This is a genomic window from Paenibacillus sp. SER-28 (assembly GCF_052906305.1).
This window is the reverse complement of sequence record NZ_JBRECM010000002.1, coordinates 690634-748304: the sequence shown is the minus strand read 5'-3', so window position 1 is coordinate 748304 and position 57671 is coordinate 690634. Positions and strand designations below refer to the sequence as shown.

The 57671-nt window shown below is 44.9% G+C and carries 56 protein-coding genes and 2 riboswitches (2 of these 58 only partly in view); of the genes, 10 read left to right on the top strand and 46 right to left on the bottom strand.

What is annotated here, in order from left to right:
- On the top strand, window positions 1–177 hold the end of the coding sequence (gene xerS, locus ACUYLD_RS09015; RefSeq protein WP_446674832.1) for a tyrosine recombinase XerS. The gene continues 924 nt to the left of window position 1, outside the view; 177 of the gene's 1101 nt are visible here — the last part of the coding sequence; its start codon lies off the left edge, out of view; its stop codon occupies window positions 175–177.
- A 4-nt stretch (window positions 178–181) separates the two neighbouring features.
- Here the strand turns inward: xerS and mobB are convergent, their stop codons facing one another.
- From mobB to ACUYLD_RS08960, 11 genes are all read right to left on the bottom strand, one after another.
- Window positions 182–730 (bottom strand): molybdopterin-guanine dinucleotide biosynthesis protein B, encoded by a 549-nt coding sequence (gene mobB, locus ACUYLD_RS09010; RefSeq protein ID WP_254328514.1) that lies wholly within the window; start codon window positions 728–730, stop codon window positions 182–184.
- A complete protein-coding gene (locus tag ACUYLD_RS09005; protein ID WP_446674831.1) occupies window positions 727–2004 on the bottom strand; it encodes a molybdopterin molybdotransferase MoeA in 1278 nt (425 codons plus the stop codon). Before ACUYLD_RS09005 ends, mobB begins: the two co-directional genes overlap by 4 nt.
- A 323-nt stretch (window positions 2005–2327) precedes the next feature.
- Window positions 2328–2459 carry a hypothetical protein gene (locus tag ACUYLD_RS09000; protein ID WP_322160877.1) on the bottom strand — a complete coding sequence of 44 codons (132 nt, stop codon included), beginning with the start codon at window positions 2457–2459 and terminating at the stop codon, window positions 2328–2330.
- The gene (locus ACUYLD_RS08995) at window positions 2432–2980 is read right to left on the bottom strand and encodes an accessory gene regulator ArgB-like protein (RefSeq protein WP_446674830.1); all 549 of its coding nucleotides are present in this window, start codon (window positions 2978–2980) and stop codon (window positions 2432–2434) included. Before ACUYLD_RS08995 ends, ACUYLD_RS09000 begins: the two co-directional genes overlap by 28 nt.
- Entirely contained in the window at window positions 2931–3644 is a 714-nt protein-coding gene (locus ACUYLD_RS08990; protein ID WP_250261223.1) for a hypothetical protein, read from the bottom strand. Before ACUYLD_RS08990 ends, ACUYLD_RS08995 begins: the two co-directional genes overlap by 50 nt.
- A gap of 192 nt (window positions 3645–3836) precedes the next feature.
- Window positions 3837–3989 (bottom strand): SRPBCC domain-containing protein, encoded by a 153-nt coding sequence (locus ACUYLD_RS08985; RefSeq protein ID WP_446674829.1) that lies wholly within the window; start codon window positions 3987–3989, stop codon window positions 3837–3839.
- Between the two features lie 292 nt (window positions 3990–4281).
- Complete coding sequence (locus tag ACUYLD_RS08980; RefSeq protein ID WP_250261221.1) at window positions 4282–5037, bottom strand: DUF4247 domain-containing protein; 756 nt, start codon at window positions 5035–5037, stop codon at window positions 4282–4284.
- A gap of 13 nt (window positions 5038–5050) precedes the next feature.
- The gene (locus ACUYLD_RS08975) at window positions 5051–5557 is read right to left on the bottom strand and encodes a DUF4178 domain-containing protein (RefSeq protein WP_007432513.1); all 507 of its coding nucleotides are present in this window, start codon (window positions 5555–5557) and stop codon (window positions 5051–5053) included.
- 24 nt (window positions 5558–5581) lie between these two features.
- A complete protein-coding gene (locus ACUYLD_RS08970) occupies window positions 5582–5989 on the bottom strand; it encodes a DUF350 domain-containing protein (RefSeq protein ID WP_446674828.1) in 408 nt (135 codons plus the stop codon).
- A gap of 129 nt (window positions 5990–6118) precedes the next feature.
- Window positions 6119–6787: a PspA/IM30 family protein gene (locus tag ACUYLD_RS08965; RefSeq protein WP_013310486.1), complete on the bottom strand. Its 669-nt coding sequence runs from the start codon at window positions 6785–6787 to the stop codon at window positions 6119–6121.
- 87 nt (window positions 6788–6874) lie between these two features.
- A complete protein-coding gene (locus tag ACUYLD_RS08960) occupies window positions 6875–7897 on the bottom strand; it encodes an NADH:flavin oxidoreductase/NADH oxidase (protein ID WP_081330763.1) in 1023 nt (340 codons plus the stop codon).
- A 306-nt stretch (window positions 7898–8203) separates the two neighbouring features.
- On the opposite strand from ACUYLD_RS08960, the gene ACUYLD_RS08955 reads away from it, so the two are divergent.
- Window positions 8204–9010, top strand: coding sequence for a polysaccharide deacetylase family protein (locus tag ACUYLD_RS08955; RefSeq protein ID WP_069289669.1), 807 nt, complete (start codon window positions 8204–8206; stop codon window positions 9008–9010).
- 198 nt (window positions 9011–9208) lie between these two features.
- Here the strand turns inward: ACUYLD_RS08955 and ACUYLD_RS08950 are convergent, their stop codons facing one another.
- The 3 genes from ACUYLD_RS08950 to ACUYLD_RS08940 form a co-directional block, all read right to left on the bottom strand.
- Window positions 9209–9877, bottom strand: coding sequence for a 3D domain-containing protein (locus ACUYLD_RS08950; RefSeq protein ID WP_250261219.1), 669 nt, complete (start codon window positions 9875–9877; stop codon window positions 9209–9211).
- Between the two features lie 6 nt (window positions 9878–9883).
- A riboswitch (cyclic di-AMP (ydaO/yuaA leader) is annotated at window positions 9884–10053 on the bottom strand.
- Between the two features lie 234 nt (window positions 10054–10287).
- Window positions 10288–11010, bottom strand: coding sequence for an amino acid ABC transporter ATP-binding protein (locus ACUYLD_RS08945; RefSeq protein WP_061828246.1), 723 nt, complete (start codon window positions 11008–11010; stop codon window positions 10288–10290).
- Window positions 10997–12460, bottom strand: a complete 1464-nt coding sequence (locus ACUYLD_RS08940; RefSeq protein ID WP_250261218.1) for an ABC transporter substrate-binding protein/permease — start codon at window positions 12458–12460, stop codon at window positions 10997–10999. The genes ACUYLD_RS08945 and ACUYLD_RS08940 overlap by 14 nt, the downstream gene beginning before the upstream one ends.
- Window positions 12461–12608: 148 nt before the next feature.
- On the opposite strand from ACUYLD_RS08940, the gene ACUYLD_RS08935 reads away from it, so the two are divergent.
- Together ACUYLD_RS08935 and ACUYLD_RS08930 are read left to right on the top strand one after the other, a co-directional pair.
- On the top strand, window positions 12609–13787 hold the full coding sequence (locus tag ACUYLD_RS08935) for a M20 family metallopeptidase (protein WP_061828244.1): 1179 nt from the start codon (window positions 12609–12611) through the stop codon (window positions 13785–13787).
- A gap of 42 nt (window positions 13788–13829) precedes the next feature.
- Window positions 13830–14900, top strand: a complete 1071-nt coding sequence (locus ACUYLD_RS08930) for a hypothetical protein (RefSeq protein WP_446674827.1) — start codon at window positions 13830–13832, stop codon at window positions 14898–14900.
- 86 nt (window positions 14901–14986) lie between these two features.
- On the opposite strand, the gene glgA is transcribed toward ACUYLD_RS08930, so the two are convergent.
- Together glgA and glgB are read right to left on the bottom strand one after the other, a co-directional pair.
- On the bottom strand, window positions 14987–16429 hold the full coding sequence (gene glgA, locus ACUYLD_RS08925) for a glycogen synthase GlgA (protein ID WP_446674826.1): 1443 nt from the start codon (window positions 16427–16429) through the stop codon (window positions 14987–14989).
- A 21-nt stretch (window positions 16430–16450) separates the two neighbouring features.
- On the bottom strand, window positions 16451–18373 hold the full coding sequence (glgB, locus tag ACUYLD_RS08920; RefSeq protein WP_446674825.1) for a 1,4-alpha-glucan branching protein GlgB: 1923 nt from the start codon (window positions 18371–18373) through the stop codon (window positions 16451–16453).
- Between the two features lie 236 nt (window positions 18374–18609).
- Between glgB and ACUYLD_RS08915 the strand changes: the two genes are divergently transcribed.
- Window positions 18610–19836, top strand: coding sequence for a glucose-1-phosphate adenylyltransferase (locus tag ACUYLD_RS08915; RefSeq protein WP_446674824.1), 1227 nt, complete (start codon window positions 18610–18612; stop codon window positions 19834–19836).
- 88 nt (window positions 19837–19924) lie between these two features.
- On the opposite strand, the gene ACUYLD_RS08910 is transcribed toward ACUYLD_RS08915, so the two are convergent.
- The 5 genes from ACUYLD_RS08910 to ACUYLD_RS08890 form a co-directional block, all read right to left on the bottom strand.
- Window positions 19925–21349, bottom strand: a complete 1425-nt coding sequence (locus ACUYLD_RS08910; protein WP_446674927.1) for a sensor histidine kinase — start codon at window positions 21347–21349, stop codon at window positions 19925–19927.
- Window positions 21346–22044 carry a response regulator transcription factor gene (locus tag ACUYLD_RS08905; protein ID WP_023988960.1) on the bottom strand — a complete coding sequence of 233 codons (699 nt, stop codon included), beginning with the start codon at window positions 22042–22044 and terminating at the stop codon, window positions 21346–21348. The genes ACUYLD_RS08910 and ACUYLD_RS08905 overlap by 4 nt, the downstream gene beginning before the upstream one ends.
- A 1-nt stretch (window position 22045) precedes the next feature.
- A complete protein-coding gene (locus tag ACUYLD_RS08900; protein WP_446674823.1) occupies window positions 22046–23380 on the bottom strand; it encodes a hypothetical protein in 1335 nt (444 codons plus the stop codon).
- On the bottom strand, window positions 23377–24102 hold the full coding sequence (locus tag ACUYLD_RS08895; protein WP_029517452.1) for a phosphonate ABC transporter ATP-binding protein: 726 nt from the start codon (window positions 24100–24102) through the stop codon (window positions 23377–23379). The genes ACUYLD_RS08900 and ACUYLD_RS08895 overlap by 4 nt, the downstream gene beginning before the upstream one ends.
- An 82-nt stretch (window positions 24103–24184) precedes the next feature.
- Window positions 24185–25342: an MFS transporter gene (locus ACUYLD_RS08890; protein WP_446674822.1), complete on the bottom strand. Its 1158-nt coding sequence runs from the start codon at window positions 25340–25342 to the stop codon at window positions 24185–24187.
- A 439-nt stretch (window positions 25343–25781) separates the two neighbouring features.
- On the opposite strand from ACUYLD_RS08890, the gene ACUYLD_RS08885 reads away from it, so the two are divergent.
- Complete coding sequence (locus tag ACUYLD_RS08885; protein ID WP_061828235.1) at window positions 25782–26699, top strand: hypothetical protein; 918 nt, start codon at window positions 25782–25784, stop codon at window positions 26697–26699.
- A gap of 66 nt (window positions 26700–26765) precedes the next feature.
- Window positions 26766–27530 (top strand): HAD family hydrolase, encoded by a 765-nt coding sequence (locus tag ACUYLD_RS08880; protein ID WP_029517450.1) that lies wholly within the window; start codon window positions 26766–26768, stop codon window positions 27528–27530.
- A gap of 69 nt (window positions 27531–27599) precedes the next feature.
- On the opposite strand, the gene ACUYLD_RS08875 is transcribed toward ACUYLD_RS08880, so the two are convergent.
- From ACUYLD_RS08875 to pdhA, 8 genes are all read right to left on the bottom strand, one after another.
- Window positions 27600–29957: a DNA topoisomerase 3 gene (locus tag ACUYLD_RS08875; protein ID WP_446674821.1), complete on the bottom strand. Its 2358-nt coding sequence runs from the start codon at window positions 29955–29957 to the stop codon at window positions 27600–27602.
- A gap of 528 nt (window positions 29958–30485) precedes the next feature.
- Window positions 30486–31973, bottom strand: a complete 1488-nt coding sequence (locus ACUYLD_RS08870; RefSeq protein WP_061831490.1) for a glutamate synthase subunit beta — start codon at window positions 31971–31973, stop codon at window positions 30486–30488.
- Between the two features lie 237 nt (window positions 31974–32210).
- On the bottom strand, window positions 32211–32699 hold the full coding sequence (locus ACUYLD_RS08865) for a dihydrofolate reductase (protein WP_446674820.1): 489 nt from the start codon (window positions 32697–32699) through the stop codon (window positions 32211–32213).
- Window positions 32700–32716: 17 nt separating this feature from the next.
- Complete coding sequence (gene thyA / locus ACUYLD_RS08860) at window positions 32717–33511, bottom strand: thymidylate synthase (protein WP_013310507.1); 795 nt, start codon at window positions 33509–33511, stop codon at window positions 32717–32719.
- Window positions 33512–33765: 254 nt separating this feature from the next.
- The gene (lpdA, locus tag ACUYLD_RS08855) at window positions 33766–35187 is read right to left on the bottom strand and encodes a dihydrolipoyl dehydrogenase (RefSeq protein WP_061831492.1); all 1422 of its coding nucleotides are present in this window, start codon (window positions 35185–35187) and stop codon (window positions 33766–33768) included.
- Between the two features lie 3 nt (window positions 35188–35190).
- Window positions 35191–36477 carry a dihydrolipoamide acetyltransferase family protein gene (locus ACUYLD_RS08850; RefSeq protein ID WP_446674819.1) on the bottom strand — a complete coding sequence of 429 codons (1287 nt, stop codon included), beginning with the start codon at window positions 36475–36477 and terminating at the stop codon, window positions 35191–35193.
- A gap of 34 nt (window positions 36478–36511) precedes the next feature.
- Window positions 36512–37492, bottom strand: coding sequence for an alpha-ketoacid dehydrogenase subunit beta (locus ACUYLD_RS08845; protein ID WP_039271308.1), 981 nt, complete (start codon window positions 37490–37492; stop codon window positions 36512–36514).
- Window positions 37493–37592: 100 nt separating this feature from the next.
- Window positions 37593–38660 carry a pyruvate dehydrogenase (acetyl-transferring) E1 component subunit alpha gene (pdhA, locus tag ACUYLD_RS08840; RefSeq protein WP_013310511.1) on the bottom strand — a complete coding sequence of 356 codons (1068 nt, stop codon included), beginning with the start codon at window positions 38658–38660 and terminating at the stop codon, window positions 37593–37595.
- Window positions 38661–38915: 255 nt separating this feature from the next.
- Here pdhA and ACUYLD_RS08835 point away from each other — a divergent pair, with 255 nt between their 5' ends.
- Window positions 38916–39650, top strand: a complete 735-nt coding sequence (locus ACUYLD_RS08835; RefSeq protein ID WP_254328496.1) for an alpha/beta hydrolase — start codon at window positions 38916–38918, stop codon at window positions 39648–39650.
- A gap of 139 nt (window positions 39651–39789) precedes the next feature.
- On the opposite strand, the gene ACUYLD_RS08830 is transcribed toward ACUYLD_RS08835, so the two are convergent.
- Complete coding sequence (locus ACUYLD_RS08830) at window positions 39790–40254, bottom strand: low molecular weight protein-tyrosine-phosphatase (RefSeq protein WP_029517442.1); 465 nt, start codon at window positions 40252–40254, stop codon at window positions 39790–39792.
- A 148-nt stretch (window positions 40255–40402) separates the two neighbouring features.
- On the opposite strand from ACUYLD_RS08830, the gene ACUYLD_RS08825 reads away from it, so the two are divergent.
- Both ACUYLD_RS08825 and ACUYLD_RS08820 read left to right on the top strand, forming a co-directional pair.
- Window positions 40403–41044 carry a thiamine diphosphokinase gene (locus ACUYLD_RS08825; protein ID WP_446674818.1) on the top strand — a complete coding sequence of 214 codons (642 nt, stop codon included), beginning with the start codon at window positions 40403–40405 and terminating at the stop codon, window positions 41042–41044.
- A gap of 280 nt (window positions 41045–41324) precedes the next feature.
- Window positions 41325–41822 carry a C40 family peptidase gene (locus tag ACUYLD_RS08820; RefSeq protein WP_025724146.1) on the top strand — a complete coding sequence of 166 codons (498 nt, stop codon included), beginning with the start codon at window positions 41325–41327 and terminating at the stop codon, window positions 41820–41822.
- A gap of 64 nt (window positions 41823–41886) precedes the next feature.
- Here ACUYLD_RS08820 and ACUYLD_RS08815 read toward each other — a convergent pair whose 3' ends face one another.
- The 16 genes from ACUYLD_RS08815 to ACUYLD_RS08740 all read right to left on the bottom strand — a co-directional run.
- Window positions 41887–42579: a response regulator transcription factor gene (locus ACUYLD_RS08815; RefSeq protein ID WP_446674817.1), complete on the bottom strand. Its 693-nt coding sequence runs from the start codon at window positions 42577–42579 to the stop codon at window positions 41887–41889.
- A 140-nt stretch (window positions 42580–42719) separates the two neighbouring features.
- Window positions 42720–43781, bottom strand: coding sequence for a ThiF family adenylyltransferase (locus tag ACUYLD_RS08810; RefSeq protein ID WP_446674816.1), 1062 nt, complete (start codon window positions 43779–43781; stop codon window positions 42720–42722).
- Entirely contained in the window at window positions 43778–44545 is a 768-nt protein-coding gene (locus ACUYLD_RS08805) for a thiazole synthase (RefSeq protein ID WP_254349647.1), read from the bottom strand. Before ACUYLD_RS08805 ends, ACUYLD_RS08810 begins: the two co-directional genes overlap by 4 nt.
- A gap of 2 nt (window positions 44546–44547) precedes the next feature.
- Window positions 44548–44751, bottom strand: coding sequence for a sulfur carrier protein ThiS (gene thiS / locus ACUYLD_RS08800; protein ID WP_322175622.1), 204 nt, complete (start codon window positions 44749–44751; stop codon window positions 44548–44550).
- Window positions 44748–45896: a glycine oxidase ThiO gene (gene thiO / locus ACUYLD_RS08795; RefSeq protein ID WP_446674815.1), complete on the bottom strand. Its 1149-nt coding sequence runs from the start codon at window positions 45894–45896 to the stop codon at window positions 44748–44750. The genes thiS and thiO overlap by 4 nt, the downstream gene beginning before the upstream one ends.
- A 64-nt stretch (window positions 45897–45960) precedes the next feature.
- Window positions 45961–46554: a thiamine phosphate synthase gene (locus ACUYLD_RS08790; protein ID WP_446674814.1), complete on the bottom strand. Its 594-nt coding sequence runs from the start codon at window positions 46552–46554 to the stop codon at window positions 45961–45963.
- A 264-nt stretch (window positions 46555–46818) separates the two neighbouring features.
- A riboswitch (TPP riboswitch) is annotated at window positions 46819–46927 on the bottom strand.
- A gap of 93 nt (window positions 46928–47020) precedes the next feature.
- The gene (locus ACUYLD_RS08785; RefSeq protein WP_023988981.1) at window positions 47021–48574 is read right to left on the bottom strand and encodes an ABC-F family ATP-binding cassette domain-containing protein; all 1554 of its coding nucleotides are present in this window, start codon (window positions 48572–48574) and stop codon (window positions 47021–47023) included.
- Between the two features lie 184 nt (window positions 48575–48758).
- Window positions 48759–49748 carry a hypothetical protein gene (locus tag ACUYLD_RS08780; protein WP_446674813.1) on the bottom strand — a complete coding sequence of 330 codons (990 nt, stop codon included), beginning with the start codon at window positions 49746–49748 and terminating at the stop codon, window positions 48759–48761.
- Window positions 49735–50289 (bottom strand): hypothetical protein, encoded by a 555-nt coding sequence (locus ACUYLD_RS08775; protein WP_322160835.1) that lies wholly within the window; start codon window positions 50287–50289, stop codon window positions 49735–49737. The genes ACUYLD_RS08780 and ACUYLD_RS08775 overlap by 14 nt, the downstream gene beginning before the upstream one ends.
- Before the next feature lies 1 nt (window position 50290).
- Window positions 50291–50686: a hypothetical protein gene (locus tag ACUYLD_RS08770; protein ID WP_446674812.1), complete on the bottom strand. Its 396-nt coding sequence runs from the start codon at window positions 50684–50686 to the stop codon at window positions 50291–50293.
- A 40-nt stretch (window positions 50687–50726) separates the two neighbouring features.
- The gene (locus ACUYLD_RS08765) at window positions 50727–51206 is read right to left on the bottom strand and encodes a hypothetical protein (protein ID WP_023988985.1); all 480 of its coding nucleotides are present in this window, start codon (window positions 51204–51206) and stop codon (window positions 50727–50729) included.
- Between the two features lie 51 nt (window positions 51207–51257).
- Window positions 51258–53342 (bottom strand): hypothetical protein, encoded by a 2085-nt coding sequence (locus ACUYLD_RS08760; protein WP_446674811.1) that lies wholly within the window; start codon window positions 53340–53342, stop codon window positions 51258–51260.
- The gene (locus ACUYLD_RS08755; protein WP_446674810.1) at window positions 53332–55167 is read right to left on the bottom strand and encodes a pilus assembly protein CpaF; all 1836 of its coding nucleotides are present in this window, start codon (window positions 55165–55167) and stop codon (window positions 53332–53334) included. Before ACUYLD_RS08755 ends, ACUYLD_RS08760 begins: the two co-directional genes overlap by 11 nt.
- Window positions 55168–56025 (bottom strand): hypothetical protein, encoded by an 858-nt coding sequence (locus ACUYLD_RS08750; RefSeq protein ID WP_250261197.1) that lies wholly within the window; start codon window positions 56023–56025, stop codon window positions 55168–55170.
- A complete protein-coding gene (locus ACUYLD_RS08745; protein ID WP_061831508.1) occupies window positions 56022–56735 on the bottom strand; it encodes a hypothetical protein in 714 nt (237 codons plus the stop codon). The genes ACUYLD_RS08750 and ACUYLD_RS08745 overlap by 4 nt, the downstream gene beginning before the upstream one ends.
- Before the next feature lie 22 nt (window positions 56736–56757).
- Window positions 56758–57671, bottom strand: partial view of an SAF domain-containing protein gene (locus ACUYLD_RS08740; protein WP_250261196.1) — the 3' portion only. It continues 73 nt past the right edge of the window; only the last 914 of its 987 coding nucleotides appear in the window; the start codon falls outside the window, past its right edge; the stop codon is at window positions 56758–56760.

The following is a 57671-nucleotide window of genomic DNA, read 5'->3' as shown; positions in this document are numbered from 1 at the left end:
AAGCTTCGTCATTCCTTTGCTACTGATTATTATTTACAAAATGATATTTACAAAACAAAGGAACAACTGGGGCACGCTTCGACAGAAACAACAGAAGTGTATGCCCACCTGACTGACAAAACCATGTCCCAGGCGATCGAACGGCGGGTAGAGACTCTAACCGACTCAGCCGATTGATGTCTCACCCCTGCTTATTCCTCATTCCTTCTATCTGCTTTTGAATCTGTTCGAGTAGCCAGCGGCCTGCGGGTCCGTTGGCCTCGGCAGGAAATATCTGTATCATTTCATCTGAGTAGTGACCTTGAGCCCAATCCATTTGATGCTCCCAAACCGCTATCCCCTGCACATTTGTCAGCTTATCGGTAAGCTGAGCATCCGATTGTTCCCGCACCATGACCAGCTTTGGATAATCCTCCTGCTTGAAGCCTTCCAGCAACACACAATCATAGGCCTGAAAATGCCGGATCAGACTGGTGACAGGCTGACTATGCTCCTCTAAAATGGCTGTTCTTCCAGCCGAAACAATAGCTACGCCTTCAGCACCCGCCTGTCGGTGCTTGTACGTATCTGTACCCTCATGATCCATTTCAAATTCATGTCCATCATGCTTGATCACTGCGACGCGGAGACCTGACTTCTGCACATAACGAATCAACCCTCCGAGAAAGGTCGTTTTCCCCGTATTTTTGAATCCGACGATTTGACATACAAATGGATGTTTCGTATTCACGTTACCTGTCCACCTTGTAATACCAGTACTCGCACCTCTTCACCTTCGCGTAATCCTTCTGTTGTAGGAGGAATTACGATCAGACAGTCGCTGTCCTTAATGGTCACCATGACACTGGATTCATCTACTCGCGCAGGAATCGCGTATACTTGCCCACCACGTATCTCCAGAGAGCTGCGTACAAAGCGTGTATAGTTGTTTACCTTCGTATAATCTGCGCCTAACTTCGCCGTCCAGGTTTGTAAATATGGATGTGCCGAAGATAACATCATTTGGATCGTCGGCCGTACAAACAGCTCACAGCCTACAAAGCACGCACCGGGGTTGCCTGAAAGCGCAAATAACAGCTTGCCGTCAATCACTGCGGCTGTGGTCACACTTCCTGGACGCATCGTAACCTTGTTGAACAGCATATTCACATCTTCCTGTCGTACCAGGTCACCCATAATATCAAAATCCCCCACCGATACTCCTCCACTCGTGACCACGATATCATAGGCAGCTATGGCTTCACGTACAGAGGTACGGGCAAGGCTCAAATCATCATGAATGGCTTGTAAAATGAACGGCTCGCCTCCTGCCTCTCTAATTTGAGAAGCCAGCATATATGTATTACTGTTTCGAATTTTCCCTGGTTGTAACGGCTCATCCACTGCAAGTAATTCCGATCCTGTAGAAAAAACGGCCACCCTTGGCTTCCTGTAAACAGGTACCTGATGTACTCCAAACGTAGCCAGTACCGAGATGTGCCCTGCTCCCAGGCAGGTTCCCTTACTAAGCAAAAGCTGACCTTCCTGAATCTCATGACCAATCTGTGTCACATTTTTGCCAATCTCCATACGCTTCTTTAAGCCGACATATGTCTCTCCATTTTCCTCACGCAGCTGTGTTGCTTCCAGCATGACAACCGTGTCCGCTCCATCAGGTAATTGCGCTCCTGTCATGATGCGGGCAGCCATTCCAGTCTCCACCCGCTTGTCCGATACGGTGCCACATGGAATTTCATCAATCACATGTAACCAGATTTCCTGACCGGACGAGCACACTTCAGTGTCCGATCCAAGGATCGCATAACCGTCCATACCTGAGCGACGAAAACGGGGATACGGGTGTGGTGCGGTCAAATCCACCGCCAAATAGCGTCCATGCGCCTGCTCCAGCTCTACGTCTTCCCTTTCACCCTGTTTAACATGGCTAGCTATCCTGCTTTGCGCCTCTTCCACCTGAACTGCTTTACGCTGGAATTTTTCTGCGTTTAATGATATATGATTCATAATCTCACTCCGTTCTTCTACAATGCCCTCTTTCTGTTATAACGCTAAAACCGTTATCTGGCAAATCGGGGGGGTGTCTAAGTATGTATGGCAATAAAAATAACCCGTGAATTCTACGGGTCATTTCTATAACTTTTTAAGTGCTTTAAGCTTATTATGAGACATAGAGCAAGTGAAGTCAGATTCTTCGAATCGTACCTCCAAATGCGTTAGACTCGATCTCACAAAACCAAGTCGTGATAGCTGAAAAGCTGCCTTGCAAGTCTGTGCGGTTAGCCCGATCGTATAAAAGCAATGCCCCAAATTGAAAACGCGGTACTTCATCAGTTCTTTTCTTTTTTCTTAAGCTCAGCTGGTATCGGTTTAGCACCAAATACTGTTTTTTCATTTTTGGTAGATTCATTAGCGTATTTTCCCAGTCTTATATTTAAAGCTCTCGCCAATTTCTTATCCATTTTCGTTCACCTCCTTTCCATAAAGGAAGAATGCTGAATGCTTGAATAGCTAAAGCTAAACATATTATGTGGGACTGTATAAAAAAATTCACTGCGCATACCAAAACACATACCGTTTTATAATATTTGTGGTTATTGGTCTTATGAATATAAATAAAATGATTGGGTGCATAAACTAAAAACACTAATATTGAACAAGCATTAATAATCAAAATTGTTGATAAATTTAAAGAGACGAAGGGTATAGTTACACATATTGCCGTTGTAAAACAGACACAAAATGTAAGATTACTGAAGTGTGCCCCTCCTGAAAATCTTCTTACAAACATGATAGTAACCAGAGCGAATAACGATCCCAAAAAATGCCCGGTCATCCAAGCGATAACCGCAACCATTAGTATCGACGACACTTCGGTAATTTTTATACCAAGCGCATACTCCATCACTTCTACACTTGTTGGGCCATCAGGATCAGCTTTTTTTATTTCCGTTGCGATGTACCTTGATAGCGCTTCTAGCACCCTCGTAATCTCCTCTCTCTGAAAAGAAATACGACAAACCGAAAGTAAGCAATGAAATGGATAGTAATCCTATGGTATTTGAGCTATAGAGCATATACAAAGTAATAAAAATGGTGGCAGCTGATATTAGAGCACCTAGAATCAACAGCTTATTTAGAGACGATAAGTAATTTTCAGCTCTTAAAAAATCATGTGGAGGCTGAATTATAAACGAGAATCCAAAGTTATATTTTCCCATCACAAAAGAAATAAAGTACGCAATAATAATAGAAGATAACTGAATAACGTAAATAGAAGAGCCAGAAGTATCATTAATAACACCTGGTTCTGCTACTCCGAAAAAATTTGCAAACAGAAATACAAAAAGTTGTAGGTTAATGTAGGCTGTTAGACCAGAACCAGCAGAAAAAGCTGCTAGATGGGTTTTGACCCCTAAACCGAATCTAAAAAAGATAACCATTAACAAATACTGAAGCGGCAAATCTAATTTAGGCAAGCCTATAACTTCCCTCATTAGAAAGGAAAACAAAGCTATGCCCATTGCATAGAATAATATTTTTGTGCGATATTCCCTCACGGGAAGCATATAAAGCTTTAAGACCAAAATAACAGCGGCCAAAGCATCGAATACACCAAGTAATATATATAAAAAAGCAGATAACACAGATACACCATCCTCTTATTTCGCCTGTTGTAATTGTATATTTTACTAATAGATGTGGCAATGAAATAATCTAGTAAACTGGTAATATTTGTTTTTATGTAAGGTAAATATTTATTTTTGTCGTCAAAAAATATGAAAAGAACGATTTTAAAATCGCCCTCTTGTTGCAATTTTAGCCTGTAACCTTCTGAATTATCTATCTGGCATCATCCTTTCGTCGAGCAGCTCAATTACAAGCGGCCAAGCCTGCTCATGTTGGTTCCTTGATTTCTCATCTGGAAAACCTGCATGCGTTAAGTAAAGATGCGTGCCATTACCGCGAGGTTTAAGCTCAACGGAGAACACTCCATTTTTCGTTCCACCATTAGATTAAATGGTCTTTGTGAAAGATCTGGCCAAGAAATAGATAGTACCATTTAATTTTCAATCCCTTCAATCAAACAGAGTTTTGATTATCTCTACATTATTATATCCATAAAGATGTAGGTTGCGGCTGCTTTCCCTTATCTGTCCACTTCTACTTGATGGCTGTGCCGCTAGATGATCACCAGCGTCATCTCTAAAAATAAAAAAGGAACTGTGCATCAGTACCACAGTTCCGCGAATCTTTTGTTTTAAAATAAATTGACGATACCCGTCATCGTCGACTTCGTCGGCTGATTTTACCTGAACCGCTACGTGTTTTGGGCTTACTATAAGATCTACGCGGCGAATCAAATATGCTGGAACCGCCGCTGTCGCTACGGTCACGTGAAATCGAGCCTCTGCTCGGTGAACTGTTGGACCCTCTGTCGAACAGACTTCCGCTTGATCCAACACTGGAATCCGAGTTCTTTCCTCTACGGGTAACCGAACCTTTCCGCTCCACCGTAATCGGCGGAATCGCCTTTTTCTCCTGCACCGTAGGGGCACGATATTGGCCCTGAGAAGGTCGGTATACATCCCTGCTGGAGTAGCCCCGATAGGAGCCTGAACCACGCAACGAATCAAACAGAGCATCCAGCACAGTTGCGGTTAAGTATCCTTTTAGAAAGCTTGAACTGTAATTTTGTTCGACATACTTTTTACTGTCAATCTCAATGAGTGTATCTTCCTTCTTAGCTGGATCTTGCTGCAAATGGTACCACTCATCGCTATATACCAGAAACATCCGCTCATTGCTCTGCGGTGACATTTGTTCCGGTGTACGCTGTTCTTTCAATTCCTCCGCTACTTCCGGGACTGTCTTGCTAGCTGCCCGGTATACATACGAGGTCGAGTTTCCGCTGCCACTAACCGATTCCAGCGGATACGTATCTTTTACACTTGGCGCGCCGCAGCCGCTTAACACGGATACGAACAAGCTCAGCGCCACCATGATCTTTAATGCATACTGCCAGGTGCGTTTGCTCATGTGTAACCCTCTCCTAGCTTGCCCGAATAACCTTGACGTCTCCGGTAATCACTTCTTCTCCTTCATAAAGCATAAAGCGACCGTCCTGCCACTCTACCCGCAACAGATGGTAATCATCAGACTGGTACTGCCAAACATGCTGCTCTCCACCCTGTCGGAAAGGAGCACGGCCCATGACGGTAACATGCCCAGAATACTGCTCCTCCAAATGATACGTTGTATCATCCAGCTCTAAAATGGTCGGCACTTCCTCAGGGTTGTCAAGTCTGCCGTCGATGGCCTGATATAGTCCGAATTGCAGTGTTTCCCGTTCCTCAATATGAAGATAACTGACTTGATTACCATCCTGAAGCGTCAAAACAACGGCATTCCGGGCACGATTATGTACACGACCTACCACTTCATAGGTAACAAGCGACACTTCACAGATATCACCTGGATTTAAGTGAAGCATGCTTTTCTCTGCTTTTGGCGGCTCCGGCTTAGCAAATAGATTTGAAATTCGTTTCCACACACCCATGGTTATATTCCTGCCTTTCTTAGCCTAGAAGCATGCTGTAATGATCAAGGCGCCAACCAGATGCAGCGCTCCTGAAAACAGACCAAAACCAATTTTACCTTCCTGTGTACCTTTATCCAGATCAAACTGAGCCCAGTACCGCAACAGCAGACGTACAATAATTTCCAAAACAAGCAGGATGACAAAGGCGATCACAGAATACACAAGCGCTTCGAGCAAATTATTAGCTGTAGCGATAGAGCCCGACAAAATATAGCCTTGTGCAACCAGCTTCATAATCATTCGTACCGTTACGGCCATATTTCCAGCTTTCACTTCGGCAAAATCCTTATACTTCGTAAATAAAGAGTCGATATACATTAATGCGAAAATCAAAATAGCCCCCGCACCAGTCCATACAAGCATTGCTTTCATCGTTTCTAAAAAATGCATTTCATACCATCCTCCACATCTTCTTGACCTTCATATAATGTTTTGCGCCTCCAGGCAGGGAAAAGCGAAGGAGAAACGTTTCTCCTTCGCTTCCTGAGCAATCACACTTGGTGGCATTGCTAAATGTTCTTATTTATTTTCGTATTGCTTTAACAAAGCGGCAAGCTCATCGTCCACGGCGCTTTTCTTATCCAGCTCTTTGAACTCCTCATCCAACGATTTTTCCTTAGAGGACATTTCGTTGCTCGCTTCGGCACGTGCTTCTGCTTGCAGCATTTTTTCTTCCATACGCTTCAATCCGGCAGTTGCCGTATCAGAGCTAAAACCGTTCATAGCTTTGTTAATTTCGGTTTGCGCTTTAGCTGCATTATAACGGGCAACCAGTGTTTCGCGCTTGTTTTTCATTTCTGTCAGCTGTCTGCGCATTTCATCCAGCTTGCCACGTAGATTATCGGCTGCAGCTTTGTTCTGTTCGTAACCAGCTTTGAACTCGTTCATTTTTTGTTCAGCAGATTTCTTTTCTTCCAGCGCACGACGGGCCAGATCTACATTTTGTGCTTTTGCAGCGGTATGTGCCTGTTCTTCACGTTTCTTTACCAAAGCAGCCTGTTCTTCGTATTGCTGTTTGAACCTCTTTTCAATAGCAATTTGAGCGGCTACCGCTTTCTCTGCATCTTCCAGGTCCTCTTGCATATCACGAATGTATTGATCCGTCATTTTAATTGGATCTTCTGCCTTGTCGATAATGGCGTTAATGTTGGACATCGTAAGATCTCTTAATCGTTTGAAAATAGACATGTGAAGTTCCTCCTAGAGTTGAATGCTTAAATTTTAAGCTCTGTACACATGTTTACGCAAGCTTTGCAAAGAGGGTTTCAAAAATATCTAAAAACCGCGCAAGTAAGGCTCTGGGATGTCGGCCTGTACTTTTAGCTCCCGCGATGCATGCAGCGCCCAATAGGGATCACGCAGCATGGCACGCCCTATTGCTACCAGATCAGCTTCTTTCTGCTGAACAACCCGGCGGGCGTCCTCATAATCATCCAGTAAGCCAACAGCAATCACAGGTACATTCAGCTTTTCACGGATGGTATGAGCCAAATCCACCTGATAGCCGGCACGCGCAGACGGGCCTCCGCCAGAACCAATCGGACCCTCACCACCAGAAGATATATGGAAAATATCCACACCTGCATCACGATATCGTTCCCCTACGCCTGTTATGTATTCCACATTATATCCATCCTCGACGTATTCTTTGGCAGATATCCGCATAAGCACAGGCATATCAGCAGGAAGAACCTCTTTAACAGCATGTATGACCTCAACACCGAACAGTGACAAATCCTGCCCATATTCATCTTCTCTGGTATTTGTTAAAGGCGAATGAAATTGATGGATCAGATAGCCGTGAGCGCCATGTATCTCAACCGTATCAAAACCGGCTTCCACCGCGCGGCGCGCGCCTTCTTTGTATGCCTGGACCAATTCCCTGACTTCAGCTGTCTTTAAGGCGTGCGGCTTTTTAAAGCGTTCGCTAAAAGGAATCGTGGACGGACCTACAGGTTGCTCAGCATCTTCAGCCTTGCGTCCAGCGTGGCCTAGTTGAATACCAATCTTGGCACCATACTTGTGGACTTCCTCTACAATCTTACGATATGCAGGAATATGTTCGTCACTCCAAATACCCAAATCACGATCCGTAATACGTCCATCTGGATGGACCGCTGTCATTTCCACAATAATAAGTCCAGTGCCTCCTACTGCCCGGCTCACATAATGGACATGATGCCAATCCGTTGGATTTCCGTCCTTGGCCTCCACGCTGTATTGGCACATCGGGGGCATGACAATCCGATTTTTTAAAGAAAGCCCCTTTAATTGATAAGGAGTAAACAAGTCGGTCACTTTTATCCATCCTTCCTTCAATTCCATGTCTGTATAATTATGAATTGCATCCCCATTATACACCAGCTGTCACAGTATACCGAATTCGTTGTAAGGCTAAAACTTGCGAAAATGCTCCTGTTTTCGGTCATGTTTAAGAGAATATGTACGTTTAGCTCCATCATCTTCATTGATAATCGTTTCATCGTGGGCTTCTTTCCAGTCGTTTATGAGCCGAACTTGGTTACCAGCATATTTTTAATAAGACAGGTACATAATAGTCGAGAGCACCACTAGGTACCACTGCACGGAAAGGGGGGGATACATATGCCGTACAGGGGAGTGTTGCCATGCTTGGCACTGTTACTAGCATTCTCAAGTTTACCCGTTCACGCGGATGCGCCTCCCAACACCGGAACGCCCCATCCCAAGGAAGCAGCTGTTGCTTCTTCTGTACATCAGAGCACAGATCGAGCAACTCCTACATTAGCAATGCTGCGTAAAAAACATGCGGACATTTTTAAAATGTGCGGCCCACACACCCGCCAAATTGCCCTAACCTTTGATGATGTGCCCGATTCTAGGTATACGCCGCAGGTTTTGGACGTATTACACGCTAATGGCATCAAAGCCACCTTTTTCATCGTCGGTCACCGTGCGGAAAAGCATCCGGGGATCATACGCCGTATTATCCGTGAAGGCCATGCTATAGGAAACCATTCCTATACTCATCCGGATTTTAGGAAGGCCACACCAGAACGCTTTCGCAACCAGATTACAAAAACAGAACGTATTTTACAAGCCAGCGCAGGTTTTCGCCCCAAGTTGATTCGTCCACCCTACGGTGAAATCACGGAGCCTCAAATCCAATGGGCACGTCGTCATGGCTATATGATTGTCAATTGGAATGTAGACTCTCTCGATTGGAAGGGATTAAGTAAAACACAAATTCAACGCAATGTGATCCCAGCTACCGGGCCTGGCTCTATTATTTTAATGCACGCAGGTGGAGGTCAAAGTTCCAACTTGCAAGGCACTGTCCAAGCTCTGCCGGGTCTAATTCACTCTCTAAAAGCTAAGGGCTACAAATTTGTGACAGTCCCCCGGCTACTCCACACATCGGAACGGAAATAACCATATGTTTATGATTGAGCTGCAAGCTAAAGCAACGTAAAAAGGCTGTCTTACCAGCAGAAGTTTTCTGCTCGTCAAGACAGCCTTTTTTATGGATAAGACCTGATAAGAGTCCGACCTAGTTATATGCGGTAGGATACAGGCATTAAGTTTACATAATATATATTATGTTTAATTAAACCGTATATACGTACAATGCTATTTATCAATAACGTACAGCTTCACATTTTGAAATCCAAAGTCGTTCACAAATGATTTGTTGCCAGGAATAAAGATATCAATCCGCTTTCCTGTAATGGCGCTACCCTGATCGCGAGCGACAGCTACAAAAGAATGATCCGGCAAACCTGGGTGGGAATAGCCTGTAACCAGCACTTTCGTGCCCATCGGAATGACGTTCGGGTCTACCGCAATTGTACCTAGTTTAAGCGGATTGCCGTAGTAGTCCACTGCTCCCCATTTACCATTCTCGTCGGCTGCGGCAGAATACGCTGAAGCCTTAACGTCAACTATTTTGCTATAGTTGAATGTTTTGCCCCACGCTTCAATCGTTGGCCCCTCATTCGCTGGTGCTTTCTCCGTAAGAAGCTGCGGCTTCGAATCCGAAGCTGCCTTCACTCTTTTTTCGCCAGGCACCTTAATTTGCAGACCTGCATATATATTGTTGGAAGCAATGTTTGGGTTCGCCTTCGTTAGCTCGTCTACCGATACTCCATAACGTTGAGCAAGCAAAAAGAAGGTATCGCCCTCTTTGGCAGTGTGAAGCGAAGCAGCATCCGCTACTCCAGCTGTCTGTGCCAACCCTGCAATAGCTGCGGCAAGCACCGCAAATTTCATCGTTTTACCAATATGTTTTAGATGTTTCAAAGATATGTACCTCCTCTGTTATGCCTGCGAAGTTAGCTGTCGGATTCGGACTCAGGAGAAGCCCTATGCTTGTGCAATTCACCCCTAGGCATATTCCACATCGTCTTTATGACGTATCGGAATGACTGCCGTTGTTACGTCCCCCGCACTTCCCATAGTTTGGGCCCAGCTTAAGCGGTTGTCATAACCACATGCTGTCCCGGTAAGTTTTGGCTTACTGCATATTATCACAATTTTGTAACCTTATCCGCATGAAAATGTTGGGAACCTTGAACATCATACTACACTTGTTACAATTTTGTCATCAACAAATCGATATTTGTTACGAAAGTATAGGGAAATGGTGACAAAAAGAAAAAAAGCCCTCTGTCAAACGGAGGACTTTTTTTATAGATTATATCAGCACTTCCTTACAATACTTTGGCAAGAAAATCACGGGTGCGATCATGGCTTGGAGTGCCAAATACCTGCTCTGGTGTACCTTGCTCCACAATTTGACCGTTATCCATAAAGATAATTCGATCGCCTACCTCGCGGGCAAAGCCCATTTCATGCGTCACGATTACCATTGTCATGCCGCCTTCGGCGAGCTTCTTCATTACATCCAGAACCTCTCCAACCATTTCAGGGTCCAATGCAGAAGTCGGCTCATCGAACAGCATTACATGCGGCTGCATGGCCAAAGCACGCGCAATCGCAATACGTTGCTTCTGTCCTCCGGATAGCTGGTTCGGATAGGTATTCTTCTTATCCTCAAGCCCTACGGTACGCAAGAGTTCTAGCGAAATTTTTTCCGCTTCCTTCCCTGACTGTCTTCTAACCTGTGTTGGGGCAAGTGTCAGGTTCTGCAACACTGTTTTATGCGGGAACAGATTAAAATGCTGGAACACCATCCCCATCTTCTCCCGGGTTACATTAATATTATGGCCACGAGCTGTAATCGGCTCGCCCTCAAATAAAATCTCCCCGTCTGTAGGCTGTTCCAACAGATTCATACAACGCAAAAACGTACTCTTCCCCGAACCACTGGGGCCGATGATGACGACGACTTCACCTTTGGCGATATCTATATCAATGCCTTTTAAAATCTCATTCTTACCGAACGATTTACGCAGTTGTTTAACGGTGATCACTGGCTCTCAACTTCCTTTCCCATAAACCCAGCAGCTTAGACAAGCTGAATGTCATTACAAAATAAATAGCGGCTGCGATTACGAACGGACTTAATCCTTCGTAGGTGATGTTCTTAATGACCTGGGCCTGATACATAATATCCACCATCCCAATGGTCGAAATAATGGAGGATTCTTTAATGATCGTAATAAACTCATTACCGATAGCAGGCAAAATAGATTTAAACGCTTGCGGCAAAATGACATGACGCATAGCTTTACCGCGTCCCATACCCAACGAACGAGCAGCCTCCATCTGTCCACGGTCTACTGCCTGGATACCTGCCCGGAAAATTTCAGCCAGATATGCTGAACTATTCAGAGACAATGTGATTATACCAGACTGGAGTGGGGTAAAATTGACACCCAGCGTCAAAGCAACCCCGTAGTGAATGATCATGAGTTGTACCAGCATAGGTGTGCCACGCAGGATCTCCACATAAGTGGTACCTAACCACTCAATGATGCGTATACCGCTCATCCGCAGCAAGGATACGATCAGACCAATGATAAATCCAAACAGGACTCCGAGTGCAGACAGCAACAGAGTGTAGCCGATACCCGTAGCGTAAAAACTGCGGTATTTCCAAAAAATATCTACGATGTTATTAGAAGAAACCTGTCGATCTGCAGAGAGCGCGCTCGCTTCTGTGGAAAACTTCTCAATCGACCCGTCCGCTTTCAGGCGAGCCAACGTTTTATTTACAGAGGCAAGCAATTCTGCGTTCCCCTTGCGTATACCTACTGCTGTTTCTGCTCCGGCATCCTCAGGCACCGCCTTGGCAAGTGTTACGGTACCATCTAACGTGTATCCTTTAGCAACCGTATCTTCGATCACAACAGCGTTGATACGCTGGGTCCGCAGCTGGAGTACCAGATCGGATATTTTGTCCAGTGAGGTTACAGTGGCATTGGGTACTTTTTGAGCAATTTCTTCCTGAATACTCCCTTTTTGTGCGCCAATCTTCTCGCCTTTCAAAGCATCCATCGTAGGATATTTGTCTTTATCCTCTGGGCGTACCATAATGACTTGCTTGGAGCGATAATATACATCTGAAAAATCAATGCTCTTTCTCCGCTCATCCGTCGGTGTCATACCGGACAGTACCAAGTCTACACGACCACTTTGCAAAGCAGGCAGCAAAGAGTCAAAACTCATGTCCTCAGGGACCATCTCCGCATCCAAATCTTTGGCGATTTCCTTGGCGATATCCACATCGAACCCAACAATGGTATCCTTACCGTTAATGACTTTATGAAACTCATACGGCGGAAAGTCGGCACTCATGCCCACTACAAGTTTTTTCTGTGGCTTTGCTTCCGTTCCGTATGCAGTGAGCATGGGAAGACCAGTCAACAGCAAGATGACCGCCGACAAAACCAGGGCGGTAAAACGATATGCCTTTTTCAATCTTTTTTTCTCTCCTTAAATTCTTTATAATAAATAAGATTGTGTCATTATAAATGAATATGCATGATTATGCAATGAATGTTATAGTACAATTTCAGCATACCTAACGCAGTACCTACATTACAGTTTATATAAAGGAGTTTTCAGCATGGATTTTAAGCAGACCATTCAAAAGACAATTGAGCAGCATGCCCCACGGTTTAAGGACATTTCGTTATATATTGGCGCAAATCCTGAACTTGGAAACGAGGAATTTCTGGCCGCTGCCCGTTTAAAAGAAGAACTGGTTTTTCACGGTTTTGAGGTCCAGGCACCCGTATTGGGCATAGAAACCGCCTTTATTGCAACTTACAAATCTGCAAAACCCGGACCGGTTGTCGCTTTTCTGGCAGAATATGACGCTCTGAAAGGTCTAGGACACGCCTGTGGGCACCATTTGATATGTATGATGAGTACAGGTGCTGCCGTCGGCCTCAAGTCGATCATCGACGAAACCGGTGGAGAAGTACGGGTATATGGCACACCTGCCGAAGAAACACGCGGTGCAAAGGTCCCGATGGCCGCTGCCGGGTTGTTTGATGATTGCGACATAGCACTTATGACGCATCCTTATGACCGTTACGAAAAATCAGGCAAATCACTGGCGATTGATGCTGTACAATTCGAATTTTTTGGTCAATCCGCCCACGCGGCTGCCAGTCCGCACGAGGGCATTAACGCGCTGGACGCTGTGATTCAAACGTTCAATGGCATCAATGCGTTCCGTCAACAAGTAAAAAGTACAGTGCGTATCCATGGGATCATTAATCAGGGTGGGCAAGCAGCCAATATTATTCCTGATTACGCCTCAGCCCAATTTTATGTGAGGGCCGCTACACGTCAAGAACTGAACCCGCTGACTCGCCGTGTTATTCAAATTGCTGAAGGAGCTGCTTTACAGGCCGGGTGTCGTTTAGAGACCTCCAATTATGAGACATCTTATGATGAAATGGTCACAAACCGCGTACTTTCCGATGCCTTTACCGCAAATTTGGTGCAGGCTGGCATTTCGCAAGAAGATATAACGGAAGGTGAAGATCACGGCTCCATGGATATCGGAAATGTATCGCTTCATTGCCCTGCTATCCATCCGTACATTCAAGTTATTGACGAGAAGCATGCCTTGCATACACCAGAATTCCGCGATTTGGCGATGCAGGACCGGGCCATGGAAGGAATGCTGCTGGCTGCGAGAACCTTGGCATGGACTGCTTGCGATGTAATCACGAATCCTGAACTGCTAGCCCAAATAAAAAAAGAATTCTCTCTGCTGAATAACGAAAGCTAAATCTTAATTCCGTGTTCTTTCAGAAAGGAGCAGCCAGCCATCATGGATAGTATGAGCAGCTTTTGGACGTTGTTTATTGTGGTGGACCTCATCATTTTTTGGTTTATATTCCGTGCAATACGCAGGAACCGGGGAAACAGAAAAACACGGCGCCGGAATGCTTTTTTCCTCAGTTCCCCTTCTCCTTCGTCCCTTACACAGGAGCGTCATCCAGAGATTACAGAGCTGATGCAGCTACTGGAGCAATCCATTCCCGCCTCCTATGCTCATTGCGTAAGGAGTCGTGTAATGGAAGCCCACCCAGAGCTGACGGACCAAGAATATGATTGGCGCTGGCATGAGCTAAAACGATATTTTATGCTATGCGCGATTATGAATAGAGTGCCTATGTTCAGTAGTGATGTGGATGAATTATGGCACGAAATGTTGATGTTTACCCGCGAATATCAGCAATTCTCGGAAGCTTTTTTTGGTCGTATGCTTCACCATGCGCCCCATTCCGGCGGCTCTAAGCCGATGCCTGAGGAGCGGGCGTGGTTTGACTGGTTGTATGTGGAATGCTTTGGCTGGAACCGCTATAGCGCTAGTTTGTGGGGTACTTTTTTTAATCATCCATTACCGAACGACGAGCTTTCGCGCTATTATAAACTCGCAACTTCGGCGCAGCCAGCAGGTGACCGCTGGAATACGCAGGAGAATACAGCCATTTCACAGCAGGCCCAACAAGCGGTTCATAAGATTGTACAAAATCTGCGCGAGCGGGTGAATAAAGCGGTGGATGATCCTGAGGGTACGCAATTGCCTAAGGTCAACTATTTACAGGTCGACTATTTATTATTAGCTGTTGTGTGGTATTCATGGTATCAACCTGAACAATTTGCCGTACACATGCACCCGGATGCTACAGGTAATGCCGTATTAGCTAGCTCATCCGGCTGTAGCTCGGCAAGCGGTTGCTCGAACTGGGATACACATCACTCGCACCATCATTCCTCCCATGACAGTTCTCATCATGGAGGCTCTTCTCACCATGATTCAGGCGATTCTGGTAGTCATTCTTCGTGTAGCAGCGGCTCTTCATGTGGAAGCAGCTGTGGTGGCGGGGGCGACTGATCATAGCAAAAAGGGAATTCCTCAGCCAAACACTGGCTAAAGGGATTCCCTTTTTCATTAACATGACTATGGTGTTCCTACTCTGTTCAGTCCGTCTTTGTTAGCAAATGGTAAATATCCATATATGCTTTAGCTGAAATATCCCAACTATATTCTCCTGCAAAAGCCGTCTGTGTAAGTTTCGACCAATGCTCAGATTGGCGATAAAAATGAACAGCACGACGAATAGTGTTCAGCATATCATGTGCATTGTAGTTCGTGAAACTAAATCCGTTTCCTTCCCCTGTGGACTCATTGTAAGCCTGCACAGTATCGTTAAGACCCCCTGTTTCTCGCACAATAGGGATACTTCCATAACGAAGCGCCAGCAGTTGGCTGATCCCGCAAGGCTCAAACCTTGATGGCATAAGATACATATCACTTGCCGCATATATTTTTCGTGACAGAGGTTCGCTAAAAGCGAGCTGCGCCGACATTTTCAGTGGATAGCGTCCCGCTGCCTCACGAAACCAATGCTCAAAAGCCGGATCCCCTGTTCCCAGCACGACAAACTGGATATCATCATAATACAGGATTTCGTCAAGCACTCTCGTTACCAGATCTAGCCCCTTCATATCTACAAGCCGGGTTACCATGGCAATCATAGGTATGTCTGGCCGCACCGGCAGACCCAACTCTTTTTGCAGGCCAATTTTGTTTTCCTTTTTCTTTGTCAGACTCGTGCGGTACTTCGTATAAATACGATTGTCCGTGGCAGGATTGTAGCTTTTGGTGTCAATTCCGTTCACAATCCCTGTTAAGCGACCCTGATCTCCCAATTTACGAAGCAGACCCTCCAGCCCGTATCCGTAAAATTCGGTTTGAATCTCCTCTGCATAGGTTGGACTCACGGTCGTGACATGATCCGAGTACGTAAGCCCACCTTTCATAAAATTCAGTCTGCCATGATACTCCACACCCTCGGGGGTGAAATAGCTTCCATCCAGGTTGAGCAGCTCAGTTAAGACCTCATACGGAAAATCCCCTTGATACAGCAGATTATGTATCGTAAACACCGTGCGAATATCGCTGTAGAAGGGCAAATGTCGATAATCGGCATTCAGAAGCAGCGGAACCATTGCCGTATGCCAATCATGACAATGCAAAATATCCGGCCGAAAGTTCAGTTCAGGCAGCATTTCTAAAATCGCCCGGTTAAAAAAGGAAAAACGTTCGCCATCATCCATATAACCGTAAATACCGTCACGACCGAAGTAATACTCATTGTCAATAAAATAAAACTTGATTCCGTCTAATGTCAGTTCCTCTATTCCACAATATTGATTACGCCAGCCTACGGCTACTTGCTTCACCGCTACCGGACGCAGAGACTTTTTATAAGTATCGGGAATCCCCGCATATTTAGGTAAAATGATTCGGACGTCGCACCCCGCCTGACGAAGTGCCTTCGGCAGTGCGCCAATGACATCAGCCAACCCGCCTGTTTTAATAAATGGATGTGCTTCTGCTGCCGCAAACAAAATGTTCATATGTGCTTCCTCCTTATGTGTTTAATCTGCTTTTTTAGGCCTCCGAGGCGCTTTCTTGAGTACAACGATGCTTAAGGGTGGTATGGTCACCTCCAAGCTGTGAAGCTGTCCGTGGCAAGGAATGGAGGCGGTCCGTATCACTCCGGTATTTAGCTGGCCATTTCCCCCAAAGTCCTTATGATCACTGTTCAGCAGTTCGATATAACTCCCGGCCTTTTCCAGCCCAATTCGATAGTTCTCTCTGGGCACGGGCTGAAAGTTAATTAGCACGACCAGTGTATCTCCCGGCTTTTTACCTTTACGTAAATACGTAATTACGCTCTGCCCACGGTCCTCCGCTTCAATCCACTGATATCCATCCCACGAATGATCCAGTTCCCATAACGCCTTTTCCTGAATATACAAATGATTCAGCGCTTTCGTATAAGCGTGCAGCGAACGGTGACTGTCATAATCCAACAGAAACCAGTCAAGCTGCTCTTCATCCTTCCATTCGATGAATTGGCCGAATTCCCCTCCCATAAATAAGAGCTTTTTGCCCGGTGAGGTGATTTGGTAACCGAGAAGCGCTCGAAGCCCGGCAAATTTTTGCTCATAGCTACCTGGCATTTTATCAAGCAGCGACTTCTTACCATGAACAACCTCATCGTGCGACAACGGCAGTGTAAAATTCTCGCTGTACGCATAAGCTATGGGGAATGTCAGCAAATTATGGCGCTCTGGCCTTTGATCGAAATCCGTTTCGATATAATCAAGCGTATCGTTCATCCAGCCCATATTCCACTTGTAATTAAAACCGAGTCCTCCATCGCTTACCGGGGAAGTCACCATCGGCCAGGCACTGGACTCCTCTGCCATCATCAGAGCATACGGATAATAGCGGAATACTGTTTCATTCAGTTGTTGAAGGAAGGCAATAGCCTCCTCATTTTCAATACCTCCTTTAGAGTTAAAACGATATTGACCGTCCTGCTTTTCAAAATCCAGCCGTAGCATACTTGTCACAGCATCTACGCGCAGGCCGTCAATATGGTACACATCCATCCAAAATAGCGCATTAGATATCAGGAAAGAACGCACCTCCGGCTTGCTGTAATCAAACGTCAGCGTTCCCCAGCCGGGCTTTTCCGCAATCAGCGGATCCGCGTATTCGAACAGGGGCGATCCGTCAAACAGCCTTAATCCATGAGCATCTTTTGCAAAATGGGCTGGCACCCAATCCATCAGCACTCCGATTCCCGCCTGATGGCAACGATCCACCAAATACATAAAATCATGCGGTTCTCCATAACGGCTTGTGAGTGCAAAATATCCGGTAAGCTGGTAGCCCCAGGAAAGATCATACGGATGCTCACTCAGCGGCATCAGCTCAATATGTGTATACCCCATATCGGTCACATAAGGCACAAGAAGCTCAGCTATTTCCCTGTATGTATAAAACGTACCATCTTCTTTTTGCTTCCAAGTGCCCAGATGAAGCTCGTATATGTGCAGAGGCTTTCCATAAGGTGCTCTACGTTTTCGGCGCCAAATCGCATCGTTCCAAGCATAACCATCTATAGAAGCTACCACAGAAGCCGTTGCTGGTCTCACTTCAGCACGTACCGCGTAAGGGTCTGCTTTCAGAAATCGTTCACCATTTGCACCCGTAATGTCGTATTTGTAAAAAATTCCTTGGGATATCCCCGGAAAAAAACGACTCCAAAAACCGGATTTGGGAACCCTATATAAGGAATCCTGTTCCCCATTCCAGTTGTTGCGATCTGTAGCAAGCCCGACATGGAGAGCATGAGGAGCCCAGACCGTAAAGCGGACGCCCTGTTCTCCGTTCTCCACAGTAAGGTGGGAACCCAAAGATCGGTAGCTATGATAAAGCGTTCCTTCATGAAACAAATAAATATCTTCCGATGAAATAGCCTGTTGCGGAAGAGTTTGGTCTGTCATCACGTCACCACCCTTATATGTTTTGTAAGTAAAAATGTATGAATCGGTAATGCATTCGCTTTTGGGTCAAAGCTGACTTGAGTTATTACCCCATTCTAGCCACATTGAACAGAAAAATGACTAGGAAAAAAATAAACCTTAGTTTTGGGGGAATCTTATATACCTTATGGTTTCAAGAGTACCCCATACCGTTTATGTATGTACTACACTGACAACTAAACCGGGAGGGAAACGAAATGTTTAATAAAGAATGCATTGCCATGCTGCTGGCAGGCGGAGAGGGACGCCGTCTTGCTCCCCTTACTTCAACGATTGCAAAACCCGCCGTACCTTTTGGCGGTCATTACCGGATCATCGATTTTCCTCTCAGTAACTGCGTAAATTCAGACATTGATACTGTAGGTGTCTTGACGCAATATGAGGCAGAATCCTTGCACGAACATATCGGAGATGGAACACCCTGGGGTCTTACAAAAACAGATGATAAAGGAATTACCCTGCTTCCATCTTATAACACAGGTAACGCTGAATACTTAGGAACGGCAGATGCTATTCATAAGAATATCGAATATATTGACAGCCAAAATCCGGAGCATGTGCTTATTTTATCCGGTGATCATATTTACTATATGAATTATCGTGAAATGCTGAACCACCATAAGGAAAAAGGAGCTGCGGCTACCATTTCTGTCATGGAGGTACCTTGGGATGAAGCACACCGTTTTGGTGTTATGAGTGCCGATGAAGATCTGCGTGTCACAGAATTTGCAGAGAAACCGGAGAAACCGGAAAGTAATTTGGCCTCTATGGGGATTTACCTTTTCAAATGGGATTACTTGAGAAATTACTTGTTAGAAGACGCACAGGATGCTCAATCCAGTCATGATTTTGGTAAAGATATCATCCCTAAAATGTTAGCGGACCAAGAATCCTTGTACGTTTATGAATTCCAGGGCTATTGGAAGGACGTAGGTACCGTTAAAAGCCTATGGGATTCACACATGGATTTGTTAGAGGATGATTGTGCTATCGACCTTCAACGCAAGGACTGGCCGATGTATACACGTGAACGCCGCACAAGGTTGAGCGCACAAAAGGTACCTAACCGTCAAACACAACCATTGGGCAGCTTGTTGCATGATTCCTGCCAAGTAGAGGGCCGAATAGAACGCTCCGTTGTATTTAGTGGTGTCGAGATAGGTAAAGGTTCAGCCATCAAAGAAAGTATCGTTATGCCTGACACACGCATTGGACGTAACGTCCATATTGAACATGCGATTATCGGTGAAGGTGCTGTGATTCGCGATGGTGCTGTCATTAAAGGTAATCCGGGCGAAATTATGGTCATCGGACCCAATGAAACGGTATTTGGTAAAACGGCAGTACGACCGCAAACTACACGTATGCTGAAAGAAGCTTACGAGCGCAATACACGCTTGCGTGCCGAAGGTTTTACCTCATAACGTTACCCCAAATTAAAAACAGCCAGCCCTCCCGATTTGAGAGGACTGGCTGTTTTTCTAATTAAATCTATACAATGGGTCTTTTAAATCAGTCCTCAGTAAGTTGTGATGGTTCCACGGATTGCTCTGCTTGCAGAGCAGGTAATGAAACCGTAATGGTAGTTCCAGCCCCCAGTTCACTTCTGATGAGCATCTGACCATGATGGCGCTCGATAAACTGTTGCGAGATTGCCAATCCCAGTCCAGTACCACCGTTTTGGTGGTCTACCTGGAAAAAGCGGTCTCTGACTCTGGCAAGGTTTTCAGCACTAATCCCAATCCCTGTATCTTGTACGGATATCTCGATATTGCCATCAATCCGTTGTAGAGACAGAAAAATAATCGAGCTTTCATGCGAAAACTTGATAGCATTATCCACAATGTTCAAAAACACCTGTTTTAGACGGTTACCGTCTCCATGGACGAGATATGCCGTTTCCTCCGAATCCAGCTGAAGTTTTATCTGCTTCATTTCTGCCTTGGCCCATACGTTCAGCATAATTTCCTGTAAAAGCTCCCGTAGATCCACCGTTCCCATCACAAGCTTCATGGCATTTTGCTCCAACTTGGAAAAATCGAGAATTTCCTCCACCAAGCCAATCAGCCGATCGGTCTCCTTAGAAATAATCTTCATCCCGATTTTCGTCTCTTCCGGGTCATATCCGCCAGAATTTAACGTTTCACTCCAACCCTTAATAGATGTAAGTGGAGTACGCAATTCATGAGATATGGATGAAATAAAATCATCCTTGATTTGATTTGTTCTGACAATTTCCTGTGCCATATAGTTCAGAGTCGAAGCCAGTTCACCCAACTCATAACGATAATCGCCTTCAATGCGTGCATCAAACCTCCCCTGAGCCATCTGAGCAGATACATCACGGATATTATTAATCGGTCTAACAATGGAATTCGCGAGCCCTGTGCTGACTACAAATACAATAACCAGTACAGCTGCCATGATGCCAAGAGAAAACAGCGTAATCGTAAACAGCTTATCATTTACCAATTCCAGCGAAGTCGTATACCGAATAACATACACCTGGTCTCCGACGATATTGTCCAGTTTTTGAGATACCGCCATCACCTGCTGCCCCGTACTCGGTTGCTTTCCGATCCATTTGCCTGTATCTCCAGCTAATGCTTGTGTGACATCACTTGTTTGCACACTTAGATCTGCTGCAAAATTCGTCGAGTTATCAATTACATTTCCCTGTTCATCGAGCAATTGCAGTTCAGTGAAGGGCAGAGAAAATGTATTTAACAAATACGATTGCAAAGACTGTTCCGGCTCTTTGAATTTGGGTGCAAATTCACTTACCGATTCGATACGGCTTTCGATATGTTTGTAAATGGAGTCGTAATAGTACGACCGGAGTGCAAACATAAAAATGACTTCTACTAACAGAAGCGCCAAGAACACTACGAAAAAATAGTGAAGCACAATCTGTCGGCGAATCCCCTTTTTGATCATTGAGACTGACCTTTCCATTTATATCCATGTCCCCAGACTGTTTGTAAAAAAGCTGGCTCGGAAGGATTGTTTTCAATTTTCTGCCGCAGACGTCGGATGTTCACATCCACAATTTTCGGATCGCCCATATATTCCTTGCCCCATACGTGGTCAAGTAGAACATCTCGGCTGAGTGGCGTGTTTTCTTTTTCGAGAAAAAATTGAATCAAGGAAAACTCAGTCGGTGTCAGCTCGATCAGCTGCCCGCTCTTCTTAAATTGCTTAGCAATCAAATCTAGCGTGAACGGCCCGGATTGGAAGGATACTTTGGCTGCTGTTTCACGATGTACATTCACCCGACGCAATAACGATTGAATACGTGCAATCAGCTCCGTCGGGCTAAAAGGCTTGCTCACATGATCATCGGCCCCTACAGACAAGGCATACACCTTATCCTGCTCCTGTACCTTCGCTGTGAGAAAAATAATGCCGATGCGCTCATTCGTTTCCCGGATTCTCCGACAGACCTCAAAACCATCCATACCAGGTACCATTACGTCGAGCAGTGCAATATCAATATCCCGCACCGTGTTCAAAATATTCAGAGCCTCATGCCCTTCCGACGCCTCCAACACCTCAAAACCGTTACGCTTCAAGTTAATGACGATAAAGCTGCGAATGGATTCCTCATCTTCCATGATTAAAACTTTACTCACTCTACTCTACCTGCCTTTCCCCCATCTTGTTTTTAATGGTTTTACGCGGTTCCAGCTCACTGGATCGCTTAATGCCAATGACCTGCGCATTCGTTCTCCACAGTTGGCTATAACCTTCGTTGTTTCGTTCCCATTGTGACAACGAGAAAAATTTAATTTCCGCTATCGTTTTGTCTGTATCATCCAAAATGAAGCGCAAATAGCTGTCCTTCTTCGAAACTTTCGGATCAATAGTCACCTTGCCATGCAGCTCTTTCGGTAATCTGAAGTAGACCTGTTCATTAGAATCACGATACTGCTGCTGCTTAAAAATCGTCCCTTTCGCCCCGTCCCACTGATAGAACGACACAAAATATGGAACCTCATCCAGCGGCTTGTTACTCCAACCTTTAGGCTTCTCCAAATTACCAAATTCCAGAATGCCGTCACCATCCACATCACCACTGGCGATGGTCGCATCCTTGAAGGTGACATCCATAAGATTAAGCTTCCTGAGCTTGCCGTGATCCATCACAATAACATTGGAAACGGTAGTGGTCTGGGCAATTTTGGTGTCTATAATAATCCCCTGCCTACCCTCGGCTACCTTGCCAGCAACGACATTATAGACACTTAAGACCTGACTGTCCAAATCCAACGATCCGATTTCCTTAAAGGTTCCCCCACTGAATTGAAACGTTTTAACAGTAAAGAATTCATTACGTCGCAGCGTGATAATCGTCAAATCATTCAAATTATCCCCGTTCAAGTCCATCTTGTTATGGTTAAAATCATCTACGACGAAGTCCGTATAACCTGTAGCATATATTTTCTCCAGAGTTCCTCCGGTATAGGAATACACGATGAGTCCCTTCTGATCCCCGCCATCTCCACTATCTCCGCTGGAAAAACCCGCTACAATATCGAGTGTTCCATCATTCGTTAAATCCACGAGCTTAAATGACTCCAGCACAGTGCCTTCCCCATCAAACGTCAGCTTCTTTACCCACGTTCCGCCCTGATCTTCAAACAAGGCACCATGTATTTTTACGCTCTCATCTGGTGTTTCATAAAAGAGCACTGCTTCGTCTGTGCCATCATTGTTCAGATCACCCGTCCGAATTGGCGTCGGGTCATCTGGGTCATTCGGCCTTAAAGGCTGTACCGCCCCTAGCTGCGTATTCACTGCACCATTCAACTGCTGTTTCTCGTCAGACATCGTCGGTGTCTCCATCAGCGAAATGGGATCGCTAATAACATTACAGCCGCTTAAAAATCCAGCAAGGAGCAGCAAGGAACAGCAGCCAGCCACCATTCTTAACAGCATTATATTCACTTCTCTTGCCGTCCCCTTCACAATTTGTTCTTTTCTGCTTGTGTCAATCGTCTTCCCTGAATATCAAACACCAACTCACCATCATTCAACCCCCATATACGGGAAGCAAAGCGTTCAGCCATTTCCAGCGGCAATACAGTCATGATCGTCACCCGCTCGTCAGAACACAGCTTGCGAAAGGTCTCCAGTACATGCGCTGCCGAAGCTGGATCAAGTCCATTTACAGGCTCATCAGCTAAAATAACTTTAGCTCCGTGCACGAGAGCACGCGCAGTCGCTACCCGCTGCCGCTCGCCACCGCTGAGCTTGTCACATTTATCATGCGCCTTATCCAGCAGACCCAGATCCTCCAGTACGTCCATCGCTCCCATATAATCGTCGGAACGCACCATCCCCGTCACCATTCTCCACATTGGAGTTTGACCGGATCTGCCAATGAGCACATTTTTAAGAGCGGTTCGATTCATATTTAGATGCGGGTTTTGCTCCAGGTATGCCCATTCCCGCTTTATTTTCATCTTGCCCGTCCACCCGGATTTCAGCACATCATTGCCACCTACAATTAAACTGCCTTCATCCCATGGCTCTTGTAAAGCAAGACAGCGAAGCAGCGTTGTTTTGCCGCTTCCACTTGGCCCCACTATGGCAATGAATTCGCCCTGATGAATTTCAGCATCAATTCCTCGAAGTAGCTGGGTCCGTTCAGGCCCCACTTGCTTGGTCAGCTTCCGAATTTTAATCATCTAAGTGATTCCCCTTTGCGCGCCATCAATACTGTTTATATTTTATAGTAAATGTGAAACAAATACCATGCAAACCGCAGTTTTAAACCGCCGTTACTCTTTTTCTGGAAAACAAACCTAACAATCCGAAAACAACGTAACTACCTCCAAGGACAAGAAACATGCTGCCTTGAGTTCCAAAGTCCAGCAACCCTCCGCTAATATTAGGTCCGATCACACTTCCCAGATTAAAATGAAAGGATGCCAGTACATTCGCGGCTGCTAAAAATGATTTGGGCAACAGATCAGCGGCGTAGGCCAAACCGAGGGAGAAAAAGGAGCCTACTAAACCACCTGCTAGAGTCAGCAATATCAAAGTGAACATAAAATGATTGCCGCTCCAAGGTAGCAACATAAAGGTCATTCCCCCTGCTATACCTACGCTCATTAGCACCTTTTTACGTCCCCAACGGTCACTCAATATCCCTAGCGGTAGCTGCAGCACTAACCCTCCCAAACTGACGAACGGCAGCAAGGCGGCGATTTCATCGGTATGAAAGCCAATACGCAGGCCATAGACTGGAAAGTTACTGTTCAGGCTCGCTTCCATATAGCCGTATAGAAATGCAGGCAAAAGTGCATACCATGCCCAGCTGTAGCTGCGACGAAATCTTTGAGTGGGACGCGCCTCGGACTCCAGCCTCTCCGGTCTGGAGTCCGGCAGCTTAATTAACACCAACAGCAAAACAAGCAAGCATAATAAGGCCAACGCAGCGAATGGAACCAGCATTCCATAATCGAGTAGCCATAATCCCAATGGTCCTAATGCAAAACCCAGACCGTATGACATACCATAAAAGGAAATGTTGCGGCCTCGCTTCTCTGCTGGAGTCACCAGCAATATCCATAGCTGCGCAGAGTAGTGCAATGCACTGTCACCAATACCTACTAGCAGACGCAGTATGAACCATACCCGAATATCAGGGATTAGCGGGAATAGCAGCAGCGTAACGAGCACTAGCACAAGCCCTCCGGCCATCAGCTTTTTGAACCCTAACCACCCCAATGTCTGTTCTGCCACCAACGTCATTGCGAATGAACCAATATACAGGGCAGCCGCATTCATTCCGTTTAGTGAAGATGAAACTCCCATTTGTTCCAACGAGATAGACAGAATAGGTAATAATAAACCTTGGCATAATCCGGCAACAATAATAACAGCAATTAAAATAAAATAATGAACCCGTAACGACGACGACATCCTAGCTCCTCCTGATCGAACAAATAAAATAATTAAAATCAATGTTAAGAAATGATTTGCATTTGATTCCATAATCAATAATAATTCTTATCACTATGTATTCCATGCCGTCCTGCAAAACCGGCAAATCACATATACAAATTCAGGTGTAATTAGTGTATTAAAGAATAGAAGAAAAAAATCGCCATCTGAGATGACGATTTTACGGAAAGAGCTTGTCTGGTATGTATCCGACTCCTTCGGTTAAGGAGCCTCGTATGTTCAATCCGAACCCATTCACGTCACAACGCACTATTTCATATTATAGTGGACAATCCCTGGCAGAACAAGCCATAATAAATAAGTGAGCAATTATTAAAATGCTCATGTTTTGCTTATGGACGGGCTTAATTACGTTCACCGCTCTGGGCTAGAAGACAGAATAGGAGGCATTGGTTCCATGAGTTATCAAATTAAAATAGACACTTCTCCAATTTATGAATTGCTCGGCAGCTTCATGGCCTATGTGACTAAAAAGTGGGTCCAAGATATGGACTTGGGCCATGAATGGATCGACAAGGTAGATGCACGACTACAACATGAAGTTCGTACTGAGCTTGCTACAGCTCAGGATTGCCCTTTTAGCGATTATGACGCACTCTATGCCTGGGCGTTACTTCGACCGGAATCGGATGAAATATCTGATTATATCTCTTATTTGGACCACGGTCCGGATAAAGATATGTTTGAGCTGCTCGTTCCGCATATCCCTTTTTTAACTTTTGAAGAATCTTTACGCATTCGTAAGGTATACGCACCACTCCTCAGATTGTGGGATCGTGATTATTTTCGGGCCTTGGAAGGCGAACTACGTGTGTTGGCAGAAGAAGACGCTGCGGAAAAGCGCATGCTGCTGAGTAAGATGGAACCGGAAGCACTGGTTGAATATGCGACAGCTGGACTAGTCGTGCCACACGTGGAAGACCTGGATACAGTAGTCCTATTTCCGGTTGTCCATAATCGCCCGATTAATTCATACTGTTTTTATACCCGCACACTTCTGATCCAGTATCCGGTAGATATCCCCGAGGAGAGCGAGGAAGAACCGCCTACGCTTCTGCTACGGCTTACTCGTGCGGTCAATGATCCGCAGCGGCTGCGAATTCTACGTTATGTAGCTCAAGGTCCTAAGTCTCTCGAAGACATGCGCCACGATTTGAGCCGTTTGGAAGATACACTCATGTCTGATATGATGATTTTACGAGTGGCTGGTCTGCTCCGTATTCACATCGGACGTTATCATAAGGAAAAATTCAGCATCCGTCCCGATGGCGCGGCTGATTTACAGGTATTTTTGGAATCCTATATTGGATTGTAATTTGAATTGTACTTTTAGTTATAACCGAAGCAGCGTTAAAGCTTTGGCTTGGAAGGAGTATGCATCATGTCGTATCCGAAGCAGCACATTTTATTTGATCTTGATGACACCTTAGTCCACTGCAACAAGTATTTTGACCTTATCCTCAACCACTTTTTCGATTTGCTTCAGGAATGGTTTGCAACTCATAACCTAACGAAAAATACGATTCGTGAAAAACAAATCGAAATTGATGTGGCTGGAGTTCATCAGGTGGGCTTTGCCAGCGAGCATTTCCCACAATCTCTGATAGATACGTACCAATTTTTCTCGGAACAATTCGGACGCCGTCTCGATTCACGGGAAGAGCAGGAGCTTCGCTCTCTTGGCCGAAGTGTATACGAACAGGAAATCGAACCGTATCCAGGCATGGTCGAAACGCTGAACTCCCTCCAAAAAGCAGGGCATTCCCTTCATCTTTATACAGGCGGTGAGCAGATCATTCAAGAAAGAAAGATTGAACAAATGAAACTGGCTACCTACTTTGATGACCGCATCTACATTCGTCAGCATAAAAATGTTGAAGCACTAGAAGAAATCATCCAGATGAATCGCTTGGACCGAAGCATCACCTGGATGATCGGGAATTCTCTGCGCACTGATGTATCTCCAGCCCTTGCTGCAGGTATTCATGCTGTCTATCTCAAGCAGCCTAAGGAATGGATTTACAATATGGTTGAATTGCAAAAAAACGTAAATTCCGTGATGTATACGATACAGAAGCTGACGGAAGTACCACGGGTTATCCACGAAAGCATACAATTACATCAACAAAAAAGGACCCTCGGATAGGGTCCCTTTTTTGTATTTAAATTGTTATTTAACCTTTGATTCAGCCAAAATAGTGGTCTAAACCCTGTCTCAGGATTCCTCTCGAACGCTAAGTTGTCCTGTACCTGGTTCATTTAGAATAATTCGCGCTTTGACGGTCGATCCATCTTTACGCTTAAAAGACAACAATTGCGTCTGTCCCTTTGTCAACAGAGACTTGAGCATCGTTTCGGTAATCTGCTTGCCAGCATATTCCTTCCAGACGACAAAACCACAGCCCTGCTTGTAGTGGCTGCACCCATACCCTTTACGCCCTTCAATAATGCTTCCGCCACAATTAGAGCATGGGCAGCTACCCAAAGCTTGCCTTTGGCTCACTGAAATGCCTGAGGGTCCGTCGGAAGAGCTGCGTGCAGCGGAACTTGCTGTTCCCGCAGCACGACTTGCTGGTGGTGCTGCTTGCTCCAGCGTTGCGCTTCCAGCGTTGCCACCGCGTCCTGATGTAGCACGCCCCACCCCCTTGGCGGCGGTGCGTCCACTCGCACATGCACTACGTGCGCCTTCTTTTCCAGCCGCACGCTTCCCCCTTGCTTCCTCGCCAAAGGCATCTGCCGGAGCTGGTGGCTGCTGCCTCACCTTGTCAATGATGGACAACGTAAATCTTTTAACGTTATCCATAAATTTCTCCTGAGCCGCCTCACCCTTGGAAATTTGATGTAGACGACGTTCCCATTGACCTGTCATCTCCGGCGAGGCTAATAGATCAACCCCGGCATGACGGATCAGATCAATAGCCATCTTTCCCTTTTCCGTAATAAGAATCTTTTTGCCCTTCATTTCAATATAGCCAACCTTTTTCAATCGTTCAATTGTGGCAGCCCGTGTGGCAGGTGTGCCTAAGCCGGCATCCTTCATGACCTCACGTAATTCCTCATTCTCCATCTGTTTGCCCGCGCTTTCCATCGCCTTAAGCAATGTACCCTCCGTGTAGCTTTTGGGGGGCTGAGTTGCCTTTTCTTTCATCTCAGCGCGAACGCACTCCACCGGACGTCCCGCATCAATCTCAAACTTCTTGTCCGTCCACTCGTCCGTTTCCTCTTCATCCTCTTTTTTCGATGATTTGCTCTTTTTACCTTTATCTTGGTCAACCTTACTTAAAACTACTTTCCATCCCAAGGAAAGAAGCTCTTTGATATTTGTTTTAAACAGATGCTTGTCCACCTGCGTCATTACGGTATGCATTTTATATTCAGCAGGCGGAAAAAAATGTGACAAAAACCTGCGAATAACCAGGTCATATACGTTTTGCTCTTCCTTACTTAGCGTACCTGGTCTTTTTAACGTCGGCAGAATAGCATGGTGATCCTCAACACGAGATGGATTGCAGACCGATTTATTCTGTTTATGGACCAAGTTGGGGTTGGCTTGTTGTACCAGATCAGCATAAGGACCTGTCCCCAGCATCCGTAGCGCCTTGTGCATGCCGTCTATATTTTGCTCTGTTACATAGTTAGAATTAGTACGAGGGTAGGAAATGACCTTGTGACGCTCATAAAGCGCTTGTGCCACATCTAGTGTTTTTTTGGCCGAATAACCGTACTTGGCATTCGCCTCGCGTTGAAGCAACGTTAAATCGTACAATTTAAAAGGATACTCTTTTGTCTGCTTTGTGTCATATTTGGTGATTTTACCCGTTTTTCCGCGAACGGCCGCAGCGATCGCCTCAGCTTCCTCCGGCTTCGTCAGCCGATCCCCCTGCCACGCACCTTTGTACTTGATCTGATCTTGCTTGAATTCAGCCCACACATCATAGAAGGTTTGAGACTGAAATGCCTCAATTTCCTTTTCCCGGTCATGAATCAGTGCCAGCACGGGAGTCTGCACCCGCCCTACTGACAGCAGTGTATTATGTCGTGTTGTGAACGCTCTGGAAGCATTCATTCCGATCAGCCAATCCGCTTCACTTCGTGCCCTGGCAGCTTGAGTCAGAAATTCAAACTCTGAAGCATCTCGCAATCGTTCAAAGCCTTTCGCAATACTCTCCGCTGTCAAATCTGAAATCCACAGTCGCTTAACTGGCTGATGCAACTTCAATTGCTGTTGAATCAACGCAAAAATATATTGCCCTTCCCGTCCAGCATCACAAGCATTTACGATGGCATTGCAGCGTTTAGCCAGTTCACCAATCATTTTCAGCTGATCCTTTGTTTTCGGATTCGGTACAATTTTGAACTGCTCAGGGATAATAGGAAGATCCTTAATATTCCATCGTTTGTACTTAGCATCGTATGCATCCGGCTCAGCCAAACCCAGCAAATGTCCGATAGCCCAGGTTACAATGTATTTCTCCCCTTCCAAATAGGTACGGTTATTTTTAGCCCGCGGCTCCATAACAGCTGCAATCGTCCGTCCCATATCTGGTTTCTCAGCAATAATCAACGTCTTCATTCATACTCCATTCCTTCCTGACGGCCTTCTGTTTCTCCTCCATGAATCATACATATACATGGAATGTTTATGAAAACACAGGTATCCCGGCCTCATGCAAAAGGAGCCTTCTCCCGACGAAAGCTCCTTTGTAAATTCATTTAGTCAAACGCTTCAACAATATACGTGTATTATACCATAGATACCATGGTTCTCTCAGGTCATGATTTTATACAGTCAACGAAAGTTATGTATATGTTAATTTATATAACATAAAAATCGGCTTTTATCTAATTTTCTTGCGAAACAATCCTTTTTTCTATAAAAAAATCTACACTAAACACCCCTTTTTATGTTATGATCAATTTAGATAAGAAATATATGGTGATACGATTAAATTTAAGTTATATTATATAACATATATTTCACAATGTTTCACAGCTCAATAATCATTTATTCATTTTTCGCTTCTGGCAGACTCAGCTTGAAATACAATAAAGCCCCATCCGAAGATGGAGCTTTGACTGATCCGTAACATGAAATTTATAATTACACCAAAACGGTAGCGCCCATGAGGTATTTATCAACTTCTCGTGCAGCTTCTCGACCTTCATTAATAGCCCACACGACAAGACTTTGTCCGCGACGCATATCACCTGCAGCAAAAACCTTATCCACATTAGTAACATATTTTCCATAACGTGCTTTAACGTTGGAACGACGGTCCGTCTCCAAACCAATTTGCTCTACAATCGTTTGCTCAGGACCATCAAATCCAATGGCAATAAGAGCAATTTGTGCAGGGAATACGCGCTCCGTACCTGGAATCGGTTGATAGATTTTGCGCCCTGTTTCATCAACAATCCGTTGAATTTGAATGGTGTGCAGCTCTTTCAGATTACCGTTCTCATCACCTACAAATTTGGTCGTCATGATGGAGAACTCACGTGGATCTTCTCCGAACAACGCCTTAGCTTCTTCCTGTGCATAATCGAGAGAATACACGTTTGGAAATTGTGGCCAAGGATTGGCAATCGGGTCACGCTCCATAGGCGCTTTGGTGTGTGTGCCAAATTGAGTGACACTCCGACATCCATGACGCAAAGAAGTAGCTACACAGTCCGAACCCGTATCACCGCCACCGATTACAATAACGTCCTTACCTTGGGAAGACAAATAGTTGCCATCTTCCAGATTGGAGTCCAAGTAACTTTTGATGGTACCATTCAGATAATCCATCGCATAATGAACACCCTTCAAATCGCTACCTTCAATGTTGAATTCTCTTGGCTTCGTAGAACCACCGCATAGGACAACAGCATCATATTCAGCAATCAACTGATCGGTAGGGATATCTTTGCCGATTTCCGTATTTGTGATGAATTGAATACCTTCAGCCTCCAGCAAATCCACACGCCGCTGAACAACCTTCTTATCCAATTTCATGGACGGTATGCCATACATCAATAATCCACCCACACGATCTGCACGCTCATACACAGTCACGCTGTGCCCTGCTTTGTTAAGCTGTGCAGCTGCAGCCAAACCTGCCGGACCCGAACCGACAACAGCCACTCGTTTGCCTGTACGCTTTTCTGGCGGATTAGGGACAACCCAGCCTTCCTCAAAACCCTTTTCGATAATAGCTTCCTCAATGGTTTTAATTGTAACAGACTGTCCGATCAGACCGACTGTACACGAACCTTCACATGGCGCAGGACAGACACGACCTGTAAATTCCGGGAAGTTATTCGTTTTGTGCAGCCGCTCTAGCGCTTCCTTCCACAAACCACGGTATACGAGATTGTTCCATTCCGGAATGAGATTATGAACCGGGCAGCCTAAAGTTGCTCCCATGATATCCATCCCCGTATGACAATAAGGAGTTCCGCAGTCCATACAACGCGCCCCTTGGGTACGCAGCTCTTCTTCAGACATATGCTTATGGAATTCTTCCCAATCCTTTATACGCTCTGCCGGGTCCCGGTCTGTAGGAAGCTGTCGTGTGTATTCCATAAATCCAGTTGGTGTAGACATATTACGTTCCCCCATCTCTTCGCTTATGAACCCCGATCATCCATTCAGAATTTAAGTCAAATTCGAATTTGTCTGTTTGTATTATGAAAGGGTCTGTTCTCGTTGAATTTGATTTATTGTATCACAATACAGCGTAAAAGTAATGAAAACTTATGCAACTTTTTGCATCAACACCAAAAGGATTTTTTATATGGTTTATTAATTTTTCAAATGAGTGGGGTCGGCTACAGTCTATTCTTATTCCGTTTTCTCGTAAACAACAAAACGGTACTCATATGGATTTCTGTCATCCTTGATACCCGGAGTCTCATTAACTATATTCCAACCGTTCCAATCCAGCTCAGGGAACGTTGTATCGCCTTCAAAAGTCTCCTCAATCCGAGTCACAATCAGCCGATCGGCATGTGGCCAAAACAGTGCATAAATCTCTGCTCCTCCAATGACCATTAGCTCCTCCTGCTTTGCTAATTGGAGCCCTTCTTCCAGTGAATGAATCACTTCCGCACCTTCCACCTGATAACACTGATCTCGAGTTAAGACGACGTTACGTCGGTTTGGCAGGCTTTTTCCTCCAAAGGATTCCCACGTCTTGCGCCCCATGAGTACCGTTTTATTAATCGTCTGCTCTTTGAAAAAGGCCATGTCTCTAGGGAGGCGCCAGGGAAGTTTGTTATCCTGGCCAATCACACCATTTTGTGCCATAGCCCATATCATTGAAATGCCCATTTTTCCACCTCCTCTAATCAGATGGCGACAGGCGCCTTAATCCCTGGATGATACTCGTAATTTTCAAAAGCAAAATCGTCATAGGTATAATCAAAAATCGAATCCGGTTTGCGCAGAATTTTTAACTGAGGCAACGGATAAGGATCACGTTCCAGCTGTGTATGCACTTGTTGCATATGATTTGAATAAATATGCACATCGCCGCCTGACCAAATAAATTCGCCGGGCTCCAAACCACACTGCTGTGCAACCATATGCGTAAGCAATGCATAACTCGCGATGTTGAACGGCAGCCCTAGAAAGGTATCCACAGAACGCATTGTTAGCATACAGGAAAGCTTTCCTCCAGCTACATAGAACTGAAATACAAAGTGACATGGCGGCAACTTCATGGATTCGATTTCTGCCACATTCCAAGCACTGACGATGTGTCGACGTGAGTCCGGATTGTTTTTAATTGCCTCTATGACATTCGCAATTTGATCAATATGTTGCCCGTCTGTTGTTTCCCACGAGCGCCATTGCGATCCATATACAGGCCCCAGATTCCCCTGCTCGTCCGCCCACTCATCCCAAATGGTAACTCCGTTCTCCTTGAGATAAGAAATGTTGGTATCTCCCCGCAAAAACCATAACAGCTCATGAATAACGGATTTCAAATGAACTCTTTTGGTGGTCACCAAGGGAAAGCCCTTGGCCAGATCAAAACGGAGTTGTCTTCCGAAAACAGATAGTGTCCCCGTTCCTGTACGATCCTCTTTTTTTACTCCATTCTCTAAAATATCCTCCAGCAGTTCCAAATAGTTGCGCACGTTATTCCTCTCCTTTGAGCATGAATAAAAACCTGGCATCGCCAGATTCTAATCTTTAAAATTCTTTTTCTGCACCAATATCTATATTTAGTTTATCATGTACGGTGCTTCGTTGACCATGTACTGTGTGAATTTTCATAGTAGTCCTGAAAATCCTAAAGTTTGAAAAAAAAGAGACAAAGAGCGCAGATATAGCGCTCCTTGCCTCTCTTTGTCATGTATGAAAACCAAAAACGAGATAATGAAAAATAGTATTAGCGACGTGGTGCCAAAGCATGGATCGGATGACCCAGCACGACTTCCGCTGCTTCCATAACGATTTCGCCCAATGTAGGGTGAGCATGAATAGTCAAGGAGATATCTTCGAGTGTAGCACCCATTTCAATCGCCAGACCCAGCTCAGCAATAAGGTTGGAAGCTTCCAGACCTACGATTTGCGTACCCAGTACCAGACCTGTGTCAGCGTCAGCTACGATTTTCACAAAACCTTCAGCAGCGTTCAGGGAAACCGCACGACCGTTTGCTCCATAAGAGAACTTGCCAACTTTGACATTGTAGCCTTTTTCTTTGGCTTCTGTCTCTGTGTAGCCTACGCTGGAGCATTCTGGATCCGTGAAAACGACAGCTGGCATACATTTGTAATCTACTACAGACGGCTCGCCTGCGATTGCTTCAGCAGCCACTTTACCTTCGTAAGAAGCTTTGTGTGCCAGAGCAAGACCAGCTACGATATCGCCGATTGCAAAGATGTGAGGAATGCTAGTACGTCCTTGGTGATCAACTTTCACCATTCCGCGCTCATCCAGTTCTACGCCGATCAGATCCAGACCCAGTTCACCGTCTGTGTTTGGACGACGTCCAACAGTTACAAGCAGATAATCAGCAGTTACTTCTTTGCTTTCGCCGTTAACGGAGAATTTCACCGTTACGTCTTTATCTGTTTGCTCTGCACTTTCCGCTTTAGCGCCAGTGAAGATTTCGATGCCAGTTTTCTTCATGCTTTTCGCAACGATCGAAGTCATATCTTTGTCGAAACCAGGAAGCACTGTATCCATACCTTCAATGATCGTTACTTTGGAACCGAATTTGGAGTACATTTGTCCAAGCTCTGCACCAATGTATCCACCACCGATTACGATCAGGCTTTTTGGAATTTCAGGCAGGTTCAATGCTTCTGTAGAAGACAGAATGCGTCCGCCAAATGGGAATGGTTTCAGTTCGATTGGACGGGAACCTGTTGCGATAATTGCATTTTTAAAACGGTAACGTGGTGATTCATGTTCGTTGAATACACGCGCTTCGTTTTCGTTGATGAACATGCACTCGCCATTGAAAACTTCAACTTTGTTGCCTTTGAGCAAGCCGCTTACGCCGCCTGTCATTTTTTTAACAACACCGTTTTTGAATTCTTGTGTTTTAGCAAAGTCTACTTTTACATTTTCAGCTGTAATACCGAAGGACTCGCCATGTTTAGCTGCTTCGTATTGGTGAGCTGCAGAGATCAAAGCTTTGGATGGAATACATCCACGGTTCAGACAGACACCGCCCAGCTCAGATTTGTCAACGATCAATACGCTTTGTCCCAATTGTGCGGCACGGATGGCAGCTACATAGCCGCCAGGACCCGCACCGATAACCAATGTGTCAATATCCAGAGAAGCGTCTCCTACTACCATTGATTACACCTCCATAACAAGCAACTCAGGGTTAGCGAGCAGCTGTTTGATATAGTTCATGAAGTTTTGAGCAGTTGCACCGTCAATAATACGGTGGTCAAAGCTCAAGGAAAGAGCCATTACTGGAGCGGCTACAATTTCACCGTTTTTCACGACTGCTTTTTCACTAATGCGGCCAGTACCCAAAATCGCAACTTCAGGGAAGTTAATGATTGGAGTAAAGAACATACCGCCTGCAGAACCGATGTTAGTGATGGAAATTGTACTTCCTCTCATTTCGTTCGCAGCCAATTTTCCATCACGACCGCGCACAGCCAGATCACGAATGGAATCAGCAATCATCCAGATACTCTTACGATCAGCATCTTTGATAACAGGAACGATCAAGCCGTTGTCTGTATCTGTAGCGATACCGATGTTGTAGTATTTTTTGTAGACAATTTCGTTTGCTTCTTCGTCGATTGTGGCATTCAGAGCCGGGAATTGACGGGAAGCAGCAACCAAAGCTTTTACGATGAATGGCAGGTATGTTACTTTTGTGCCTTTCTTCTCAGCAATTGGTTTGATACGAGTACGGAAAGCAACCAGTTCAGTTACATCTACTTCATCCATAATCGTAACGTGCGGAGCCGTATAAGCCGATTTAACCATAGCATTGGAAATAGCCTTCCGGATACCTTTAAATGGTACGCGCTCTTCCTCAGCACGTGGATCTGCTACTGGTGCGGATGCTGCTGCAGCTTTCGCTTCTTTCTTAGCAGGCTCTTGTGCTTTTGCAGCTTCTTTCGCTACTGGTGCAGCCGCTTGGCCTCCACCATTTTTGAAAGCTTCTACATCTTCTTTGGTGATTTTACCATTTTTGCCGGAGCCACTCACTTGAGCGATGTTTACACCTTGCTCACGAGCAAATTTGCGGACGCTAGGTGTAGCTAGTACATCTTTGTTAGAAGCAGCAGGAGTTGCAGCTGGTTTAGTGTTAGCTCCGCCTTGTGCAGCATCCTGTTCTTGTTTAGCAGCAGCTGGTGCTTCTTCTTGTTCAGGAAGTTCACCCTCTGCAGCGATTACAGCTACGACTTGACCTACGTTAAAGATGTCGCCGTCTTTGGCAAATACCTCTTGTACTGTGCCATTGACCGGACAAGGAACTTCAACTACAGCCTTATCGTTTTGTACTTCCATGATGATATCTTCATCTGTTACTTTGTCGCCGGGCTTGATGTGCATCTTGATGATTTCGCCTTCGTGAAGACCTTCACCTAGCTCCGGGAATTTATATTCAAATTTAGCCACGTTTAAAACCTCCCAAATTTACGGTGTGCTTTAATTAAAATTCCAATACTTTATTAACCGCATCAATGATACGTGTTGGGGTTGGCAACCAAGTATCTTCAATTTGAGCAAAAGGATAAACGGTATCCGGGCCTGCTACACGCAGAACAGGTGCTTCCAGATGCAGGATTGCTTTTTCGTTAATTTGTGCAATAACTTCAGCAGCTACACCGGAGCTCTTTTGCGCTTCTTGAACCACGATAGCACGGTTGGTTTTTTGAATAGAAGCAACAACGGTATCAATGTCAATCGGACTAATGGTACGCAAATCAATGATTTCCACTTTGATACCTTTTGTTTTTTCTAGCTCATCAGCAGCTTTAACCGAAGTGTGCACCATCATACCGTAAGTAATGATCGTCACATCGGAACCTTCACGAACTACGTTAGCTTTGCCCAGTTCAACTGTGTAATCATTCTCAGGAACTTCAGCGCGGAATGCATGATACAAGTTCAAATGCTCCATGAAAAATACTGGATCATTGTCGCGAATAGACGCGATCATAAGACCTTTTGCATCGTAAGGGTTGGAAGGAACAACAACCTTGATACCAGGTGTTTGAGCCAGAAGACCTTCCAAGGAATCTGTATGCAGCTCGGCTGCCTTAACACCGCCACCAAAAGGTGTACGGAATACGATTGGAGAATTGTAACGTCCACCGGAACGGTAGCGCATACGGGATGCTTGAATTGCCATTTGATCGAGTGCTTCAAAGATAAAGCCTACGAACTGGATTTCAGCTACAGGGCGGAAGCCTTGAATACCCAGACCCACAGCAAGACCCCCGATTGCGGATTCCGCCAGCGGAGTATCGAATACACGTTCTTCGCCAAATTCTTTTTGCAGACCTTCTGTAGCGCGGAATACGCCACCTACATGACCTACGTCTTCACCGAAAAGCAGGACGTTAGGGTCGCGTTTCAACTCTACGCGCAGTGCGTCACGAATCGCTTCTTTCATGTTCATTTGTGCCATTTGCTTCATTTCCTCCTTAAACATTGACAGATCAATTTCAGTTCAGGTCAATCGAAAAGCAGACCGGATCGGGTTACCGCCCGGTCTCTTTCAAGTTCAATTATTTAAAATCAGCTTTTTGTTCTTCCAAGTGCTTAGGCGTTGTTTCGAACATGCTATCGATCAGGCCAGGAATTGTCATTTTCTCTGTTTTCTCGGCTTTTTTGATCTCTTCGTTCACTTTTGCCTTAGCTTCTTCTTTTACGCGAGCTGTATCTTCTTCAGTCCAAAGGCCTTTTTTCTCAAGGTATTTCGCAAAACGGGCAATTGGATCTTTCGCATTCCATTCGCCTTCTTCTTCTTTAGAACGATATTTTGTTGCATCATCAGAAAGGGAATGTGGACGGAAACGGTACGTTACGGCTTCAATCAAAGTAGCACCTTCACCATTACGTCCACGCTCTGCAGCTTCTTGAACGGCTTTAATAACTGCAAGCACGTCCATGCCATCAATTTTCACGCCTTTAATACCAGCAGCTACTGCTTTATGAGCGATCGAAAGAGCAGCCGTTTGTTTTGAAAATGGAGTCGTGATCGCGTAACCATTGTTTTGCACAAAGAAAATAACTGGCAACTTGTATACACCAGCATAGTTCAGACCTTCGTAGAAATCACCTTCGGAAGAACCGCCGTCACCTGTATATGTAATGGCGACTTGTTTTTGCTTTTTCAGTTTGTAACCCATAGCAATACCCATAGCATGCAAAATTTGCGCGCCAATGATGATTTGCGGCATCAGTACATTAACACCGTCCGGCACTTGGCCGCCGTGTTGATGACCACGGGAATACAAGAAAGCTTGGTATAATGGCAGGCCATGCCAAACGATTTGCGGAATATCGCGGTAGCCTGGAGCAATAAAGTCTTCTTTTTGGAGCGCATATTCGCTACCAATCATGGTTGCTTCTTGTCCGGATACCGGAGCGTAGAAACCGAGACGTCCTTGACGACCTAAGTTAACGGCACGGTCATCCCAAGTACGTGTAAATACCATTCGATACATAATTTCTTTCAATTGATCATCTGTAAGTTTAGGCAACATATCTTTATTGATAATTTCACCATCCGGAGAAAGTACGGACAGCGCCTCAACTTCCTCTGTGTAAACTTCATAAGGAACCTTGCTCATTTTCTTCACCTCAACAAAAAAATTTGAATATCAAGTTCCGCTGTTATAGGATTATTATACACCTGTTATATCGCTCGCGTCAAAGATTTAGTTATTTTTTTTGAGTTTACCACATTTTTGTGTATGTAACAGGGTATGTTTTTTACTATAACAGCTTAGTACATGATTGAAATTTTAAACATCTATTGCAATCAGGGTAATCTTAACTTATTGTGATCCCGAATGCAAAATAATACCCAAGAAAGGTGACGAAAAATGACGGATTCTCGGTATTTAAAACGAACCATCCTTAAAGACGAAGTAAATAGCCGCTTTCTTAGCGAGATCAGAACTCTCCGGATATATTTGCCGCCCGGCTATAATGAAATATTGAGCTACCCGGTCGTATACTGTCAGGACGGAGAAGAATTTTTCAATTTTGGCCGCATTGCAACTCACGCCAACCGCCTCATTCTAGATGAGGGCGTCGAACCCTTCATTATTGTAGGTGTGGAAGTGAATACCAAAATCAGAACTCAGGAGTACGCTCCCTTTGGCAATCGTTTTGAGGCGTATACCACCTGTTTTGCAGAAGAGATTATTCCCTATGTGGAGCAAAAGTATCCTATAAGAAAAGATGCAGCGTCCCGCATTTTGGCGGGGGATTCACTGGGAGGCAGTGTGTCTCTGCATTTGGCTTTGATGTATCCTCAGCTGTTCAACCGCATTATCAGCCTCTCAGGTGCTTACTATGAAGCTTCGCAGGAAATCATCGCCCGTGAGAAAGATCTTTCTCATTTGCGGGTCTGGATGACGGTTGGCCTTCAGGAAGATGCATTTGAGAGTGATACTGGCATTTACAACTTTGTAGAACTTAACCGTCAATGTGCAGATTTGCTGCGCGAACGGAACGCTGAAGTTTCTTACCGTGAAAAGGATGGCAAACATTTGTGGGGCTTTTGGCAAAACGAGTTGCCTGACGCGCTAATGTATTTTTTGGATCGCGCCTGAGTAAAAATTCTTCTATAGGGAATGGAGCATTGACCTACTAGGTCATTAAGCTCCTTCCTCATTTTTTAGCGCATTTTGATTGCGCTTTCAAAAAAGTATAACGAAAAACGGCAATTATCGCCGTCATCTGTCGTTCACATTATAGCTTTTCTTCTACGATCTTGTCCAGCAAGGCGTCGCAGCCTGCGTCCATTAATCGATAGGTCTCTTCAAAATTTCCTGTAAAATATGGATCGGGTACTTCTCTTAATTTTTCTTGAGGAAGCAAATCCATAAATTTTAGAATATCAGCCTCCGCTCCACCTGCAATCTTTCGCATGTTTCGTTCATTAGAGTCATCCATGCACACAATATAATCAAACGCATCAAAATCACGGCCCGTTATTTGCCGCGCCTGTATGCCTTGTTCGCTGATTCCATGCAGTTTAAGTTGCTTTAATGTTCCCTCATGCGGGGGATTTCCGATGTGCCAGTCGCCTGTCCCGGCCGAGTCCACCCCGATTTCTGCGCCCAATCCCCGTTCCTGCGCTTTATGCCTCAGTATTGCCTCCCCCATCGGAGAGCGGCAAATATTGCCCAAACACACAAACAAAACGTTAATCATTTCGTTCTCCTTCCTATTACACGTTACACTTCCTTTTTTCTGTTTCATTGTAGCCATGTCCTCCAAAATTGTGCAAGCCATATTTAACGCGGTATACTTAAAAACGATGGTATATATAGGATCGTATCAGGAAGAAAGGATGTTGATTATGACAAAAAAACGAGCGATTGTATTTTCAGGCGGTCGTCTTAATGAAGAAGATTTACATCAAATACAACCCGATGATTTTATTATAGGTGCAGATAAAGGTGCACTATTCCTGATCGAGCACAGTATTACACCACATATCTCTGTAGGAGATTTTGATTCGATCACACCAGAGGAAAAAGAAAAGGTAGAATCAGCAAGCCAACGTATGATTGCGTGCGATCCAGTACTTAAAGACTTAACAGATACTGAGCTTGCTTTGGAAATCGCTATGGACGAACAGGCAGATCATGTACTGCTGCTTGGTGTGACTGGCACCCGGATGGACCACACATTGGCTAATGTTCAAATATTGGTACGTGCAATGCAGCATCATATTAGTTGCGCTATTATGGACGCACATAATTATATTGAGCTCACCGGATCAACGCTTGAGATCCAGCCTATGGGTTATACATATACATCGCTGCTTCCTATGACTGCCGAAGTAACAGGCATACAACTGGAAGGATTTATGTATCCGCTACATAATGCCACCCTCAAAATGGGACAATCACGTGCTGTCAGTAATAAACTAACAGCTCCAAAAGGTACGATTTCCATCAAAAGCGGTCTACTACTCGTTATTCAAAGCAAGGATTAATTATGACATTGTTGTAACCATTCTTTAAATTGTTTTTTCACTCAAAACCCTTGATTCATAAGGGTTTTTCCGTTTGTAGAGATCTATGAATCGATATATTTTTAACAAATTGTAATTTTTAATCGTTTTTTAATAATCACTGTGTAAGTCTTGTCCCTCAAGCATTTGAGAGTTCTTTTCCAACTATTAGGCGGCTTCAAAACTGTTATACTCAACGCTGTCAGTTAGTTAGCAACTCAGCAAAATATTGCACAAATCAATTTCTGGAGGTATTTACAACATGAATATGCAGAAAATCATAAAAAAGGTAATTATAGCAGGGGTCGCAGCCACGATCGGCTTTGGTACTTTTGCAATTGAGGGAACAAATACGGCACAGGCTGCCACTACTACTTCTGTTGGCCAAAAAGTAATTAACTACGGTGAAAAATATATGGGCACTCCCTATAAGTTTGGAGCTTCCACAAGCACGACGCGCAATTTTGACTGTTCTTCTTTCATGAAGCACATATTCAAAAAATACGGAGTGAATTTGCCGCGTACTTCTGTTCAACAGTCCAAAGTTGGACATGCCGTATCCAAGTCCAATTTGAAAAAAGGGGACTTAGTGTTCTTTTCAAGCGGTAGCCGTGCCACGGGTCGCAACATTACCCACGTAGCAGTCTATATGGGCGGGGGTAAAATTCTACACACTTACGGCGGACCTGGCGTGACTATCTCCGATTTGAACTCTAGCAACTGGAAAAGAACATACATTAAAGCACGCCGCGTGCTGTAGTTTGAAACTCATTATGAAATATGCGAGCCGGGACGAAAAGTTCCGGTTTTTTTTATGCCTTATGCTATTCTGATACGGTTGGTGTTCTGAGTGAATAGCCAATTCCTCGTTCCGTACGGATCATTTTAAACTTATATCCTTTATCTACTTTAACCCTCAAATGTCTGATATAGACGTCTACTACGTTCGTATCAACGATATAATCATGTTTCCAAACATCCTTCAGAATTTGCTGTCTGCTACAAACTTGGTTAAGATGTATCGCCAGGTGAAGCAAAAGATCAAATTCTTTCGGAGTTAATTCCAGCTTTTGCCCCCCTCTGCTCACCATTCTGCTTGCATTGTCTATATGTAAATCCCCCGCCTCGATTGCCCTTTTCACATCACGTTCAATACCAAAAATCCGCAATAAATTAGCCACCCTAGCCTGAAAAACTCTAGGATAAAAGGGCCGAACGATCACGTCATGTGCTCCTTGTTCAAAGCAGGAAACAATATGGTCCTCCTCATCTGATGAAGTCATAACAAATAGCGGAATATGAGGATGGTATTGCTGCAATGTGCGGAGCAAGCCATGTGAATCCGTCGGTTCATCTTCTATATTGAGTAGTAACAAATCCACAGGATTATGGGCTACATAAGAGCTTGCATCTGTCGTATTGCTAACATGAACCACCTGATAACCTGCCTGCTCCAATGGATGAACAAATACGGGAGACGCTTCATTTACATCCACAAGTAAAATTAACGGGCTCATCTTTTCACCCACCTGGTTTGGACATAGCATTACATATTGGATACGAACAAGTTTGTTATAAGCCATTAAAGCATATCTATATTATTGTAACAAAAAAGCAGAAAATCATTCTCCAAAGAATGGTCTTCTGCTCTTATGATTTAACCCAAATAGCGATGATACAGACTTCTTGCTTTTGCCATGTCCTTTGTCCCATGAATCAACGCTCTGCCATCTGCAAAAACAACCAAGCGATGCTCGCTTGTACTAAAGGAAACCAAAAACGGATTCCGCTCTACTTTTCCTTCTCCCAAAGAAGCAAATCTATCTGCTGTTTCTGCAAGATTCAAATGTATCGGGTTTGCTGGTCTAATTTGAACGGTATCCCTACCGCACAAAACATCTGTCTTCTGCCGATGAGAGGCCGACAAATAGGGATACGTCGGTTGGCTGCCGCAAGAAGGACAGTTCTCCTTTTTAACGCTATCTACTGCTATCGCTACATACTCATTTTTCCACAAATCAAACGAAAGCAGCTTTCCTCTCAAATCTTCTGGATATCCACCAAGAAGTTTGAAAGCTTCCGTAGTTTGGTTAGCCGTGACCATCTGTACGGCCTGCGGAATAATCCCGGCGGTATCACAGGTTTCCCCACCAAACGGTACAGTTCCCAGCAGACAGTTAAGACAAGGCGTTTGACCCGGTAAGATGGTATAGGTTACACCATAGCTGCCCACACATCCCCCATAAATCCAAGGTATCCGATGCTTGAGTGCCATGTCGTTCATAAGAAGTCGGGTATCGAAATTATCGGTTGCATCCATCATGAGATCTACCCCCTGGATCAACTCTTCCAGCTCTTCCACCCCAACATCCAGTACATGTCCGTGTATAACCGTTTCCGAATTAATATCCTTTAATCTTCGCTGAGCAGCTACTGCTTTGGGATATCTTTGCGCAGCATCACTTTCCTGAAAAAGCTGCTGGCGCTGCAAATTGCTCCATTCCACATAATCCCGGTCTACGAGGCTCACTGTACCTACGCCCCCGCGAACGAGCGTTTCCGCAATACCTGTACCTAACGCTCCGGCACCTATGATTAGTACATGTGAAGAAGCAAGCCGGCGTTGTCCTGTCGGTCCAAAGGGCGCGAATCTTTCCTGTCTGGAATAACGGTCACTTGGATGTGTTTCTCCTGCACCGGATTTGTCAGTTACCTTCATGCCTGAACCATACCTTCTGTCGGACTGCTTGCTGAAGCGTAACGTTTTACAGGAATCATCCCCGCCTCAAAACCATACCTTCCAGCACGAACAGCCAGTTTCATGGCCTCGGCCATTTTTACTGGGTCCTTCGCTCCTGATACGGCTGTGTTCAACAAAACAGCATCTGCCCCTAACTGCATCGCCATTGCCGCGTCACCGGGTGAGCGAATACCCGCATCGACAATAACCGGAACCTCCGCCTGTTCAATAATTAGCTCTAATGAAAACGGATTGAGCAAACCATGTCCTGTACCAATCGGTGAAGCTCCAGGCATAACGGCGTGTACTCCAAGCTCTTGTAGCCTCTTTGCTAGAATCACATCGTCCGATATGTAGGGCAGCACGATAAAGCCTTCTTCCAACAGCTTATCACTAGCTTTCAACGTTTCAAAAGGGTCAGGGAGCAGTGTCTTGCTATCCCCAATGACTTCCACCTTAATCATATCGCACAGGCCGGAGGCTTTTGCCAATTTGGCAATACGAATCGCCTCCTCTGCTGTTGTAGCCCCTGCTGTGTTGGGAAGAAGTGTATACCGGCTCAAATCCAGCATATCGAGAAAATGCTGCTTATCCCGTTCCTCCAAGTTCAATCTCCGTACAGCAAACGTCAATATTTCCGTCTCAGCAGCCTCTACGGCTTGGGATTGGATATCCAGATCAGAGAATTTTCCTGTTCCCAACAACAACCTCGAGGTAAAAGATGCTTTTCCAATGGTTAACATAATCAACCGCCTCCCACAAAATGTACAATCTCTAGGCAATCTCCATCCTTCAGTACCGCTTCATCATGATCTTCACGGCTCAATATATGCCGATTCAGCTCCACCACTACGGTTTTCACCTTTACATCAAGCTCATGTAGCAATTGATTCACATGAGTGATTCGATTAGAAAAGATCATGCTCTGGCCGTTAATCGTCAGCTTCATAAGCTTTTCTCCTTGAAGAGCTCAGAAGAAAAACTACTTATCCCAAGTTCTGCTGCACCAGCTCCATTAAGCATAGCTGCCATCGCACGCCCGGTAGCATCACTCAGCAGGACACCGTTGCGATAATGCCCGACCGCAGCATATACGCCCTCGACCCCAGGAACAGTGCCTATAAAAGGGTGACCTGATGCAGCCTGCGGACGTAAGCCCGCCCAAGTGCGTATAAAAGAAGCTTCACGGACGCGCGGCAGCCAGGCAGAGGCACGTGCCAGCAAGCCCTCCAAGCCTCCTACGGTCACTTGTTCGTCATATTGATGCGGAAGGCTCGTTGCCCCAATCCAAAGCTCGTTATACTGTTTAGGCACGAGGTAAATATCATCAGCATAAATGGTGTATTCTAATGGGTGATCCTTCAAGGAGACCGCTACCGCTTCGCCCTTGACCGGATAAAGTGGATATTCAAACCCAACCTGCGCCAGTAATTTCATGCTATCCAAGCCTCCAGCAATAATGACCTGATCGCAGGAAAAAAAGCCGCTATCTGTTCGGACACCGCAAACTCGACCATCCTGTATGACCAGTTGCTCTGCCCGTGTACCAGACCATACCGTTGCTCCCAGCACCGCAGCAGCACCTGCATAAGCACGACAAAGCTGGACAGGAGCCACTTGTGTCTCCTTTGAACGATATATTGCTCCGATCGCTTGTTCATCCAAACCTGGAATTCGTCGGGCCAATTCCCTCGCATCCCACCAGATAGGACAATCATCCTCTCGCGTTTTAGCAGCTTTCCAGCGTTTTTGGCCTTCAGTTTCCGTACGGAAAGGGGTCACAAATCCTTCTGTACGGAATTCCACCGAAATACCCGACAAACGCTCCAGATCACAGACAAGCTCAGGGAATGCATCTCGACTTCTGCGAGCAAATCGTGCCAGCTCAGAGTCGGTGAACTCTTCACTTTCCGCTGCCAGCATTCCAACCGCTGCTCCTGAGGCTCCCTCACCCGGGATCAATCGTTCCAGCATGATTGTACTTCTTCCCTCCTTGGCCACATGATAAGCAATGGAACTGCCGATGACACCTCCACCTATGACCAAGCATTCAGCATGTCCTATCGCTCTTGCCTCTGTGTGTATCTTTAGCACTTGTTCCGTGTCTCCTCTCCATAAACCATTCTGCTTTCAGCTTGCCTCTACTCTCGTTTTCTCGCTACAGGCTGTGAACTACAAGATCTGCCATTCGCCTATATTCCATCGCAGCTGCAACGGGCGACTCAGCCTCCCATATACCAGACATCACCGCAATTCCGCTTGCTCGGGCCCTATAAAGCTCCGGGATATGGTGCGGTTGTATGCCGCCCAGCGCGATCACCGGAATGTTCAACAGCCTGCAAATATGTTCAAGCTGAGCTAAACCCCGCGGTACAATACCGGGCTTACAATGGGTCTCATATACGTGACCATAAAGTACATAGTCTGCTCCTGCCTGCTCGGCAGTCTGCGCCTCCTCCAAGGAATGCACAGACACTCCACAGCGTGTACTCTTTGAAAGTAGGCTTTTCACATCCACAACAGGTAATCCATTAGCTGGTAGCTGGACGGTTCCAACCAAAGTAAGTAAAGCTACATCCACACGATCATTTACTACAATTTGTTGCAAAGGAACTTCCTGCTCCACCATGCTGCGAGTCAAAGAAAGCAATGCAGAGGCACCATTCTGTTTTAAACGTGCGTGTACATAATGAACATACGGACAAATCATAGCAGCCACTCGGGCGGCTTGTGCAAAAGTGCCCTTTTCCATCGAAATTGCGTGTAATTCGATTTTGTCTTCACCTCACATTGGATTAAAGGATCTAAGCTTAGCAGCCACGTCTACCAGCAGTAATGAAAGGGGATTGTATGTGAATCCGTCTACGGAAGCTCGAACAACTTAAAATGAACGAAACGCAAAAAAACCACTTCCCCAAGGAAGTGGTTTAACGAACGTCCAATAATCTAACGGACCATGATATCCGTATACGTGTATCGTCCCACGCACAAACAAAATAAAGATGGTGTTGCCTTGTTTGTACGGCGCTCACTTCCCTACGCTGGCATAACCCAGATCAGGTGCAAAGGGTCCGAAATCCATTTATTCCGTCTCAGCCGCATGGGCGGCTCCCCTAGTGTGACTATTTTATTGTATAAGCTATAGATAGCTTAGCATATTTTCCTAATTCTGCAAACCCCACTTCGTGTGAAATATGCAGAACTGGATTTAACTGATTTTAGTTAACTTTACTTGACCACTCTTCCACATTCCACGTTTTGGTTACCCAATCCTCGTAAAAGTCCGGTTCGTGAGATACAAGCAATACCGTCCCTTTGTATTCCTTCAAGGCACGTTTCAGCTCATCCTTTGCTTTAACATCCAAGTGGTTGGTAGGCTCATCGAACAATACCCAGTTGCTTTCACGCATTAACAGTTTGCAAAGACGGACTTTAGCCTGTTCTCCACCACTAAGCGCAGATAGCGGACGTGTGATATGCTCATTTTTCAAACCGCAGCGCGCCAAATGCGCTCGTACTTCATGCTGGTTCAAATGCGGAAATTCATTCCACACATCGTCAATCGGTGTAATTTTCTCTGCCTTTACTTCCTGCTCAAAATAAGCGGGCTGCAAAAAATCACCTTGATAGGTTTTTCCACTGATTGGCGGAATTTTTCCCAATATGGTTTTGAGCAATGTCGATTTACCGACACCGTTGTAGCCGACAATTGCAATTTTTTCGCCACGTTCAATCGTCATGGACATCTTAGGCAAAAGGGCATGTGTATAACCAATCTCAAAATCAATACCCTCAAATACCGTCTTTCCGCTTGCACGTGCCTCTTTGAATTGAAAGGTTGGTTTTGCGGCTTCTTCAGGCTTATCAATACGTTCGATCCGATCAAGCTGCTTTTCACGGCTCTTTGCTCGGCCTGAGGTAGAAGCACGCGCTTTATTACGCTGAATAAAATCTTCTTGTTTCTTAATAAAGTCCTGTTGCTTCTCATAAGCATCAATATGCTGAGCTTTGTTCAGATCCGCCATTTCAAGAAACTTTTCATAGTTAGCTGAATAACGGGTCATCTTGGCAAATTCAAGATGGTAAATAACATTAACGACCTGGTTCATAAACTCAGTATCATGTGAAATAAGGATAAAAGCATAGGGATAATCCTTCAAATAGCGCGTAAGCCATTCAATATGCTCTACATCCAAGTAGTTGGTAGGCTCATCCAGCAGCAGGACATTCGGCTTTTCCAACAGCAATTTAGCAAGAAGTACCTTTGTCCGTTGCCCGCCGCTAAGTGCAGATACATCCCGATCCAGTCCTATGGCCGACAGACCTAGTCCATTCGCCATTTCTTCAACCTTCACATCAATGAGGTAAAAATCCCCCATATCCAGTTGCTCCTGAATTTCACCCATCTGTTCCAGCAACACTTCCAACTCTTCAGGAGAAGCATCCCCCATTTTGTCAGTAATCTGCATCATTTCCTTTTCCAATTCCAACAAAGGAAGAAAAGCGTCTTTTAATACATCACGTACCGTTTTGCCCGGTGTCAGCTTGGTGTGCTGATCCAGATAACCGTAACGTACACGTGGAGTCCATTCCACTTTACCCTCATCCTTAAGCAATTTTCCAGTGAGAATGTTCATGAGTGTCGATTTACCAACACCGTTAGCTCCTACCAAACCTACACGTTCCCCCGCAAGCAATCGAAAGGAAACATTTTTAAATAATGCGCGGTCCCCAAAGTTGTGGGATACATTTTCTACAGTCAATAAACTCATAAGCTGTTTTTGGCTCCTTATTGTCATCGGCGCTGCCGACTGTTCTTATTTCATATGCATTTCGTTTCTTTCAAAGCTTTATTGTAGCACATTCTGCAACCATATCGGAATATTGAAAACAGTGAATTTTAAGGTTTTTTGGTATGGATCTGCCTAAAAAAACAAAAACCACCCATGAGGGTGATTATTTTAAGCCGTTATAACATTTGTACTCAAAGTATCCCGCAGCTGCTGCAGACTTCTCATCCGTAAAACGTTCACTCGCTTTAAAGGGCGCTGGACATGAATCTCTATAGAAATATTTCATTCTAGTATCTGGTTCTATGCCACCGATAATGTTTTGCTTTCTGACGACTCTCCCACCACCAAATCCATAGTTATTGTAATACCTGTCTCCGACCGGGATGCCTTGGATAAACGCGATCAGACCCACATCATCTATCGTGTTGTACCACTCCTCTTGCGGAATGATCGGTAGTGTGAATGTATAGGATATGCCGTTACGTGCAGCTTTTTCGTTATGGACATTAATAATTCGCGCCAGGTCCTCTTGAACGCTGCCAACAATAGTGGAACGACGTATTTGCTCAAAAGCTTCTGAATTATTCAGTAAAGATATAGGAGTCTGATCCTGAAGTTCCTTTTGAAAGCCCTCCACCCACCTGTGATTCCGCGCATCGTATGCGTGCACATAATTATCCAAGCTGAACCCCACACTGTTGCCTACTGAATCAACATAGGCATATGGCTTTTTTTCGCTCCATTTGTGGGCAATAGCAGCTTGTCCACGCTCATCTGTATAGGCTTCTGAAGTGAACGCATAATAACCGTCATAATCCAGAATTACAATGGCTGGTATATAATCCAATAATGCACGTTGTGCTACTATATCCTCATCAATGCCTACATTAAGAAAAAGGGTATGCAGGAATGTGTTCAGCGCTGCTTCTTTATCTACACGAAAAAACTTATCCGATCCGTATCCGGCCTCGCGTTCCTGACGTTCATTCTGTGAGAGCACGACCCCTGCATCCTGAACTGCGGTACGGAGAGCCGACGTATATTTCATTTCTAGCTGCTGCACTTCACGCTGATTCTGCACCCGTAAGTCACTAACTACACCAAAGGGCAAAAACAAAAGTATAAATATGACTGCAAAATCAGTAATCTTCATTCAGAACCATGCCCCCGTAAGAAGCTGTAACTGCCGGCTTGCCGCTATCTGCCCCACCGAGAAGCCATGATTTGTACAAGTTCGCAGGAGTCCGATTCGTATTATGTAACCGGACCGTAAAATAATCCCCGGCCATCAAGGTATACCGACGTGTCTGATCTGATTTTGGCTGCTGGTTGTCAGGAAACAGTACAGGCAAGATTTGCGGATTATAGTACCCATCATATACAGTTTCATAGTTGCCTAGAAAACTGTCTGGCTTCGCGGCATCTGCATAGTCCGGTACATACTTTTTGTGCATATGCTCCAAGTCAACTTCGTACGTATTGCCTGTCAATTCCAGATCACGCATAAAATCGTTATACATCGTCGGTGTAATGTAACCTTTGGTTCTTACCATATCAACAAAACGTACAGTTGAATGATATGTATTTAACCCGGATATATCATCCTGCCGTTCAGCAGCTTGAACTGCGGGTACGATGTACAAAAGCAATACAGCGAGCAGCGTCCCCAACAACTTGGATATTGTTTGAACCACTTCAGTCTTCCCCCAATTTCTCAAAACGTACAGATGTTATGTCCCCATTCCCATTACGCTGTGAATACATGGAATATAAAGAGGAAGCATCCAGGGCAGATACATCAGGCTCAAATGGTTCAGAATACACATCGTACTCTGTCCCGTCGACTTGAACCGAAATCCCCTCCTGTAAGTTCATGCGAATTGCCTGTATGACCTGAGTTCCTTTAATCCGTTCCGGCAATCCCACCCCAGCAGTACGGGCTATTCGCCCTTCAGAATGCTCCTCTTGCTGTGATCTTAATTCCAGTGCACCATCCAGCTGGCTGGACAAGTCTGCTGCCGTTACACATGCGGTTATGAACAGAATAACTGACACACCAAGCCGCAGCATACTTGAAGCGTGATCAGACATACTCTCTTCCCCCTTATGATTATTATCTTTGCTGTAGTGCTTAGGACTGGGTAAACAACAACCCACGGACAACATTCGATTTGTCCTTTACGATTTCAGCCTTGAATTTGCCACTTGGATTTACGTATTCATTCTCTTTCTCATTAAGCGTATTCGTGATTTTCCCAGTCTTATCACTGCCACCATTCACTGCGCCATACTGTTCACTGTCTGGGCTAATGTTTAGAGCATTACCGTACCACTGGCCTGCCATATTTTTACCGGTTTTAATCTGAATGCCGAATTGGTCCTTCCCCTGAAACTTCCGCAGCGCGTTGGTCACCTGGGAACCGCTAATCGTTGTGCCGTCATATACCGTAAAAGAGGCTTGAGACAATTCGGTCTGGATATCAGCAAAATTGTTTTGTGCAGTTTTAGTCGCCTCCTGGGCTGAAATAAACAGTATAACTACAATCGTAATTAGAGCGATGGTCAAAAATATCCCAGCGGCTACCTTTAAAGCTGTTGATGCGTTATTCATTATTTTTCTCTCCTCAGCTTGTTATTTTGTATTAGTCATAATAGAACTTTCTTACTGAATTTTTTGTATTTGCTCATAATAGTTATCCATTTGAACAAAACTCATGCCGATCAACGGAATCACCAAATATAAAAAGATAAGACCATACATCGGGGCAAAACCAATCATCCTTCCCCAGATAGCCTTGCTGTCTATTATTTTTTCATACTCCTGTTTTCTTTGTTCGAAATAGTAAGACATATGGGATTCCAAATCATCAAAGGCCTCTCGAATCGTAATTTTACCCAAAGACAAATGGAGCTTGTCCACTAGACGCTGAAACTCCGGCAAAGGTGCCTCTTCTTTTAATAAGTCAAGAGCTGCCTCTGGCCCATGTTCATAATGAAGCAAACATTTTTGCAGAGGTCTTTTGAATATAACTGAAAATCTGTTCAGCCACTCCAATATTTCCTCGACAGACATTCGTTCCATAACCCGCAAAATGGAAATAACTGTTTGAAATTGATACACCTCGTGCCTCATGTCCAACCGACGCATTTTTCGTTGCAAATATAATAAAAGCATAGGCATTTGATAGGCTACATACCCAACAATCAAACTAATCAGCACTTCCCACCACTTGATGTATTCATCATTCCAATCTTTCAGCTTTTGGAGAATACGCCGAGTATTTGTGGATAGCTGTTCAGGAGTAACAGTTCCATTGGCATTATGTTCTAAAGCAGCGTACGTTCGTTCGTATGTGCTGTCCGCTCTCATGTTCAGCAAATGCATGATTTTGCGATCAATCCCACTCTGCTTCAAAGCTTCTTTTTGCTCCATCGAACTTAAATGTCCAAACATTTGACCCGATTGTACCGGGGCGTGAAGGATATGCGTTTTCTCAGCTTCATGTAAAAAAAATATCGTACTAATACTGAGCACCAAACCTACGATAAAAAGAGCTATTCTGCGTATGTAGAGCCACTCCAGCTTTATCTCCGCACCACTTTCTTTTAATAGACGGGTTATCTGGAAATAAGAAGATATATGCTGACGCGGAATTAAAGAATCCACCACATTACGCATGATGGGAAAACGGTATAGCTTCTGTTCCCAAACCCTCCGTCCTCTACCCGCACGATATCCTGTTTCATCGGTCTGTTGAAGCTTCTGTAACAGAAAATAAGATACGATTATCACAATATAAACGGACAATTTCGTGATATAACCCAATTTTCCCTGATAAAACTCATCCATGGATGGAAAGCTGGATCTCGCCCATGTCTCGATTGGGGTGGTAAAGAAAACAGGTGCCAGTGCGATCACGTTTAGACTTTTTAATAGATAGTCCAGTTTATTTCTTCGCAGCAACTCCAACTGGATTTCGCGTGCGAGACTGCCGAGCCCCTTCAAATAAATGGAGCCCCCCTCCTCAATCCGATCACCAAACTCCATTACCATATACGAGATACCGGCAAATGCTTTTAAAAATCGATTAGGAGCCGACTCATAGTATCTTTCCAATGCTTCGTGCGGATCAACATCTGTTAGCGCCTCATGGATGAGTCGTGCGTGTCTCCCAGCCTCTGCCTCCGCCAAATCGGCCGCTTTGGATATGGCTTCCTCCACCATACCGTGCTGATGGTAATAATGACGTACATTGGCGAATAATTCGATCATCTGTGCAAGTAGCCTTTTTTCCATCCGGCTAATGGCCATATCCAAAATAAGACTGTTGATTACCACTCCGCATAAAACGGCCAATATAGCAAACTCTATTCCTGGCTTCATCATGACCAGTACAACGCCACTGCAAGCAAAAGCCCCCCAGATGAACAGTGTCATCTTCATAGTCTGTAGGCGAAGCTTGTACTCATCGTAGGCATGCTGACCAGCTAATCGCTTACGTACACTCGTGATGTATCCAGATAAGAAAGGGACCTTCATACACAGCGTGTACAACTTATGCAGTAAGGCTTGCAGCTCACGTTGCAGTACCGCTTTTCCCTTGCGTCCTTCCTGTACAGAATAAATTCGTCCTCTGCGAACTGCATGACTACTGCACTTACGCAACCCCCACAAAACTATATATAGAAGCGCAAAGCTCCCACCTGATATAAGTAAAATCCATAATGAAATTTCTTTAAGACTCATAGTCTTCCTCCCAATAGCGGGTCAAAAAACTGCGGAAATCTCTGGCATCCTTTACATTCATCTGCTCACACATTTCTTTTGCACTTTTGGCTGTTAAGGGCTCCATCGGTATATAGCTTCCGTTCCGATATTCCATAACGTGGCGATAACTGTAGCTCGATGAAGCATTGGTGCCTGCATCCGTATGATCCGGGTCACACGGCACACATTCTGTGATCCGTTCGATGTAGCGTCGCCCCTCCGCATCACGTTTGAGATGCACATCAAAGTTAATGACATGAACTACCTGTTCCTCAGCGATGCCTTCATGCTGAAATACTCCTGTTTTGAGCAATGAATTACGAAGTGAAAACACGAGATCACGAAATGTTTTGGCATGATGAGTAAAAATGGTGAACAGACTGGCAACCTGCGACATTTGAATCATCCAAGCAGCTACTTCATCACTTGCTACTTCGCCTAGGATATTGACGGTTCCATCTGTTTTTTTCTGCAAGTCAAGCCCTTGTTGTCCTGAAATATGGTCCGTTTCTCGAAAGGTAAGAATGTTACGGCGACTGTAAATGCTGCGCAGATGCAGTTCAAAGGCCATTTCCTGAACACGAAGCGTATACGAAGCATAAATATGCTTGACCATCGCCATTAACAACGTCGTCTTACCTGAACCCTGCGCGCCTGTAATAGCAGTAATCCGGCTGCCTTTCATCAAATAAGAAAGTAGTTGGATTGGAAAATCAGCATTCTGACCCTTAATTAACTGTTCCAGCGATGCGCTTTGAATATCGAATTTACGAACAAAGAAAGCCCACGATTCTGAGAAAGGAGGACGCACCACCACTACCCGTGACCCATCCTTCATTTCGTTGACCTTATAACCATTCGCTTCGGAAAGCTGTCCCGGGTAATTGTATTTGTAAATATTTTGGCACACCCTTTTAAGTTCACGCTCAGATCCGAAGGAAAGGAACGAAAGATGGATCGTTTTACCTTTATAAAAAATCCACACACTCTCATAACCATTGGCAGTAGACGCAGATGTTTGTTCAAATGCATACCCATCCGAAGGCCAGTCTGATGATGCAGGAATCCCACCTTCCGGCATACCACTGACACCCCCACTTACACCGTCGATCCGCTGGTCACGAATATCATCAATGACGGAAAAGCCTTTGTAATGCTGATAAATGCGCTGGACAATAATATCCACTTTCTCCAAAAAGGAAAGAGGGCGGTACTCACAATCATAGATATAACGAATATCCTCTGCGGTAACGAGATAACTTCCATCTTCTTCACCTTGCTGTGAATACCTCATTTCGGCCAAGTCATAAGTATCCAATAAACGTGATAGTGCATCAGCGCCAAACTTCTGCTGGTATTGGTAAAATATAATTTCGAATTGATCCTGTATGCTAAACAACTCAGGTCTGGAGAATGGCATAACAATATCGACGATTTTCTCGTTCAAGCCGTAACCGTTAATCAGAAGCTCAGCCATCAGATTTTTAACAAAACGTTTATCTCCAATGCTGCCATTGGCACAGTCCTTTAACGCCCTGCGTAGTTCCGCCCTTTGATGGATACGCCGTCTATATTCCTCTTCATGCAATCCGGCATCGGCCATCTGGCTATGACTCAGTTCATGAAGTGCATTTTTGATATACTCTATTAATGTTTCGAATGTGGCATCTTCGTTCTTTTTTTCTACCCGAAGGGTTGAATGTCGCGAGTGAAGATTCCCTCGATATTTAACAATAATCAGTACGATGCACATCAGTACTATGCAGGTAAGAATCAATCCGTTGATCATTTGAGCGGACAGCATTTAAGCGCCCCTCTCCAAAGCCTTGAGCCGAAGATCGGACTCTGCCGCCTCCAGAATAGCTTTGCTGATATGCCGTATACTCTGCGCCCATCCTACGGGCATAAAAAGCTTGCGGTGCTGCTCTTTTCCACTTCGTACCTCACGTTGCACATGGCCGATCACATCCCTGCGGTTCCATGCGTCCATAAATCCGGTGCTATAAGGGACTGTATACAAAGCACCTTTGTAGCCATATCTCCTGCGAATATTCGTTTCATTCACTTGAGAATGCACATCATATTTCCCAAGTACTATTAATAAGGGCAATGATGAGTAGGTAGATAACGGAGACACGGATTCAAAATAAGCATCTAATTCTCGCATATTCTGAGTGAGTGAAAGAACGGCCAGTTTGGCTCGTGCACATGCTTCATGTTGTACAGCCCCCCACCCTGCTCCACTTCCTGCATCAATCAGCGTTAAATCATAATATTGATTCGCTGTATCTATTACTGCCCGTACAAGCCCTGGAGATAGTAACGGCGGTGCAGCTCCAAAGGTGGAGGTTCCCTCAAGTACATCCAAAGTATGTTCGAGTACAGGTGTCGTATAATTACGAATATTTTCTTTAGACAGTGTCCCTCGCAGAACTAAACGTGCGGCAGCATCCCAGCCCCCTTCCTGAAGCTGTAGGGTTGGATCGTCCATACCATACTCTTGTATAGGTAATCCTGATTCAATACCGGTATATCTACGACCTAAATGTGTCAATAATAGTCTTCCTCTATATAGATTCCCTATGGTAATTGCTATTGCTGCCGCCAAAGAGCTACTTCCACTAGCCCCCTTAATGGGGCTCCAAAACAAAATGGTACTCATGCCCTACTCCTTTCCGCACGCTTTAGCGCACGACGACTCACTTTTAATTCCCAACTCATCCATTCCCCAATACAACGGCATAATTCTTTCTTATACATTCTGGATAGCGGTTTTAGTAGTAGCTGTTTTTTATGCTCATTTTCCAGTTTCAGAGCAAGCAGCCCCTCATCCCATGGCAGAACATATGGCTCTTGCTGCCAAGAAGCCGGGAAATGGTTCATGTATTCCCACAGATACGGCTCCTCCACACCACAATCCACAGCCTGTAAAAATAGCTTGTGAAATACAAGATCTTTGGGGAATTCGGGTTGACTGAATAAATGCTCAAGCCAATTCTGTCCGTTGTGCATTAGCATACGGCTATAATCACTGACCCAAACTCGCAGTTCTGCCCCTTTCCAAACAGAAATTGGACAAAAATCAGGTAACTCTACATCCAAAATAACAATGTCATAAGCCTGCTCCGCCTTTTGATCAGTCATCATAACGGTATGCAGGTCTTCCCATGCTGTAAATCCAATTGCTACATCAAAACCACTAAACTGCGTAATGGGAAGTGGTTTGTCGAGCATCCCTATGCTATACCGATACTGTCCCCGCAGCGTAGCATCCACAAGCAGTACCTGTTGGCCGGAAGCTGCTAATATGCTGCTGATATATAACAAGGTATCGCTTTTGTCACAAAGCCCGGCAAATATCCATGTTTTCATACTTCCGTTCCTTTTCTCTCATTTATTTGGCATACGGATCAGAGCTTTCGCCCTGCGTCAGAATCTTTGTTTGTTCTTGATGATCCTGCTCGTTCTCATATTCATTTCTTGTATCATCTATCCCGCTTGCTGGGTTTTCTATAGTAGCACCCGCATGCTGGGCTACAATTTCCTCACTCAAACTTCTTTCCACGGGTGTTGAAATCACATTGTTTGACGCATTAATTGCATTTTCAAGCGAATCCCGCAGCTGCTTGGACAGCTTTTGTTCAGCCACGCGTATCAAATTCGGATCACTATTCATTAACGCTAACACCTGCGCATTAGGCGGATAGGTCGGGATTGCCTTGGGCTGAAATTGGGGATCGACATATGTCAGGGCATAGATAGATGCTTTATGCAGATAAGCATCAACAATCGCACTCGAAAGCGATAATATTTCCTGCTCATTCAAAGTGACCCAGACAATTGGACCTTCCAGTCGAGAAATCTTCTTCTTAGATAATAGAATGTAATCCTGCCCTGTTGGAAATTGAATGCGGATATCCACTTCGTCACCCGACTTGAGGCTGTTGGGCAATACTACCACCTTTAGCTCACGGTTGCGTAAATCTTTAGGTGTGGGCTCATCAGCAGTAACCATGGCCGATGTAAGCACAGATCCCTTTTTTAGCTCAATCTTGGCTGTGGTACCGGAAACCTCACTTTTATCTGTCAGCAAATTTGATGGGGCCTGAGAACCGGGAACTTTAATTCCCTTCAAATCATTAGATGCAATCTGTTCGCCGGGGGAAATGTCACGGACAACCGCCCAACCTTTTTTCGCGGTTCGTTGCTCCTGTTCGTACACTTTCCATTTCTGCTCTGCCTCTACTTCAGCCTGTTTCCTGACCTCATCCATTTGATGGATATTAACCATAAGGTAGCCAGCAAAGA

Bases quoted from the DNA above. Each gene is read 5' to 3' on its own strand.
- ACUYLD_RS08750 (WP_250261197.1), bottom strand. From the start codon at position 56,025: ATGAGTACCATTTTGTTTTGGAGCCCCATTAAGGGGGCTAGTGGAAGT.
- ACUYLD_RS08890 (WP_446674822.1), bottom strand. From the start codon at position 25,342: ATGTCGTCGTCGTTACGGGTTCATTATTTTATTTTAATTGCTGTTATT.
- ACUYLD_RS08785 (WP_023988981.1), bottom strand. From the start codon at position 48,574: ATGAGTTTATTGACTGTAGAAAATGTATCCCACAACTTTGGGGACCGC.
- ACUYLD_RS08910 (WP_446674927.1), bottom strand. From the start codon at position 21,349: ATGATCAAAAAGGGGATTCGCCGACAGATTGTGCTTCACTATTTTTTC.
- ACUYLD_RS08870 (WP_061831490.1), bottom strand. From the start codon at position 31,973: ATGTCTACACCAACTGGATTTATGGAATACACACGACAGCTTCCTACA.
- lpdA (WP_061831492.1), bottom strand. From the start codon at position 35,187: ATGGTAGTAGGAGACGCTTCTCTGGATATTGACACATTGGTTATCGGT.
- ACUYLD_RS08880 (WP_029517450.1), top strand. From the start codon at position 26,766: ATGTCGTATCCGAAGCAGCACATTTTATTTGATCTTGATGACACCTTA.
- ACUYLD_RS08820 (WP_025724146.1), top strand. From the start codon at position 41,325: ATGAATATGCAGAAAATCATAAAAAAGGTAATTATAGCAGGGGTCGCA.
- thiS (WP_322175622.1), bottom strand. From the start codon at position 44,751: ATGAAGCTGACGATTAACGGCCAGAGCATGATCTTTTCTAATCGAATC.
- ACUYLD_RS08825 (WP_446674818.1), top strand. From the start codon at position 40,403: ATGACAAAAAAACGAGCGATTGTATTTTCAGGCGGTCGTCTTAATGAA.
- ACUYLD_RS08760 (WP_446674811.1), bottom strand. From the start codon at position 53,342: ATGAGTCTTAAAGAAATTTCATTATGGATTTTACTTATATCAGGTGGG.
- ACUYLD_RS09005 (WP_446674831.1), bottom strand. From the start codon at position 2,004: ATGAATCATATATCATTAAACGCAGAAAAATTCCAGCGTAAAGCAGTT.
- ACUYLD_RS08805 (WP_254349647.1), bottom strand. From the start codon at position 44,545: ATGTTAACCATTGGAAAAGCATCTTTTACCTCGAGGTTGTTGTTGGGA.
- ACUYLD_RS08930 (WP_446674827.1), top strand. From the start codon at position 13,830: ATGGATAGTATGAGCAGCTTTTGGACGTTGTTTATTGTGGTGGACCTC.
- glgA (WP_446674826.1), bottom strand. From the start codon at position 16,429: ATGAACATTTTGTTTGCGGCAGCAGAAGCACATCCATTTATTAAAACA.
- ACUYLD_RS08845 (WP_039271308.1), bottom strand. From the start codon at position 37,492: ATGGCACAAATGAACATGAAAGAAGCGATTCGTGACGCACTGCGCGTA.
- ACUYLD_RS08745 (WP_061831508.1), bottom strand. From the start codon at position 56,735: ATGAAAACATGGATATTTGCCGGGCTTTGTGACAAAAGCGATACCTTG.
- ACUYLD_RS08835 (WP_254328496.1), top strand. From the start codon at position 38,916: ATGACGGATTCTCGGTATTTAAAACGAACCATCCTTAAAGACGAAGTA.
- ACUYLD_RS08970 (WP_446674828.1), bottom strand. From the start codon at position 5,989: ATGCATTTTTTAGAAACGATGAAAGCAATGCTTGTATGGACTGGTGCG.
- ACUYLD_RS08965 (WP_013310486.1), bottom strand. From the start codon at position 6,787: ATGTCTATTTTCAAACGATTAAGAGATCTTACGATGTCCAACATTAAC.
- ACUYLD_RS08770 (WP_446674812.1), bottom strand. From the start codon at position 50,686: ATGTCTGATCACGCTTCAAGTATGCTGCGGCTTGGTGTGTCAGTTATT.
- ACUYLD_RS08765 (WP_023988985.1), bottom strand. From the start codon at position 51,206: ATGAATAACGCATCAACAGCTTTAAAGGTAGCCGCTGGGATATTTTTG.
- ACUYLD_RS08885 (WP_061828235.1), top strand. From the start codon at position 25,782: ATGAGTTATCAAATTAAAATAGACACTTCTCCAATTTATGAATTGCTC.
- ACUYLD_RS08895 (WP_029517452.1), bottom strand. From the start codon at position 24,102: ATGATTAAAATTCGGAAGCTGACCAAGCAAGTGGGGCCTGAACGGACC.
- ACUYLD_RS08810 (WP_446674816.1), bottom strand. From the start codon at position 43,781: ATGAAGGTAACTGACAAATCCGGTGCAGGAGAAACACATCCAAGTGAC.
- pdhA (WP_013310511.1), bottom strand. From the start codon at position 38,660: ATGAGCAAGGTTCCTTATGAAGTTTACACAGAGGAAGTTGAGGCGCTG.
- ACUYLD_RS08865 (WP_446674820.1), bottom strand. From the start codon at position 32,699: ATGGGCATTTCAATGATATGGGCTATGGCACAAAATGGTGTGATTGGC.
- ACUYLD_RS08790 (WP_446674814.1), bottom strand. From the start codon at position 46,554: ATGGAAAAGGGCACTTTTGCACAAGCCGCCCGAGTGGCTGCTATGATT.
- ACUYLD_RS08815 (WP_446674817.1), bottom strand. From the start codon at position 42,579: ATGAGCCCGTTAATTTTACTTGTGGATGTAAATGAAGCGTCTCCCGTA.
- ACUYLD_RS08935 (WP_061828244.1), top strand. From the start codon at position 12,609: ATGGATTTTAAGCAGACCATTCAAAAGACAATTGAGCAGCATGCCCCA.
- ACUYLD_RS09000 (WP_322160877.1), bottom strand. From the start codon at position 2,459: ATGGATAAGAAATTGGCGAGAGCTTTAAATATAAGACTGGGAAAATAC.
- ACUYLD_RS08755 (WP_446674810.1), bottom strand. From the start codon at position 55,167: ATGCTGTCCGCTCAAATGATCAACGGATTGATTCTTACCTGCATAGTA.
- ACUYLD_RS08830 (WP_029517442.1), bottom strand. From the start codon at position 40,254: ATGATTAACGTTTTGTTTGTGTGTTTGGGCAATATTTGCCGCTCTCCG.
- glgB (WP_446674825.1), bottom strand. From the start codon at position 18,373: ATGACAGACCAAACTCTTCCGCAACAGGCTATTTCATCGGAAGATATT.
- ACUYLD_RS08980 (WP_250261221.1), bottom strand. From the start codon at position 5,037: ATGAGCAAACGCACCTGGCAGTATGCATTAAAGATCATGGTGGCGCTG.
- ACUYLD_RS08875 (WP_446674821.1), bottom strand. From the start codon at position 29,957: ATGAAGACGTTGATTATTGCTGAGAAACCAGATATGGGACGGACGATT.
- ACUYLD_RS08780 (WP_446674813.1), bottom strand. From the start codon at position 49,748: ATGAAGATTACTGATTTTGCAGTCATATTTATACTTTTGTTTTTGCCC.
- ACUYLD_RS08915 (WP_446674824.1), top strand. From the start codon at position 18,610: ATGTTTAATAAAGAATGCATTGCCATGCTGCTGGCAGGCGGAGAGGGA.
- ACUYLD_RS08955 (WP_069289669.1), top strand. From the start codon at position 8,204: ATGCCGTACAGGGGAGTGTTGCCATGCTTGGCACTGTTACTAGCATTC.
- ACUYLD_RS08975 (WP_007432513.1), bottom strand. From the start codon at position 5,557: ATGGGTGTGTGGAAACGAATTTCAAATCTATTTGCTAAGCCGGAGCCG.